The organism is Sporosarcina obsidiansis, from assembly GCF_009651005.1.
GTDB classification, from domain to species: domain Bacteria; phylum Bacillota; class Bacilli; order Bacillales_A; family Planococcaceae; genus Sporosarcina; species Sporosarcina obsidiansis.
The window spans coordinates 57,672-115,342 of sequence record NZ_WHVW01000006.1; the positions used below are offsets into that span (position 1 = coordinate 57,672).

Annotated in this window: 55 protein-coding genes and 1 pseudogene (2 of these 56 cut by a window edge); 37 read left to right on the forward strand and 19 right to left on the reverse strand. The window is 39.8% G+C overall.

Features of this window, described 5'->3' with window-relative positions; genetic code table 11:
* The 15 genes and pseudogenes from GD002_RS07020 to GD002_RS07090 form a co-directional block, all read left to right on the forward strand.
* On the forward strand, positions 1-652 hold the 3' portion of the coding sequence (locus tag GD002_RS07020) for a phosphoglycerate dehydrogenase (protein ID WP_153731638.1). 293 nt of this gene lie to the left of the window's left edge; 652 of the gene's 945 nt are visible here — the last part of the coding sequence; the start codon falls outside the window, past its left edge; the stop codon is at positions 650-652.
* Positions 653-654: 2 nt separating this feature from the next.
* Positions 655-1,623 (forward strand): phosphotriesterase family protein, encoded by a 969-nt coding sequence (locus GD002_RS07025; protein WP_153731639.1) that lies wholly within the window; start codon positions 655-657, stop codon positions 1,621-1,623.
* 18 nt (positions 1,624-1,641) lie between these two features.
* Positions 1,642-2,589: a shikimate dehydrogenase family protein gene (locus GD002_RS07030; protein WP_194841499.1), complete on the forward strand. Its 948-nt coding sequence runs from the start codon at positions 1,642-1,644 to the stop codon at positions 2,587-2,589.
* 31 nt (positions 2,590-2,620) lie between these two features.
* The gene (locus GD002_RS07035; protein WP_153731640.1) at positions 2,621-3,199 is read left to right on the forward strand and encodes a glucose-6-phosphate isomerase family protein; all 579 of its coding nucleotides are present in this window, start codon (positions 2,621-2,623) and stop codon (positions 3,197-3,199) included.
* Between the two features lie 13 nt (positions 3,200-3,212).
* Positions 3,213-3,857, forward strand: a complete 645-nt coding sequence (locus GD002_RS07040) for a bifunctional 2-keto-4-hydroxyglutarate aldolase/2-keto-3-deoxy-6-phosphogluconate aldolase (protein WP_153731641.1) — start codon at positions 3,213-3,215, stop codon at positions 3,855-3,857.
* Positions 3,858-3,936: 79 nt separating this feature from the next.
* The gene (locus GD002_RS07045) at positions 3,937-4,554 is read left to right on the forward strand and encodes an HAD family hydrolase (protein ID WP_153731642.1); all 618 of its coding nucleotides are present in this window, start codon (positions 3,937-3,939) and stop codon (positions 4,552-4,554) included.
* 1,382 nt (positions 4,555-5,936) lie between these two features.
* A pseudogene (gene ptsP / locus GD002_RS07050) lies at positions 5,937-7,299 on the forward strand (phosphoenolpyruvate--protein phosphotransferase); the annotation flags it as partial.
* 261 nt (positions 7,300-7,560) lie between these two features.
* Positions 7,561-8,517: a bile acid:sodium symporter family protein gene (locus tag GD002_RS07055; protein ID WP_153731643.1), complete on the forward strand. Its 957-nt coding sequence runs from the start codon at positions 7,561-7,563 to the stop codon at positions 8,515-8,517.
* Positions 8,518-8,953: 436 nt separating this feature from the next.
* Positions 8,954-9,310 carry a hypothetical protein gene (locus tag GD002_RS07060; protein ID WP_408020081.1) on the forward strand — a complete coding sequence of 119 codons (357 nt, stop codon included), beginning with the start codon at positions 8,954-8,956 and terminating at the stop codon, positions 9,308-9,310.
* Entirely contained in the window at positions 9,294-9,929 is a 636-nt protein-coding gene (locus tag GD002_RS07065; protein ID WP_153731644.1) for an O-methyltransferase, read from the forward strand. The genes GD002_RS07060 and GD002_RS07065 overlap by 17 nt, the downstream gene beginning before the upstream one ends.
* A gap of 76 nt (positions 9,930-10,005) precedes the next feature.
* Positions 10,006-10,239: a hypothetical protein gene (locus tag GD002_RS07070; RefSeq protein ID WP_153731645.1), complete on the forward strand. Its 234-nt coding sequence runs from the start codon at positions 10,006-10,008 to the stop codon at positions 10,237-10,239.
* A 249-nt stretch (positions 10,240-10,488) separates the two neighbouring features.
* Positions 10,489-11,700, forward strand: coding sequence for a DUF2399 domain-containing protein (locus GD002_RS07075; RefSeq protein WP_194841500.1), 1,212 nt, complete (start codon positions 10,489-10,491; stop codon positions 11,698-11,700).
* Positions 11,676-13,067: a hypothetical protein gene (locus tag GD002_RS07080; protein WP_153731647.1), complete on the forward strand. Its 1,392-nt coding sequence runs from the start codon at positions 11,676-11,678 to the stop codon at positions 13,065-13,067. The genes GD002_RS07075 and GD002_RS07080 overlap by 25 nt, the downstream gene beginning before the upstream one ends.
* Positions 13,030-13,719 (forward strand): hypothetical protein, encoded by a 690-nt coding sequence (locus GD002_RS07085; protein WP_153731648.1) that lies wholly within the window; start codon positions 13,030-13,032, stop codon positions 13,717-13,719. Before GD002_RS07080 ends, GD002_RS07085 begins: the two co-directional genes overlap by 38 nt.
* Complete coding sequence (locus tag GD002_RS07090) at positions 13,716-16,919, forward strand: coiled-coil domain-containing protein (RefSeq protein WP_153731649.1); 3,204 nt, start codon at positions 13,716-13,718, stop codon at positions 16,917-16,919. The genes GD002_RS07085 and GD002_RS07090 overlap by 4 nt, the downstream gene beginning before the upstream one ends.
* Positions 16,920-16,976: 57 nt before the next feature.
* Here the strand turns inward: GD002_RS07090 and GD002_RS07095 are convergent, their stop codons facing one another.
* A complete protein-coding gene (locus GD002_RS07095) occupies positions 16,977-17,192 on the reverse strand; it encodes a hypothetical protein (RefSeq protein ID WP_153731650.1) in 216 nt (71 codons plus the stop codon).
* A 112-nt stretch (positions 17,193-17,304) separates the two neighbouring features.
* On the opposite strand from GD002_RS07095, the gene GD002_RS07100 reads away from it, so the two are divergent.
* The 4 genes from GD002_RS07100 to GD002_RS07115 all read left to right on the forward strand — a co-directional run bounded on the left by GD002_RS07100 (position 17,305) and on the right by GD002_RS07115 (position 22,194).
* Complete coding sequence (locus tag GD002_RS07100; protein ID WP_153731651.1) at positions 17,305-17,937, forward strand: lipase family alpha/beta hydrolase; 633 nt, start codon at positions 17,305-17,307, stop codon at positions 17,935-17,937.
* A gap of 107 nt (positions 17,938-18,044) precedes the next feature.
* A complete protein-coding gene (locus GD002_RS07105; protein ID WP_228548325.1) occupies positions 18,045-19,547 on the forward strand; it encodes a Na+/H+ antiporter NhaC family protein in 1,503 nt (500 codons plus the stop codon).
* 144 nt (positions 19,548-19,691) lie between these two features.
* A complete protein-coding gene (locus GD002_RS07110; RefSeq protein WP_153731653.1) occupies positions 19,692-20,486 on the forward strand; it encodes a VLRF1 family aeRF1-type release factor in 795 nt (264 codons plus the stop codon).
* Positions 20,487-20,898: 412 nt separating this feature from the next.
* Positions 20,899-22,194, forward strand: a complete 1,296-nt coding sequence (locus GD002_RS07115; RefSeq protein ID WP_153731654.1) for a purine/pyrimidine permease — start codon at positions 20,899-20,901, stop codon at positions 22,192-22,194.
* A 188-nt stretch (positions 22,195-22,382) separates the two neighbouring features.
* Here the strand turns inward: GD002_RS07115 and GD002_RS17750 are convergent, their stop codons facing one another.
* Positions 22,383-22,538: a hypothetical protein gene (locus GD002_RS17750; protein ID WP_194841501.1), complete on the reverse strand. Its 156-nt coding sequence runs from the start codon at positions 22,536-22,538 to the stop codon at positions 22,383-22,385.
* Position 22,539: 1 nt separating this feature from the next.
* Positions 22,540-22,722, reverse strand: coding sequence for a hypothetical protein (locus tag GD002_RS07120; RefSeq protein WP_153731655.1), 183 nt, complete (start codon positions 22,720-22,722; stop codon positions 22,540-22,542).
* A 132-nt stretch (positions 22,723-22,854) separates the two neighbouring features.
* Here GD002_RS07120 and GD002_RS07125 point away from each other — a divergent pair, with 132 nt between their 5' ends.
* On the forward strand, positions 22,855-23,409 hold the full coding sequence (locus GD002_RS07125; protein ID WP_153731656.1) for a DJ-1/PfpI family protein: 555 nt from the start codon (positions 22,855-22,857) through the stop codon (positions 23,407-23,409).
* 723 nt (positions 23,410-24,132) lie between these two features.
* Here GD002_RS07125 and GD002_RS07130 read toward each other — a convergent pair.
* Entirely contained in the window at positions 24,133-24,756 is a 624-nt protein-coding gene (locus GD002_RS07130; RefSeq protein WP_194841502.1) for a Yip1 family protein, read from the reverse strand.
* 184 nt (positions 24,757-24,940) lie between these two features.
* Here GD002_RS07130 and GD002_RS07135 point away from each other — a divergent pair, with 184 nt between their 5' ends.
* Entirely contained in the window at positions 24,941-27,253 is a 2,313-nt protein-coding gene (locus tag GD002_RS07135; RefSeq protein ID WP_153731658.1) for a penicillin acylase family protein, read from the forward strand.
* A gap of 58 nt (positions 27,254-27,311) precedes the next feature.
* On the opposite strand, the gene GD002_RS07140 is transcribed toward GD002_RS07135, so the two are convergent.
* Complete coding sequence (locus tag GD002_RS07140) at positions 27,312-27,938, reverse strand: Yip1 family protein (protein ID WP_153731659.1); 627 nt, start codon at positions 27,936-27,938, stop codon at positions 27,312-27,314.
* Positions 27,939-28,117: 179 nt separating this feature from the next.
* Here GD002_RS07140 and namA point away from each other — a divergent pair, with 179 nt between their 5' ends.
* A complete protein-coding gene (namA, locus tag GD002_RS07145; RefSeq protein ID WP_153731660.1) occupies positions 28,118-29,140 on the forward strand; it encodes an NADPH dehydrogenase NamA in 1,023 nt (340 codons plus the stop codon).
* A 31-nt stretch (positions 29,141-29,171) separates the two neighbouring features.
* Here namA and GD002_RS07150 read toward each other — a convergent pair whose 3' ends face one another.
* A complete protein-coding gene (locus GD002_RS07150; RefSeq protein WP_153731661.1) occupies positions 29,172-29,657 on the reverse strand; it encodes a metallophosphoesterase family protein in 486 nt (161 codons plus the stop codon).
* 101 nt (positions 29,658-29,758) lie between these two features.
* Between GD002_RS07150 and GD002_RS07155 the strand changes: the two genes are divergently transcribed.
* The 5 genes from GD002_RS07155 to GD002_RS07175 all read left to right on the forward strand — a co-directional run bounded on the left by GD002_RS07155 (position 29,759) and on the right by GD002_RS07175 (position 33,451).
* A complete protein-coding gene (locus GD002_RS07155) occupies positions 29,759-30,127 on the forward strand; it encodes a carboxymuconolactone decarboxylase family protein (RefSeq protein ID WP_153731662.1) in 369 nt (122 codons plus the stop codon).
* Between the two features lie 113 nt (positions 30,128-30,240).
* The gene (locus GD002_RS07160; protein WP_153731663.1) at positions 30,241-30,564 is read left to right on the forward strand and encodes a PadR family transcriptional regulator; all 324 of its coding nucleotides are present in this window, start codon (positions 30,241-30,243) and stop codon (positions 30,562-30,564) included.
* A complete protein-coding gene (locus GD002_RS07165; protein WP_153731664.1) occupies positions 30,561-31,427 on the forward strand; it encodes a permease prefix domain 1-containing protein in 867 nt (288 codons plus the stop codon). The genes GD002_RS07160 and GD002_RS07165 overlap by 4 nt, the downstream gene beginning before the upstream one ends.
* A gap of 15 nt (positions 31,428-31,442) precedes the next feature.
* Complete coding sequence (locus GD002_RS07170) at positions 31,443-32,462, forward strand: TolB-like translocation protein (RefSeq protein WP_153731665.1); 1,020 nt, start codon at positions 31,443-31,445, stop codon at positions 32,460-32,462.
* A 257-nt stretch (positions 32,463-32,719) separates the two neighbouring features.
* Entirely contained in the window at positions 32,720-33,451 is a 732-nt protein-coding gene (locus tag GD002_RS07175) for a YqcI/YcgG family protein (RefSeq protein WP_153731666.1), read from the forward strand.
* 34 nt (positions 33,452-33,485) lie between these two features.
* Here the strand turns inward: GD002_RS07175 and GD002_RS07180 are convergent, their stop codons facing one another.
* The 3 genes from GD002_RS07180 to GD002_RS07190 form a co-directional block, all read right to left on the reverse strand.
* On the reverse strand, positions 33,486-34,304 hold the full coding sequence (locus GD002_RS07180; RefSeq protein ID WP_153731667.1) for an STAS domain-containing protein: 819 nt from the start codon (positions 34,302-34,304) through the stop codon (positions 33,486-33,488).
* Positions 34,305-34,386: 82 nt separating this feature from the next.
* A complete protein-coding gene (locus GD002_RS07185; protein ID WP_228548322.1) occupies positions 34,387-35,412 on the reverse strand; it encodes an NAD(P)H-dependent flavin oxidoreductase in 1,026 nt (341 codons plus the stop codon).
* A 196-nt stretch (positions 35,413-35,608) separates the two neighbouring features.
* Positions 35,609-36,292: a hypothetical protein gene (locus GD002_RS07190; RefSeq protein ID WP_153731668.1), complete on the reverse strand. Its 684-nt coding sequence runs from the start codon at positions 36,290-36,292 to the stop codon at positions 35,609-35,611.
* A 123-nt stretch (positions 36,293-36,415) separates the two neighbouring features.
* Between GD002_RS07190 and GD002_RS07195 the strand changes: the two genes are divergently transcribed.
* Entirely contained in the window at positions 36,416-38,623 is a 2,208-nt protein-coding gene (locus tag GD002_RS07195) for a YhgE/Pip domain-containing protein (protein WP_153731669.1), read from the forward strand.
* A gap of 293 nt (positions 38,624-38,916) precedes the next feature.
* Here the strand turns inward: GD002_RS07195 and GD002_RS07200 are convergent, their stop codons facing one another.
* Positions 38,917-40,326 (reverse strand): VWA domain-containing protein, encoded by a 1,410-nt coding sequence (locus GD002_RS07200; RefSeq protein WP_153731670.1) that lies wholly within the window; start codon positions 40,324-40,326, stop codon positions 38,917-38,919.
* A gap of 322 nt (positions 40,327-40,648) precedes the next feature.
* Positions 40,649-41,056: a YugN family protein gene (locus GD002_RS07205; protein ID WP_153731671.1), complete on the reverse strand. Its 408-nt coding sequence runs from the start codon at positions 41,054-41,056 to the stop codon at positions 40,649-40,651.
* 136 nt (positions 41,057-41,192) lie between these two features.
* Here GD002_RS07205 and GD002_RS07210 point away from each other — a divergent pair, with 136 nt between their 5' ends.
* From GD002_RS07210 to GD002_RS07230, 5 genes are all read left to right on the forward strand, one after another.
* Positions 41,193-42,200: a YsnF/AvaK domain-containing protein gene (locus GD002_RS07210; RefSeq protein ID WP_153731672.1), complete on the forward strand. Its 1,008-nt coding sequence runs from the start codon at positions 41,193-41,195 to the stop codon at positions 42,198-42,200.
* Between the two features lie 86 nt (positions 42,201-42,286).
* Complete coding sequence (locus tag GD002_RS07215; RefSeq protein WP_153731673.1) at positions 42,287-42,514, forward strand: hypothetical protein; 228 nt, start codon at positions 42,287-42,289, stop codon at positions 42,512-42,514.
* Positions 42,515-42,661: 147 nt separating this feature from the next.
* Positions 42,662-43,615 (forward strand): agmatinase family protein, encoded by a 954-nt coding sequence (locus tag GD002_RS07220; protein ID WP_153731674.1) that lies wholly within the window; start codon positions 42,662-42,664, stop codon positions 43,613-43,615.
* Between the two features lie 119 nt (positions 43,616-43,734).
* Complete coding sequence (locus GD002_RS07225) at positions 43,735-44,370, forward strand: helix-turn-helix transcriptional regulator (protein WP_153731675.1); 636 nt, start codon at positions 43,735-43,737, stop codon at positions 44,368-44,370.
* 53 nt (positions 44,371-44,423) lie between these two features.
* Positions 44,424-45,674, forward strand: a complete 1,251-nt coding sequence (locus tag GD002_RS07230) for an Nramp family divalent metal transporter (RefSeq protein WP_153731676.1) — start codon at positions 44,424-44,426, stop codon at positions 45,672-45,674.
* Positions 45,675-45,701: 27 nt separating this feature from the next.
* Here the strand turns inward: GD002_RS07230 and GD002_RS07235 are convergent, their stop codons facing one another.
* The 4 genes from GD002_RS07235 to GD002_RS07250 all read right to left on the reverse strand — a co-directional run bounded on the left by GD002_RS07235 (position 45,702) and on the right by GD002_RS07250 (position 50,037).
* Positions 45,702-46,199: a TspO/MBR family protein gene (locus GD002_RS07235; protein WP_153731677.1), complete on the reverse strand. Its 498-nt coding sequence runs from the start codon at positions 46,197-46,199 to the stop codon at positions 45,702-45,704.
* 53 nt (positions 46,200-46,252) lie between these two features.
* A complete protein-coding gene (locus GD002_RS07240) occupies positions 46,253-47,833 on the reverse strand; it encodes an amidohydrolase (RefSeq protein ID WP_153731678.1) in 1,581 nt (526 codons plus the stop codon).
* Positions 47,834-48,164: 331 nt separating this feature from the next.
* Positions 48,165-49,499, reverse strand: coding sequence for a type I glutamate--ammonia ligase (glnA, locus tag GD002_RS07245; RefSeq protein WP_153731679.1), 1,335 nt, complete (start codon positions 49,497-49,499; stop codon positions 48,165-48,167).
* A gap of 184 nt (positions 49,500-49,683) precedes the next feature.
* Complete coding sequence (locus tag GD002_RS07250; protein WP_153731680.1) at positions 49,684-50,037, reverse strand: DUF3307 domain-containing protein; 354 nt, start codon at positions 50,035-50,037, stop codon at positions 49,684-49,686.
* 120 nt (positions 50,038-50,157) lie between these two features.
* Between GD002_RS07250 and GD002_RS07255 the strand changes: the two genes are divergently transcribed.
* The 3 genes from GD002_RS07255 (at position 50,158) to GD002_RS07265 (ending at position 53,483) form a co-directional block, all read left to right on the forward strand.
* The gene (locus tag GD002_RS07255) at positions 50,158-51,288 is read left to right on the forward strand and encodes an HD domain-containing phosphohydrolase (protein ID WP_153731681.1); all 1,131 of its coding nucleotides are present in this window, start codon (positions 50,158-50,160) and stop codon (positions 51,286-51,288) included.
* Between the two features lies 1 nt (position 51,289).
* A complete protein-coding gene (locus tag GD002_RS07260) occupies positions 51,290-53,104 on the forward strand; it encodes an adenylate/guanylate cyclase domain-containing protein (protein ID WP_194841503.1) in 1,815 nt (604 codons plus the stop codon).
* Between the two features lie 76 nt (positions 53,105-53,180).
* A complete protein-coding gene (locus tag GD002_RS07265) occupies positions 53,181-53,483 on the forward strand; it encodes a YunC family protein (protein WP_153731755.1) in 303 nt (100 codons plus the stop codon).
* A gap of 36 nt (positions 53,484-53,519) precedes the next feature.
* Here the strand turns inward: GD002_RS07265 and GD002_RS07270 are convergent, their stop codons facing one another.
* From GD002_RS07270 to GD002_RS07285, 4 genes are all read right to left on the reverse strand, one after another.
* Complete coding sequence (locus GD002_RS07270; RefSeq protein ID WP_153731683.1) at positions 53,520-54,767, reverse strand: peptidase U32 family protein; 1,248 nt, start codon at positions 54,765-54,767, stop codon at positions 53,520-53,522.
* A 12-nt stretch (positions 54,768-54,779) separates the two neighbouring features.
* Entirely contained in the window at positions 54,780-55,694 is a 915-nt protein-coding gene (locus tag GD002_RS07275) for a peptidase U32 family protein (RefSeq protein WP_330583379.1), read from the reverse strand.
* Positions 55,695-56,159: 465 nt separating this feature from the next.
* The gene (locus tag GD002_RS07280) at positions 56,160-56,396 is read right to left on the reverse strand and encodes a hypothetical protein (protein ID WP_153731685.1); all 237 of its coding nucleotides are present in this window, start codon (positions 56,394-56,396) and stop codon (positions 56,160-56,162) included.
* Positions 56,397-56,434: 38 nt separating this feature from the next.
* Complete coding sequence (locus GD002_RS07285; protein ID WP_153731686.1) at positions 56,435-56,626, reverse strand: hypothetical protein; 192 nt, start codon at positions 56,624-56,626, stop codon at positions 56,435-56,437.
* Between the two features lie 727 nt (positions 56,627-57,353).
* On the opposite strand from GD002_RS07285, the gene GD002_RS07290 reads away from it, so the two are divergent.
* Positions 57,354-57,671, forward strand: the 5' portion of a protein-coding gene (locus GD002_RS07290; protein ID WP_194841504.1) for an AAA domain-containing protein. 3,519 nt of this gene lie beyond the right edge of the window; 318 of the gene's 3,837 nt are visible here — the first part of the coding sequence; its start codon is at positions 57,354-57,356; its stop codon lies beyond the right edge, outside the window.

Consider the following 57,671-nt stretch of genomic DNA (forward strand, 5'->3'; position numbering starts at 1 on the left):
TAAAGCGATGGGTACGAATAATATATCGGTTGCGGAACTAGCGGTAGGTCTAATGTTTGAAAGCGCCAGAAAGTTATCTCAATCCGTACAGGCCGTTAAAAATTTTGGATGGGGTCGAACGATTGGCTCAGAATTGACCGGCAAAAAAGTTGCACTCATTGGAGGCGGTCAAATAGGGAAAGAAGTAGCTAAAAGATGTCGCGGCCTTCAGATGGAAGTATCTATATACGATCCTTATTTTAATGACGACTCATTTTTAATTGAGTTTGGTGTTAGCCGTTCTGAAAGTTTAGATGACTTGTTAGCCGACGCAGACTTTGTGTCTCTACACTTACCTGTAACAGATGATACTAAACACATCATGAATGCAAAGACACTTAGCCAAATGAAAGAAACTGCTATTTTGATTAATACAGCCAGGGGAGAATTGGTAGACGAAAAAGCCCTCCTTTCTGCTCTTCAAAATGGGGAAATTGCCGTAGCAGCACAAGATGTTTATTCTCAGGAACCACCTGAACAAGGAGATTCTTTGGTTTCATTGCCTAACTTCATACTTACTCCCCATATTGGTGCCTTTACTAATGAAGCGGTTGAAAGAATGGCTATCGTATCGACAGAAAATCTTATTACGATGCTACAAGGTAATGAATAAATATGAGTAAATCTACTGATGTTAAGCGACTCGTCACTGTGAATGGTGAGATTCTTTTATCAGATATGGGGATTTGCCACAGTCATGAACATTTATTTATAAAAAAAGGTCAACCTGAAAAACTTGACCCTGCTTTACTTTTAGATGATTTTGATAAAACAAAGGAAGAAGTATTGCGTTTTAAAGAGCTTGGCGGCAATACCATTGTGGATGCACAGCCAGTCGGCAGTGGAAGAAATGCCGACTGGCTTCAGAAGCTATCTGAAGAAACGGGTATCAACATACTAGCTTCTACAGGTTTCCATAAACATGGCTTTTACAAAGAAGGTCATTGGATTAGAGAAAGTACTGAAACGGAGTTAGCTAAGCTATTCATTGATGAATTGGAAAATGGAATGTACTGCGATGGAGAAGAAAATTGGCCACGTCAGCAACTAAATGCCAAAGCTGGACTTATTAAAACAGCAGCAGGACTTGAAGGGACTGCTGGTTCATATTTTCCTCTATTCAAAGCAGCGGCTAGGGCGGCTTATGAAACCAATACGTCTATAATGACTCATACTGAATTAGGTTACAATGCGTTGGAACAAATTAAATTGTACACAGATCTTGGTATAAAAGAAGAGAAATTAATCGTATGTCATTTGGATCGTAAAATGGACAATGCAGATTACCTTCTCTATGTAGCTAGTACAGGAGTGTATCTAGAACTCGATACGATCGGAAGATTTAAGTACCATTCCGATGAAGAGGAAGTCTCGTTGATATCTAAACTCATCAATAATGGTTATGAGGATCAACTGTTGTTAGGTCTTGATACTACACGAAAAAGAATGAAGAGCTATGGAGGATCGATCGGTTTAGAACATTTGCAAGGAAAGTTCTTGCCTATTCTAGAGAAGGCAGGCATCACTAAGGTGCAAATCCACAAGATGATGCATACTAATCCGGCAAAAGCCTTTAGTAAATAATTAAGAGGAAGTGTTGACATGGATATAAGATCACTTGAAAAAGCAACTGTACCAACGATGTACTTTATTGGTGTGACTACTACAAAATCTTCTATTATGAAACTTTTTCCTGAGTGGGCCAAGGAGTTAGGTTTAGAGAATGCAGTACTAAAAGGGATTGATATGGAAATCCATGCAGATCCTGAAGATTATCGAACGGTAGTAAATTTCATAAAAAACGATCCGCTTTCAATGGGGGCACTTGTAACAACGCATAAAATTGATTTATATGATGCTGCTAAAGACTTGTTTGATTATCTTGATCCATTCGCTAAGATGTTCGGTGAATTATCTTCTATTTCGAAGAAAGACGGACAGTTGCATGGCCATGCGAAAGATCCAATATCTAGCGGTTTGGCGATGGAAAGTTTTTTGCCAGCTGCCTATTGGAATAAACATCAAGGGGAAGTATTTATCATCGGTGCAGGAGGCAGTGCTATAGCTATTTCAGCTTATTTATTGGATTTAAAGAACGGTGAAAACATTCCATCTAGAATTATAGTGGCAAACCGAAGTGAAAAAAGATTATTAGAAATTGAACGTATTATTAATGAAGTCAATCCAGATGCACAAGTTGAATATCATTTAACTCCTGAAACAGAACAGAATGATGCATTGCTGGAAAGCCTACAACCATATTCGCTAGTCATCAATGCTACAGGACTTGGAAAAGATCGTCCTGGTTCGCCATTGACTAATGATGCGAAATTTCCTAAAGATAGCTTAGTATGGGAATTAAATTATCGTGGAGAACTAGACTTTATGCATCAAGCATTAGCACAAAAAGACCATAAAAACTTACATGTAGAAGATGGCTGGATTTATTTCATCCATGGTTGGACACAAGTAGTTGCAGAAGTATTTGACGTAGAGATTACCGGAAGTACGTTTGATGCAATTGAGAACTTATCTAATCAAATGAGATAAGTAAAATAATAAAGAGAAGGATGATGATAACATGGCCCTAACAGCAAAATCATTTACAATTAATTTTGATCAGATGACTGGACTTTCAAACGAAAAGGAATCTGTCAAACGTAATTTATCAGATATGAAGAACATGTTTTATGATGTAGAGGCACTTGAAGAAGACATTAAGAATGAAAATGATCCCCAAGTCTATGAATATTATGATCTTGATATTCCCAAAACAGATGGAGATATTCAATTTGGTTCCAGTATTGTGAGCCCCGGAAAAGTTGGAAATGAGTATTACATGACAAAAGGACATTTTCATACAGTACTTGAAACGGGAGAAGTCTATTACTGTATCTCAGGAGAGGGCTATATGTTGATGGAAAATCCTGAAGGAGATTGGCAAATTGAAAAGTTTATACCCGGACAAGCTGTCTATGTTCCTCCCCGTTATGCCCATAGAAGTATTAACACCGGTGATCAACCACTGATCACATTTTTTGCGTTTCGAGCTGATGCAGGACATGATTATGGCACCATCGAAACGAAAGGTTACCGGAAGTTAGTCGTCGAAATAGATAATGAACCGCAAGTAATCGACAATCCTAAATGGAAACAATAAAAGGGGCGGTAGTATGAAACTAAAAAGAAATGTACTGTCAAAAATTCACGAGAGTGGATTAGTTGCAGTTGTCAGAGCAGAAAATGCAGAAAAGGCAAAAAGAATAACAGAAGCCTCGCTTAAAGGTGGTGTGGCTGCTATTGAGATTACCTATACGGTTCCTGGAGCAACAGACGTGATCAAAGAATTAGCAGAAGAATTTAAACAAGATATTATTATAGGGGCCGGTACTGTATTGGATCCTGAAACTGCTAGAATTGCTATTTTGGCAGGAGCTGAGTATATTGTTAGCCCCTATTTAGATGAAGAAACTGCTAAACTTTGTAATCGATATCAAATACCTTATATGCCAGGAGTTATGACGGTTAAAGATGTGGTGAGAGGTCTAGAAGCTGGTTCTGAACTACTGAAGGTTTTCCCAGGAGAACTTCTGGGTCCTAAAGTAATTTCAGCTATCAAAGGACCTGTCCCGCAGGCGAACCTCATGCCAACAGGCGGAGTAAATGTAGAAAATGTGAGAGAATGGATTCAAGCCGGTGCTGTAGCAGTTGGAGCAGGTGGAAGTCTTATTGGAAAACCAGATGAACAAGGCTATGAACAAATTACAGAAACTGCGAAGAAATTTATTGAGCAAATTAATTTGGCACGCACTAACTGAACCTATTAAGAAAACCCGAGTCGATTCTATCTTTATATGACTCGGGTTATTATTGTATATAAACGAGGAGGACGTATACGTGGATAGTATTATTTTTGACTTAGATGGTACATTGTGGGATTCTCGAAGGACGGTTTCTAAAGCTTGGTCAGAAGTTGTTAAAAGAACACCTTATGCCGAAGGAGAAGTTACTGAGGAAGATCTGAAAGGAACAATGGGTTTACAAATCCGAGAAATTTCAAAGAAGTTGTTTCCATATCTAGATGAAGAGCATCAACTTGAGCTAATAAAAGAATGTTGTAAGAACGAACAAATTTATTTGACCAAAGAGGGAGGGCAACTCTTTGAGGGGATAGAAAATGTTCTGGAAAAACTCTCACAAAAGTACAAGCTGTTTATAGTAAGTAATTGTGAGGAAGGGTACATCGAATCTTTTTACTCGTATCATAAATTGGAGAAATATTTCTTGGATTTTGAAAATCCAGGGAGAACAAAATTGTCAAAAGGTGAAAATATTCAATTAATCATCGATAGAAATCACTTGAATTCTCCTGTTTATGTTGGTGATACACAAGGGGATCGGGATGCTGCTGCTTATGCAGGTATTCGATTTGTATATGCGGAATATGGATTTGGAGATGTAGATAGTTATGACTATAAAATTGAGGACATGTCAGACTTGCTGAAGCTGTTTTAAAATGTATTTATCACGTGTTCTGAATAACCAAAATTAATCTGCTATTGCGTAATAAATTCGTTCATGACACTCATAAATAACCTTTATTCTAAGATGTCATTCGATAGAAAGGTTAGTCCAAAAGAAGCAGTTGTTGAAAGTTCGCATAAGTGTTGGCAGTGAGTTCACTTGCCTCCTTTTAGTGTGTATGAACTACAGAAGAACGTATGCGGCGAATTGAAGTGGAATTTGGTATTTTCATTGTTTTAAACTAAACAGTAACATTCAAGTTTTGTTTCACCCAGTGGCAAAGGATTCAATCGCCCAGCAGAATTTGTATTTTTCAACCATTTCCTCAATGGTGACATTCCAAAGGCTTGTAATGACTAGCATATACTTTCCGTCATAGCCTGTGAATGGCACAACGTGATGTCGACTCATTGTCTTATGGTGTTCCCATTATACAGGGCAAGTCAGCCATACATCCGAGTCTTCTGAGCGGCTGCCATTGAGGGATTTCTTGCGTTCAGCTGGATGCTATTTTTCAGACGTAACACGAAGTCTTGGACGCTCATTAGGTATTCACCTATTTTATCCAAGGAGAAATAAGCCATACTTTCAACTAGGATGAAACTCTTGTCTTCAAGCTCTTTTCACACAGGACCGTCATGTTTCAAACCGGTCGTTTCGACAGAGGCATTTCGGTTTCGTTCTTACGACCAACATGCAGTTTAATCCCTACCGTGTTAGACAGTCCAACGCAAGCGGGTCTTTCCATCCGTGATAAGAAAATATTTTTGTACGTGTAGACGCCAGCGTTCTGCACTATTTAACTTCTCGATATGACTTTCAATACGCGCTTCCTGAAGGTTATAGACAAACGTTTTCATTTGTTTGAAGAGAGATGAGTGATCGACGATAGAAAAAAATCTGCACTTCTGAAGACATGCTGCGTCCTACAGTAGAAGGGTGTATTTTCGTCAAGCACTAGGTAAATGTAATTGTCGATTGAATATAGTGTTTTAGCAATCTGGCTTCAAACGCTATCGTATATCGTTTTTTAGGACCAACGAAAGCGTACTTCTAAAGAAGAAAACGCACATTCTTTATAAAAAGAACAAATTGTAGGCAACTTCAAGTAAACCTGGCAGCCCAACGCGTCTAAATGACGGATATGCCAGTACTCCGTCGGTCCGTATAGCTACCAAACGCAGATGGAACAAAGCTATATATAGTCAATAGGCATCGCTTCAATGTAATGCGCAGTTTCACATTTTTGGTCGTAACGATTTTCACGTGAGGTTAAACCCGCAAATCCGTGATAGAATGAGAGCCTGTCTACCTTGTTGTGTTGTTTGTTAGTATTCTCAACTCTAGTGGCTGGTTTTTTGTACATTTTAATCAATGAATATATGAAGGAACGAGCTTCAGATATTCGCGATGTGACAAAACGCATTTTATCCCATCTTCTACATGTAAAAATCGTTAATTTGAGTATGATTGACGAAGAAGTCATTATCATTTCTAAAGATTTGACACCTTCCGATACAGCTCAATTAAACAAAGAGTTTGTAAAAGCTTTTATCACAACTATAGGGGGAAGAACTTCTCACTCGGCAATCATGGCTCGCTCCATGGAAATTCCAGCTGTTGTAGGAGTGGATGGAGCAACAGACCGAATTGAAGATGGTGATTTAGTCATTGTGGATGGTTTGATTGGTGAGGTACATATTAATCCTTCTGATGACGTCATAGTATCTTATAAACAAGAACAAAAAAGATAGATAAAGAGAAAAAATTGGAAAAACTTGTTGATCAAGTGACTGTTACTGCTGATGGAAAGCAAATTGAGTTAGCGGCAAACATAGGTACGCCCTCTGACTTAGAAGGTGTCATTGCAAATGGGGCTGAAGGGATCGGCCTTTATAGAACGGAATTCTTGTATATGGACAGAGATCAGTTGCCTACAGAAGAAGAACAGTTTACTGCTTATAAAAAAGTGCTTCAGGCAATGAAAGATAGACCAGTAGTAGTACGGACCCTTGACGTAGGCGGTGATAAAGAACTCCATATTTACATCTTCCAATTGAAACAAATCCTTTTTTAGGATTCCGGGCCATTCGTTTATGCATACAAGAGCAAAAAATGTTTAGAACACAGTTGAGAGCATTGTTAAAGGCTAGTCTTTTCGGATCCTTAAAAATAATGTTTCCGATGATTGCTACAATTGATGAGTTTCGAAATGCAAAAGCTATTTTGGAAGAAGAGAAGCAGTCTCTACTAGCTAATCATATAAAAGTTGCGGATGATATAGAAATTAGTATTATGGTTGAAATTCCATCAACTGCAGTACAAGCGGATATATTTGCTAAAGAGGTTGATTTCTTTAGTATCGGTACCAATGATTTAATTCAATATACAATGGCTGCCGACCGGATGAATGAAACAGTTTCTTATCTATACCAACCTTGTAACCCTGCCGTTTTAAGGCTTATTAAGATGGTCATTGAGGCTGCACATAGTGAAGGGAAGAGTGTTGGGATGTGCGGTGAGATGGCAGGAGATGAAGTAGCTATCCCAATATTGCTTGGCTTGGGGCTTGATGAGTTTTCTATGAGTGCATCGTCCATCTTAAAGAGCCGTAAACAAATTAGTTTATTGAATACCAGTGAGATGGCAACTCTTGCAGAAGAAGCTATTAAAATGGATACCGCTGAAAAGGTAGTTCAAGCTGTTATGGAACGTGTCCTATCCTCTACACAATGAATGAAACCATGTGTATAGAATTAAAGTCTCTATTTTGTATAAGATAAGCAACGTCTTAGAATATTCCATCATATTCTAAGACGTTGCTATTTTTATTGGGGGCGCAACTGATTAGTATGAGTAGTCAGCGTTTTTCGGAAAGAACCTCTATCATGATAGGTTACACTTGTTTTCTGAAATATGCAGATGTAATGTATGATTTAACTACTAGTCGCAGTCTGTATACGATTTGACTGCACAACATAAAGAAGGTCATGTCTTATGCTTATTAAATTAAATACATTCCTGCAAAGAAGAATCGCCATTTTGACGCCGCTTAGTTTACTGATGGGTGTTCTCTTTCATCAAGTAGGAGAGCAACTACTGTTTCTTGTATCTGGTCTGTTTGCGTTTATGACGTTTGTGGGCAGTTTGGGCATGAATGTGAAGGAAGCACGAATGATTGTGAAACATCCAGGGGTTGTCTTGGTGAGCATCGCTTTTTTGCATATTCTAATGCCTGCCTGGGCGTATTTCCTGTCCACTTTGTTTTTTTATGATCACTTGCTGACGATTGGTTTTATACTCGCTGTGGCGGTGCCAACGGGTGTGACAAGCGTAATTTGGGTTTCCATTTCGAAAGGTAATCTACCATTATGTCTGTCTATTATTTTGGTCGATACGCTACTCGCTCCAGTCGTCATGCCTGCCATTCTTCATGTAGTAGCTGGCGAAGAAATTGCAGTCGATACTACTTCGCTCATCTTAAATTTAGTTTGGATGATCGTGTTGCCGACACTACTCGGTATTTTGCTGAATGAATGGACAAAAGGGGAGATCCAGTCAACATGGAGCCCGAAATTGGCCCCGTTTTCGAAGCTGAGTTTATTCGCGATTGTTGCCATTAACGGAAGTGCAGTGGCTCCTTACGTAAAAGTTATTTCGTGGGAACTGGTCAGCATTATTTTACTTGTATTGTTTATTGCGGCATCTGGATATGCAGCTGCTCTTACAATTGGTTATGTTCTATGGAAAGATCCGGTCATTGCTTCGACGTTTATGTATATGGGGGGGATGCGCAATATCGCAACCGGCGTCGTAGTTGCGACTACTTATTTTCCGGCAAAAGTGGCCATGCCGGTTGTGTTCGGCATGCTCTTTCAGCAAGTGCTGGCATCGCTGTTTAGTAAGGTAGCTGAATTTTATAGCAATCGTCATATATTGAAAAGCTCTACATAATAGAGCTTTAAGATCGTAGATAAAAGAAAGGAAGTGGGAAGGTTACCGTTGATCTACGTTCCAGACTGACACTTTCCTGGGGGCGTGGCTTGAGCCTCCTCGTCCGCTTCGCTACTGCGGGGTCTCAAGACGCACGCTGATCCCCAAGGAGTCGCCGCCTTCCACTACGATCAACTAGCGTATTTCATTGATTTTTTAGTTGTTATTGCCTCTTCATCTGAATGATTGAAAGCGATGGTTAAGTTCATATTATAGAATAAACAGTAAGTGCTAAGAAAATTGTAAAATGAAAGGTTGTGAGCATACTTTTTAGTTTTGGGAGTTTGTCTACAAGTTGAAAGCTCTAAATAATAGAGCTTTTTATTTTTGACTTATAATATACATATGTATACAATTAGGCGTGTATACAAATGTATACTAATGGAGGTGTGATGAAGTGAAAGAAGAATCTAATGAAATTCAAAGATTGGATACACCTTACCATAAAGGAGCTCATAGAGGGAAGGAACGCTCCCATCGTCATGGTGCAAAAACCTTTAGAAGAGGAAGAGCGATTGCTTTTCTCGACATGATGAATCTAAAGCGTGCCACCATTAAACAACAGCTGAACGAACCAGAATTTACATCGATTCATTCTGTTTTGGTTGGAGAGTTAAAAGCAATTGATATGATTATTAACGAATTCATTAATCTATTCGAGATTCAGGAAAGTGAAATCACAGTAAATGAGACAGTAGAAGTTTCAGAGGAACCTGTAAAGAAAGGGGTAGAAAATGATGAAAGAAATGAATAACTATGTGGATGCGGTATTCTGTCCACAGGATGGATTATTGGAAGAAGTGATTTCTTCAATAAATGAAAATGGAATGCCTGCAATATCGGTATCGCCCAGTTCGGGTAAGTTGTTAACTATGCTGGTGTCTATATCAGGTGCAGAAAATATTTTAGAGATAGGGGCGCTCGGAGGGTATAGCGGAATTTGTCTTGCTAGAGGGTTTACTGGCAAAGGAAACTTAACATCCCTAGAGCTGGAAGAACAGTATGCAAAGCTTGCTCATCAAAATCTATCCAAGGCAGGTTTTGGCGATCAAGTCACGTATATGACAGGAGAGGCGTTAGGGAATCTAGAAAGTCTGGTCACGAATAAAAAACAGTTTGATTTTTTCTTTATTGATGCGGATAAAGGGAATTATGAAAATTACTTAAACTACTGTATTCAACTTGCCGTACCCGGAGCGCTAATCGTTGCAGATAACGTGCTCGCTCGTGGTAGTGTAGTAGGTCAGTCTGAACCGAAGCGCTATACTGAAACGATGAAGAAATTCAATTTCGTCGTAGCAAACCACTTCCAATTAGAGTCCTTGCTTATCCCAACGGGTGATGGATTGACTGTGTCGATAGTTAGAAAATGACAGAAGAATGGATAGTATATGGTTAAATAAAATAGACTATACTATTTACTAAACATTTAGAATAGGGGTTATTAACATGAATCCAACACAACAAAAGTTTCAAGAATTTATTTTAGAGCGTGTGCAAGAAAGTAAATCAGAGGAAGCAAGAGACTTACTATATGAGAGTTTTCAAAAGCAGAAAGAACATAGCTTTGATCGAGCCTATTTACTTAGTTTCATCCCCAGAATGAAGGCATTATTGAAACCAGAGCATATCGATGAAGTAGAAACGATTATGAACCAATTCGGTAGTAAGTTTACGCGATAATTAATTAAACTCTAAAGAAGTGAGTAATCTAAGTCTGTACCCGCTGTCTTTTTAACCACAAAACGTCATAAAGCTCTATACATACACCATAAAATAGATAAAACTTAAAATGGATTATGCATATATTTGACTTTCTAGGAAAGCCATCATTCGAAACTGAATGATGGCTTATCTGTTTTGTACTATTTTTCGTTAGGCTTTGTAAAATATGTTATCCTGTACCTATATAAAGGAATGGAGACAACGACTATGAGAACGGTGAAAGAGTTTCTAGAAACCTATATTTGTAAAGCAGGTGAAACGATTCAACAAGTGAGCGAGAATGAATGGGAGATTCAGAAGTGGACCGCTCGTACATTTAAGACAATGGGAAATGTTCTGGCAACTCAAGAATATGATACCCGTCCACCTGAAGAAATCATGAAACTAAATCTGAAGCCAAATTCTCGTAGAATGTCTTTGTCTATTTCGAATGAATTACTACAAGAAGCCCTTCAAAACGGGTGGTTAATTCAAGAAATACGCTTTAAATCAGACGGCAGAACACCTAGCAGTTCCATTTATCGTATGGGGCCTGGAGTAGCAGAATATGAACGACTGAGAGACTTAGAAACAGAGGAAACAGATGAATTAATGCGTCAATCAGTACTTCAGGAACTTGATAGGTCTACAGCTCATCTACCTTCTGAGTTCATCCAACAGGTTAGGAAATTCTTGAGAGATGTGAAAGATGAGGAATCTTGGGGGAAAGAAAGAATTCGCAAGTTCACGCATTTCTTAATAGCCTTCCTTCAGTTGAAACACCATCAATCACAAATTGAATTTAAAGAAATTGGCGCCACCTATTATAAAAAAATTGGGGGTTCCAAAGCATTTGATTCGTATCGAGATGAGTTTATTCGACGGTTAGAAAAATGGATAGACGCGCCTATCAGTGAAATAGGGATTGTTAGTACAGGTACTATTGTTCCGATCTATTTCACAGGGAATATAACTGGTCAATTCGCTGACTACTCATCTGGAACAGTTCATGCAACTACCGAAATTGCTGTGATGGATGAGAAATTTCATACGACTGCAGAAGTATTATGGCTAGTGGAAAATCGCGCAGTGTTAACGAGAATGGCAAAAGAAGTTGATTTTATAAAGGACACGTCTTCCCTGATCATCTGTGTAGATGGGCAGGTACGTGGAGCGCATCGGAAATTTATTCAGCAACTTTGCGGGAATTCATTTATTCGGAAAGTAGTGATATGGGTCGATTATGATTTGGCTGGTAAGATCATTGCTAGAGATTTGGTTAGCCTAGTGGGTGAGATGATAATACGTTTCGTAGGTAATGAAGGCACTGTCTTTACGTCCTATGAAGAGTATGTAAAATGGTCTGAAACAATTTGTGAGGCAGAACAAGAAATGTCGTTAGGGGGGCCAATTGAATGGAGGAAGTGGATAAGCAGTTAATTTCGATATTCAATATGGATGCCCAGCAGCCTGAGATGACAAGGGCCATGCGGGATATCATTTCATTAGCCGGTGTAATGAAAGATTTATCTTCAGAAGCTGTCTTTCACTCGCCTTTGGAGATGTTGCGATTTTTACGAATTATCGAGTTAATACATGAGGAGGCATATGGATTGACGGACCCGATTGATAGTGCCGAAACCTTGTACTATCGATATCAGGCTCGTTTTCGTGATGACGATCCGCCTTCTAAATCGCGTGTAAATCAAATTGTCACAATTCTTTCAAGCAATAACTGGATTAGTAAACAAACGCATCAAATTAAAATGATGAGTGTTGGAAAGCGAATGATGCACTCTTTAACGCGGCTCGCCAATGATTCACTCGCTTATTATTTGGAAGATGATATTGGGCGTTCCTTGTTTCAGGCTAGAAGGGATGCGGAGATCAGTGAAGCGTATGATGATAAAGGCATATCAGGTGGAAACATCATCGCCAGCATGATTCGTAATGTGAAAGATGCGAATGACACACTAAAAGAGAGAGAGTTGGAGCTACTTGCCGATCGAAATGCGTTGCCACAATTGCAAGTAATTCATACGTTAATGGAGGATTTGGCTCTTAAACTAGATGCGAGAATTAATGAGTTCCAGACGATTGAGGACAGTCTTGCACTTAGTCATTTGATGCAGAGTGGAACGGGTGTCTTAAATGAAGGGACAAGCCTTTCACTTGGAATGATCAATAAGTATCTTCAGTTTATGAATGTTCAGCAAACGCCGCTCAAAACTGCAATTTCTCCTGAAAAGGTTCGAACGTTCATTGTCAAAATGTTTCATCCCCCACTGGAATCTGAAATTCCGAATGCGCATCAGCTTTTTAGCTTTATGGATCAAGGGCAATCCGAAGGGGAAGAACTGGATGGGATATGGATTCCAGTGAAATACGCAAGTCCTTTAACCCCAATGGATATCGAGAGTGGAATAGAGTTTTTGGACAACTACGAGCCTGTTGTGACAGATATGGAAGAAGAGCATGTCATAGTATTCAGGCAAGAAACGTTGGATGTACAATCGATTGACGACTTAGTAGATGAAGCGAGCTGGTTGTTAACAAAAGCGAGTATTGACACGGAGAAGATTGAACAGTACTTGGAACAGAAAAAAGAAGCAGGAATAGAAGAAACGATGATAGAAACGAGTTCGGCAGTCTGGGGAGATGCGATTCGCCAGCTTCTGGGGATTGCGGGGCTGGAAGCAAATAAAAAAGTACAGATTGGTCCAAAACTGCACGTGAAAGAATTTGATAAAGAATGGGAGTGGATACGAGATGACGACCGAAGATTCAACATTCGAAAAAGAGAGTAATGAAGATTATTCATTAAACAGTTTACAATCGTTGCGAAGTATTTTAACCAATCGAGAAGAGCAAACATTTATGTCCATTCTTTTTTCTTCTAGTGCCACCATCCGTGCGAATAATTTTGGTCTCTCTCGGAAAGAGGTAGAAAAGTTATTGGGCGTTTCTAAAGAAGACTCCTATTTTCATTCTTTTCTATCTCGTGTGAACCAAGCAGTCGGTAGATATTATCGGTTGATTTATGATGAAGAACGTGATCAAGTGGTCGTCATGCTACGAGTCCCTGCACGTTCTGCACGTCACACCTTGTCAGAGGAAGCGCTTGCGGTGTTATTGTTCATGTTTTATCAACAGGAAGTATTGAAGCATGAATATACTCTCCTATCTCAATTGTTGGAAGCGTTCGGGCATGAGATAAAAAAAGGAAGCAGACGGATTCAGCTGGCGATTGATACACTGCGAAAAATAGGAGCACTTGAAATTCATCTTGGCTCAGATAAAGAGGATGCCTATCGCTTAACCGCAATCGGAGTACACATGTTTTCGGATTCGTTTTTACATCGAATGGTCGAATTCAGCCACTCGAATCAGTTGTCAAAAGAAGATGTTATGAAATTTTTCAATCGTTACAATCTGTATGAGAAGGAGGGGTTTCTGTGATTCCTTGGCGTTTGCGGTTTTCGGGTATTCGTGATTACGATGCAGAAGAAATGATCTTGGAAAATGCAGATGAACATATTCTCATTACAGGACCCAATGGCGCAGGAAAGTCGACCATTTCATTTTGCATGGGAGCCGTTTTGCGTTCAAGTAAAGTAGAAATTGAAGGATTAAAATCTCAAAACTTACCGGAAGAGGAAACGTGGAGAGCTGCGATTCATTTTTTATTCAAAAATGAAGGAGTGTCCCGCATCGATGGTCCTCTTTTTATTGAGTTCCGTTTGATTTGCGAACAGCCCCCGAAGCAACCGATCAAACTACGTTATGAAATTCATGATGGGGATGAAATAGAAGAGTTAGAACTACGGCAAATGTATCGTTCTGGCGATGTGAATAAAAATAATTTCACTGCGTACAGAAGAGAACTTCAATTTAAGTATAAAATTCATCCCGATCTGTATTATTTAATCTGGTATCAGCAGGAGGTCAACCAATTTTCCGTTATGGCGCCTGAAGAGCGATTTCGTATTTTTAGTGAAATGCATGGAATTGACCGAATTCAAAAAGATTGGGAAACTAGTTTGGAAATTGTGAAAGAGGCACGAGAAGCATATGTTGTAGCGACAAGTCAGCAAAAACAGCATGAACTTCATTTATCTATTGCGAGAAACCAAAGGGATCGCTTTCTAGATAACCAAAAGCGTCTGGTGGATAACGGGATCTTATATGCGTTGACCACGTATGAGCTTCAGCTGGGTGCTGAGAAAGAACGAAAGGAAATTGAGCAGTACATTGAAGAACGTGAATTTGAGTTAGAAGATGTTGCGGAGAAAGAGCGTCAATTCTCTTTAGCACTTGAACAAAAGAATGAACAAATCCAGCAGGTGAAAAAGCAGCAGAAGGAAAAAGAAAAACTACTCGAACAGTCTACTGCTGAAGTGGGTGTAATAGAAGAAAGTTTCACAGAAGTGGAAAGGGAAGTTGATACACTTCAAAATGAATTAAGTGAATTACAGGACGCCTATTCGAAATTACCGTATTCAGAAATTGAAACACAGAACAGACTTATCGTAGCCAAAGACCAAGTGGAGAACTTGGAGAAACAAGAAATTGAGTTAAAGAATCAGGCCACCAATGCAGGGAATTTAATTGAGAAGAACCAGCAAAAACAATCCACATTGGTAGCGGCGATTGAACAATGGAAAGAAAACAGTAAGAATCATCAAGATATGATAACTCGTTATTTATCTAGCCATCAACTGGAACAGGATCTTGCAGTTTTAGAAGAGTCATTGCAGGAAAGAAAACAACTGCTTGATAAGAATACTTCTGAACTCTGTTTATTAAAAGACGAGCTATCTATGTTACAGCGGAATCAAATTGAATCGGTTAGACAACGAGAAGCCATTCGCCATTTAAAAGAACAAACGATTCGCGCCTATCCTTTACGTCATTTCGTGAAATTGATGGATCAGATCCCAATAGAGAAAGAACGTTTTTTCGATGCGATTAAATATACTATCTTTTATGAGGCATCAAACTGTCAGCCAGTTAACGATTTATATCATGTTTCACTGAAAAAGCTCATTCCTGACCGAGCCATCATGGAGCTACCACGCCTAGGGTTGAAAATGCAAGAAGGACTCTCGCACCAAGAACAAAATCACGCGACACGAGTGCTTTGGTGGATTGAACAATTTTTCATCACGGAACAGCCAGCCATACAAAAAGGCTGGCTGGTGGACAGACAAGGAATAAGAGGTCCACAAGAGAAACACACGTATATTTTAAGTAAGCAAGCTTTGAAAGAACGAAGGGATTTTCTTGTTCAGCAAATTGAAACACTTCAAAAAGATATGGATACGCTCGCTCAACAATTAGCAGATGACAATGAAATTTACCGTGTATGGAACGCGGATGTTCAGAAAGTGAGAGAAGCGGAAGCCTTCCTCTCATCAAAAGCAGATCAGCAATATCGAATGGATCAGCTTGTTCAATTGCAGACGGAGCAACTTCAACTAAAAGGGCAGAAAAAAGAGTATGAACAGGAAGCGGAAGAGATATGGAAAAAGAAATATATAGAAAAGGAAACTAGTAGCGTACTCTTAGAATACTTAGCAGTCTATAAACAGTTCGGACAGCAAACTAAAAAAATCGAGCGGTTACAACATCAGCAACAGCAGATGAAGATTTTGAAACAGGAGCTAACTGCGTTACGTCGGATAATTAGCAAGCATCAAGATGAATTAGATGACCTACAGAACACGCTGAGAGATCTACAAAGAAAGAGTAGTGAATTAGAACATCAAATAGAAACCAGTCGATCGACGAAAATGCAAATTGCTAAACAACACTCCGAAAAGGAAGAGGAACATATTACCTTATCAAATTATGCTGCCCAACAAAAACAGGAGTTGGACGAGTTAAAACAAATCGTTCCTGAATTAGTCGAAAAAGCGATGGCACAAGAGCGGGAGCAGGATTCTCAAATCGATCTCCGATATAGACAAAATCAAGCAAAGGTAGAATTTCAGAATGCGCGAAATGAAAAAGATATCGACCCCAACGCAGTAGAGAACTTCCGAACGTTGGAGGAGGAATTCCAACGGAAACAAGAGGAACTTCATTCGGCAAAGAATCTTCTCGAAGAAAATGAAGAGCGGGCCATCCAAAATGAGCATCGATTGGAAACTGCAATTGAAATGCAAGTGCAAAAGATTAACTTGCTTTTCCAGCAATACATGGGTGAATTCCAATTTGAAGGACAGATCAAATTTGAAAAACTCATGGATAAAAAAGGACGTCCCATCTTCAAACTATTTATTTATGTGCGAAAAGAAGGTCATCGAGGGAAATTTGAAGACGTGAGTTTGAAGGCGAGAGGCGGTAGGGTAGGGAAAGGTGTCTCTGGAGGAGAAGAATCACTGAGTTCATTACTCTTTGCGCTTTCACTTCTTCAAAACCTGGAGAACCAGGCTGGTTTCATTGTATTAGATGAATTTGATAGTGCACTAGACGAGACACGAAAAGCATCCGTATTTGAACTTTATGCAAACAAGCTACAAAGAAAACTCATTATCCTTTCTCCAAAAGCACATGATAATGAGTACTATAATCAATTTTCTAAAGCTTTTATTATTTCACATGACCCTAAAGAAATGAAAAGTAAAGTGAGAGGTGTTCAAATCGGGCAAAGTTAATGATTTCATATTCAAACAAATTGCCGCTTTCTGAAATTCAGAAGAGCGGCAGTTTGTTCAATTTCTTTTGTTGGAAGATTGATTTTTGTCGTGATTAGTTTTGTTATTTTTGTTTTTAGCTTTCGCATCAAATTCTGCAGAAAATTCTTCGTGTAAGTTATCGTTTGGATTATTATTGTTGCTGTTGCTGACGTCCTTGCTTTTGTTATGATACGTATCGAACGGATTATGAGTACGTTCATTCATAGTTTTTTTGTTGTTTTTATTCCCCATAGTGAAACACCTCCTAGATCGTACTATGGGCAGAATCGGAAGTTTTATTCTATGGTGTGTGTTCTTTAAGTTAACTAAATAATGCTACACTAGGAAAAAGAAGAGGTGTTATATGGCGGATCATGTTCTTTTGCTTCATGGTTTCAATAAAAGTGCTCGTGATATGAATACGCTATCTATTTATTTAGAAGATCATGGATTTCATTGTCGGTCCCTCAATTTGTCTTTAAGACGCCATGAATTCGATCAATCCACCAAGATTGTAGAACAAGTGCTACTCGATTTGGTGAATAATGGGAACCGAAGAATACATTTGGTCGGACATAGTACAGGTGGGTTGCTCATACGAAAAGTGCTGCAAGAAACGAAAGCTACAGATTTCATCGGTCGTTGCGTTCAAATTGCAACGCCGAACCGTGGCAGCCAACTTGCATATGTAGCGAGTAAAGTAAAAGGGTATACAAACTATTACAAGACATTACGTTCACTGCAAGCTACTTATATAAGAATGTTGAACTTACCGGAAACTTCCCCATTTTCTATAGGAGCAATAGCAGGAACACGCAATCATTTATGGCTGGGTAAGTTGATTACGGGCGTTAATGATGGACGAATCGAATTGGAGTCTGTTCATTATCCAGGGTTATCCGATTTTATTGCGGTGCCTTACGGACATAAAGAAATTCACCACCAACAAGAGGTTGCGGATTTAACTGCTCGTTTCTTATACACAGGTCGATTCTAAATTAGCATTGCTATCTCTCGAATAACTCTTTATAATAAAAAAGTCTGTAAATTGCATGAATATACGGGCGATTACATATATAAAGGAGAGAAACGTCTTTGGAACATATGGGAATACTCTCGCTATTGCCGCCATTAGTTGCGGTTATTCTAGCGATCATCTCGAAGAACGTCATCATTGCATTATTCTCTGGGGTCTTTATTGGCGTACTTCTCTTAGTTGGTGGGAATCCGTTAACGGCTACTACAACAGCAATTGGAGACTATTTGTTTCCACAGTTAACAGATAGCTATAATGCTGCGGTATTAGTCTTACTATTTTTTATCGGTGGTTTTGTCGCCTTAATGGAGAAGTCAGGTGGTGGCGCCGCGCTTGCTGTGTCCTCAGCTAAATTCTTTACTACACGGGCAAGAGCACAATTGGGAGCTTGGTTTGGAGGAATTATCATTTTTTTCTCGGATTTAGGTACTCCATTAATTGTCGGTCCTGTCTTTGAAAAGATTTTCGATAAGGCGAAAATTTCACGCGAAAAGTTAGCGTGGATCATTGACTCGACGTCCTCACCAGTGGCTGTGTTGATTCCATTCATTGGCTGGGGCGTATATATTATGGGGTTGATCAAAGCAGAGTTTGATAAGTTGAATATTACAGACTCTGAATTCAGTACCTTAATCCAAGTCATACCATTTCAATTCTATGCAATATTAGCTGTGTTGCTAGTACCTATCATTGCGCTAACGAAAATGGATTTTGGACCAATGGGAAAAGCAGAACGACGCGTTCGTGAAACAGGCCAGTTGTATTGGGCTGAATCTAAGCCTTTACGAAAAGCAGAACTGACGGATGAGTATACGACAGGAAGCCGTGCAATTTTAGTATGGTTACCTTTGCTCGTTTTATTTGTTACGTTATTTGGATTACTTATCTCATTTGGCTTTCCATTCGAACCTGTGCCGGGCGGAGATTTTCGTATTTCATTGAGTACGGCCTACTTGTTTGCAGCAATTACCATCATTTTATTGATGCTGATTTTTAAAATTAAGAAATTTAGCGAGACGATTGATATTTATACGATGGGTATGCAAAAAATGGTCTATGTTGCAACTACACTTGTTCTAGCATGGGCGCTGGGTCAGGTTATCGGTGAAATGGGTACAGCCAACTTCATTGTAGAAGCAATGAAAGGAAATGTTCCGGCTTTCATTATTCCCGCTATCTTGTTTGTTGTTGGTTCTGTTATGGCAGTTGCCTCGGGTACGTCTTGGGGAACTTTTGCTATTATGTTACCGATAGCTATCCCTATGGCGGTAGCACTTGATGCACATTTGCTTGTTTGTATTGGAGCAGTTTTGTCAGGCGGAATTTTCGGTGATCATTGTTCGCCAATATCCGATACGACCATCCTATCATCGACAGGTGCTGGAGCGGATCATATTGATCACGTAAAAACACAATTACCCTATGCTTTATTAAATGCCACGGCAGCCTTCATAGGATTTATCGTAGCGGGGATAACTGGAAGCGTGTATACCATATTTTTATCCCTCACAATTATCATTCTGATTGCTCTCGTTTTATCAAAGAGGCAAAATAAAAGTATAGTCAATTAAATAATGTCCCAGTGAAAAACAGTGCTCCTCTAGAAATGAGGGTGCTGTTTTTTCACTTTGAAAAAATTCTCATCGCTGTCTTCTTGTAAATCGCTGCGCAGTGGGTATGCTACGAGCGAGGGAATCGATGAGGAGGATGATTGGATGAGTATTAGCGAAGAATTAAAAAAATTGAAGGCATTTCGCTGTGATGATCGTTGTGTATTGTCGGTGTATTTAAACACCAATCCTGCAGATCCTGATCAACAGCAAGCTGCTTGGCGAATTCATCTGAAGTCTGGTTTGAAGCGAATGGATGAATACCTTGTCGCTTCTGGAAATGAAAAGGAACTGACAGCGTACCGTCTGGTGAAAGACAAAGTGATGAAAGAAATTGAGCAGAATCAAAATGAATTGGCTAAAGGAGCCATCATATTTGCTGCAGCTGAACCCGAAATTTGGTCTGTTCATTATGTCCAGGTAGCTGTTAAAACTAGTTTTCATTGGGAAAATCATGCGATGACTGAGGAATTGGAGTATATGTTAAAAGCATACCCAGAAGCAGGAATTGTACTCCCGAGTTACGACCAGGTGCGAATTTTGGATACGGCAATGGGGAGGATTCACGACGAGACGGTTTATGAATTTGACTCTGGTCTGGCTGTCTGGAAAGAGCAAAAAGGGGCGATCTCTTCTATTCAAAGAGGAGTCGGTGGACATACAGATGGTTTCGATTTACGTTTAAAAGAGAATCTGGACCGTTTCTATAAAGAAATGGGCTCTGTCGTTGGGAAAATGAAAAGCAAACGAGGATGGAAAGAAGTCCATGTTGCTGGTGAGGCAGAGCTGGCCAATAGCTTTGCATCCATCTTGCGTGAAAAACCAGAAAGCTGCATACACAAAAACTTTGGTAAGACGAAAAACGATCAAATCATCCAAAAAATCTTTGAATCCCGCTAATGAATCTCGGACGGGCCTGTCCGAAAAGTCGTTTTCACCTGACTTTTCGGGCGGCTCTTATTTTGTATGGATAGGAAAATTTCTGTTCAACTTAGGCTTTTTTTAGAAGGTGAACTATGCGGTGAACGACTCGTTTGGCTGGTTGTGTGGTAAGGTCGGAAATCTCACCCAACCGCTCATAGAAACCGATCGGTGCGATGCAACTTTGGCACGTTGCCTAACTTTTTTACGTAAATAAAATAACTGCCACTGAAAGATATTTCACTTTCAGGACAGCTCCATATTTATTCAGATGTAAATTCCAGGGATTTATTAGAACTTGGATCATAAATCGTCCTTAAACTATAAAGCTCTAATGCATGGTATACTGAAATACAATTAAATTGCACAGTGATATCGGAGGAATTACCCTATGAAACATCTAGCTGGCGGCGTCCAATGGGCTGTCTTTCTTATCGCTTCATCTATTGCCGCACCCATTGCAATTGCGCATGTGTTTGGAATGGATCCGGTAGCAACTTCATTATTTATGCAGCGGACGATTTTTGTTCTCGGTATCGCTTGTCTCATTCAGGCATTCTTTGGTCATCGAATGCCAATCAACGAAGGACCTGCTGGATTGTGGTGGGGCATTTATGTGGTCTATGCTGGAATGGTCGGCATCTTTTACACAACGTCAACAGACGCGTTGCAAGCATTGCAAAGCGGCATGCTATACAGCGGTATTCTTTTCATTATTTTAGCGGCTACTGGAATTATTACGAAAATGAAAGCTCTTTTTACGCCAGCCATTACGTTTACATATTTACTACTACTCATTCTGCAATTAAGCGGAACATTTATTAAAGGAATGATGGGTGTGGAGGAAGCAGGGGATTATTTAGACCCTGTCATTTTAGGTGGAAGTTTCGTTGTATTGCTGATTACGTTTGTCGCGATGGGGAATAAACGTCCGACGATCTCAAGGTATGCAGTGTTGATCTCCATTGCTCTTGGCTGGGGATTATTTTTGTTACTTGGAAAAACACCTGCTGTTGCGAAAGTGTCGGATCAACTCATCCAATTGCCAAAAATGTTCGTCTATGGAAAGCCTGTCTGGGACGGAGGCGTGCTGGTGACAGCGATATTTATTACATTATTGCTCGTGGCGAACATGCTGGCATCGATTCGTGTGATGGAACATTTATTAACTCATTCCTTTCACATTACGCCTCCCGATCGGCTACGGCAAGGGGCTTTTGCATCGGGTTTGATTCATCTCATTGCGGGTTTGTTTTCTGCCATTGGTTCTGTGCCAATCTCAGGATCAGCAGGATTTGTCGGCACTACACGTATGCCTTCCATTAAGCCGTTTATTGTAGGAAGTGCACTCTTAGTACTCATTACGCTTTTCCCAAGTGTAATGGCAATATTTGCGGCATTGCCTGCACCCGTTGCGTATGCGGTGACGTTTGCCATCTTTACGAAAATGGTGTCGATGGCGTTTAATGAACTCGATGCAGATCCAGAAAAAGAACGTGCACGTCAAGCCGTTGCGTTTGGTCTGATGGTGGGAGTTGGAACGATGTTTGTGCCAGCGGAAAGTTTATCCGAACTTCCTGCCATCGTCGCTTCCACACTGTCAAACGGATTAATTACGGGTACCATCTTAGCTATCATAATTGAGCAATTTATGATTCGTAGAAGTAGAAAAAATGTGAGTCGTTAGGTTAAAACACAATGGAATTAGACAAGCAGGATCGGTTAGTTTTCCATCCTCGTTGGAATTGTAATATTATTATGATGGGTGAGAAGCATATTGGATTGACGTTGATTCATAATGAATAAAAAATAGAAAGCCTGACAGAACGATGTTTTCGTTTGTCAGGCTTTCTTGAATCATCAAGGGAAAAAACTCTACTTTGTCTGATCAGTAGTACTGTTATTCTTTCTTTTTTCAATTTCTTTTGTGAGTATTTCATTGATTTCATTATATGAAAGACCTGATTCTGCATTGAGTTTTTTTACCTCGTCAATATTTGTGCCTACCACCGTGTAGTTATTTTTCTTCAAGTCATCCTCTCCTTTTATCTTCTGTTTTGCGATAAACGTCTTTTAACGCTTCTCGATATTCTTTTCCACTGGCATACTCACGAACACGTGCAGATTCCTCGGCGCCCACTTCGAATTCCAGTCCTATCTCTTCATTGATATTGTTTTTGTTGAATAGATGTCGGACATTACCATTTTTAGTCATTATATATCCCTCCTAGTCATAATATGGCTTGATATTTCGTAAAAGATGTATGAGTTAGAAAAGGATTTTTTGTTGGCATGTCGAATGTAGTGAAGTAGAAACATAATTCAGAATTGAGAGAGAGGGAAAGTGATGAGCAAAAAAGTATTGATTCTTGCGGGAGACGCTGTAGAAGCTCTGGAGATTTATTATCCATATTATCGTTGTCTGGAGGAAGGATTAGAGACAACGATTGCCTCACCATCCGTGAAAAAACTGCAAACTGTTTGTCATGACTTTATTGATGGAATGGAGACCTATGTTGAAAAGCCTGCATATGGTTTAGATTCAAATGTTGCATTTGCAGATGTAAATCCTGCTGATTATGATGGGTTGATCATTCCCGGTGGACGCGCACCAGAGTATATTCGTTTGGATGAATCACTTCCAGGTATTGTTCGCCATTTCTTCGAAGAAAATAAACCAGTTGCAGCAGTTTGTCATGCTGCACAGGTGTTATCAGTCATTCCTGATCTCATGAAAGGAAGAGAGTATACGGCATATATTGCTTGTAAACCAGACGTCACTGCAACAGGAGCCACTTACATGGAGAAAGATCTCCATACAGAAGGGAACCTCGTTTCCGGACATGCATGGCCTGATCTTCCAGGCTTAATGAGAGAGTTTATGAAAATGCTAAATAAGTAATATAAAAAGACGTAAAGCCCACTAAGTAGGGCTTTACTTCTCAGACTGTAGACAAAAGATATATAAAGTGGTCATGCTACCGTTGATCTGCGTTCGATGCGCATGCTTTCCTGGGGGCTGGCCTGGGCCAATCGAACAGCAAAGGATTCAATTTGTATAATTTCTGGGTCTTTGTGTAGGGATTATACATCTAGTGTATACAAGGTGCTTGCTCCTAACGCTTCTCTTTTACTCGCAAAAGTCGTTCTGCGTGACGGCTTTACTGCGGGGTCTCAAGACGCACGGTGATCCCCAAAGAGTTAATTTTACCGTTGGCTCACATAAAGAGAGTCATGCAACCGTTATTGCAGGACGCAGCGAACTTAGGTTGCCTTCTACTCCGATCAACTAGCGTATTTTGTTGGCTCAAGTGAATTGCTTTCCATATCCAGAGACTTATGACTACAATAAGTAATTTTTTCTAAGCTTACTGTATAGGGATTGGAGCGGAAGACGGGCGACTCCTGTGGGATTAGCGTGACAGGTGAGACCCTGGACTGAGCGAAGCGAGGGAAGCGGCTCACCGCACGCCCCACGGAAAGCGTCCCGTCTGGAGCGCAAATCCCCGGACTGCAAGCCAATATTTTTATCCTTGTTCTCTACAAACGTTAGTTCAAACTTATCGTTTTTATTGTTTGTCTACAAGCAGAGACGTAAAGCCCACTAAGTAGGGCTTTACGTCTTTTATATGGCGATAAGAAAAAAAGAAAAGAATATAATGATCATAATTGGAATCAATATGATTAATAAAATCCCTACTATAATCATAATGGTTCCAAAACCTCGCCAGGTTGAGAAATGATGAACCACACCAATCGCTTTTGACAAAATGACTGTGCTGAACACACCTAGACCTAACAAGAGTAAATTAGATAATATGAATAGAATGATAGGAATATTGGTTAGGGATCCCATTTCATATGGATCTTGAAACAATGTCTTCCCGTATATGGCAACTAATAATAAATTATAAGGAAGCATCCAAATAATCGGCAATGAACTAAGCGGTACGACTGTTGCCATTTCTTTGAATTTTCCAGTTCCGCCAAGCCACTTTCCTACCCACGTATAAAGGCCTGCATTGATAAACCATCCAATGATTCCTCCAACAAATGAAGAAATGATTCCAAGTAGAATGATGAGCACTAAAGGTAGATTTGTTAGAAAACCTGTATCAGCAAAAGAAGTCAAACCTATGCTTATGGAAGCAACTAAAATAATGAAAAAACCATAATTCCATGTTTTTGTCTCCAATACGTATTGAATCGTTTGTTTCGGTTTTGTCCAAATCGATAATATAGGATTCATATGAAAACGAACTCCTTTCCTGTTAACTATACATCTTATACGTAACGATACTTGTAATTGTTTCATTTATTTATAAAATGCTTGTCTTAGCCGTTCCCAAATTGTTAGGCGTGCATAAGGTAAGTAGACAATTGCAACATACTTTCATAGTAGCTGACGGTTATCAATTAGAGGAGGGCGTGAATTGTATAGATGGAAGAAGTTTCGTGAATGGCAGACAGCTTACTCTATGATACGTGCTCTTCCGATGACGAAGGGAACCCAAAAAGTTATTGGCTTGCTGGACGCAGTCTTAGTCGTACGTGATGAGCAAGGCGTCCCACATATTGAAGCGAAGAATGAACATGATTTATATTTCGCGCAAGGATATGTGCAAGCGCAAGATCGATTATTTCAAATGGACATATCAAGAAGGCAAGCTTCGGGAAGATTAAGTGAGGTATTTGGGAAATCTTCTCTTCATACCGATCAATATTTTCGAACAATAGGATTACATCGAGCAGCTGAAAAATCACTTTCACACTATTCTGCTAGGACCAAAAAAATCTTAGACTCTTTTTCACAAGGAGTGAATGCATACATCAAAGAGGCGGTTCGAAAACGCAAATTACCTATTGAATTTATATTGCGTTCTTATCAACCGGATGAATGGACACCCACTGATTGTATCATCATGGTAAAACTGATGGCGTTTAATATGGGTGGAAATTGGCAAATGCAAGCTTTTCGATTGTGGGCAATGCATAATTTATCCGAAGAAAAATGGAGAGATTTGTTTCCAGAAGCAGCTGGTGATGATGAAGAAATAGCGCAATATTGTTTAGCGCATCCTCTAAATGTGGCCTCAATATTTAAACATGCACCGTTGATAAATAATTGTGGAGGTAGTAATAGTTGGGTGGTGAGTGGAAAGAAGAGTAAGAATGGAAAGCCTTTGTTGGCTGCTGCCCCCCAAATGTCACTTGGAAATCCCGCTGCTTGGTATCAAATGCATTTGCAATCAACTGAGATGAATGTGAGTGGTGTAATTTTGCCAGGTATGCCCGGTGTCCTTTTAGGTCATAACGAGCATATTGCATGGGGCATGACGAATACAAGACCAGATACCCAAGACTTATATATTGAAAAAAGACACCCAGAAAAACCTTTTACCTATTTATATAATGAAGAATGGGTTGAAGCACGTATTTCTAGTGAAGTAATTCAGATAAAAGGAAGCCCACCTGTGCTGTTTCAAATTCAAGAAACTAGACACGGACCTGTTTTTTCGGAGTACTTACAAGTGCCGGAACAAACGGTTTTCTCTTTACGTTGGACAGCACTGGAACCAACGAAAGAAATTGAAGCAGTGATTGCTATAAATACAGCGTCAAATTGGAATGAATTTGAAAAAGCATTAGAAGATTTTCATTCACCTACTCAGAACTTTATATTTGCCTCGATGGATGGAACAATTGCTTGCAAAACGACTGGTCGAATACCCATTCGGAAAGGGAAAGGATTACTCCCGGTGCCAGGTTGGAATGATGAATTTGAATGGCAAGATTTTCTACCTTTCGACGAACTTCCATGTTCAGTGAATCCGAAAGAAGAATTTATCGCAACAGTAAACGTGAAAGAAGAAACAGCAGATTACCCAAATCATATGAGCCATGTGTGGGCTCGGCCTTATCAGCAGATACGTATACAAGAGGTTTTGCAAACGGGAAATAACTTCACGGTACAAGATATGAAACGGCTTCAAATGGACAAAGTAAATTTGTATGCCGCTGAGTTTGTTCCCCTTTTTTTGAGGTGCTTACAGTCTGTAAAAAAGACAATGCAACTTCGACGGGCATTAGGGATTTTAGAAAAGTGGAAATTTGAAGACCGCGTTAACGAACCGGCTCCACTGTTGTTTCATTTGTGGTTGAACGAGATTCAGAAGAGTTTATTTGAAAATGAGATTCCTCATGATGTATTACGGCTATTTGATGGTAAGGCGTTAGTCGTTGATCGCATCTTACGTCAAGCACTACAAACAAAGTCAGAATCAGTTTGGGTTAAGCAATTAGGAGGAATTTCTGAGGTATTGTATCAGTCGCTCAACAAATGTTTGAAGTATGCAGAAACTCAATATGGAAAAAATATGAAAGAATGGAAGTGGGGACATTTTCATCGTTTGTACTTTGAACATCCACTCAGCAACGCAAATGACTTTGCCAACGAGCTGTTTAATATAACGAAACCGTTGTCTGTTGGGGGGAGTGAAATGACGGTTCAAACAACTAGATGTAACGAATTAGGAATTGTTAACCACGGAGCATCGTGGCGCTTCGTCAAGGATTGGTCTAGCCGATTAAATAGTCATCATATTATTGGTCCAGGACAATGTGGGCACGTAAAAAGCCTATGGTATGATAATCAATTGTCCAATTGGTTGTATGGAAATTATCATGTAACAGAATTAAAGATGATCGAGTCAACGTATTATTTACGTTTAGTGCCGAAAACATAAACTTGTGGGGAGGAGGATTCTATCACGAAAAATAGAATCCTCCCTTTCACTTATTGAATTAATATGAAAGTATCGCATAAAATAAGGCCGAGAAAACAAAGATCACCACAAAACCTATCACGCAAAAAATACCGAAAATAATTGCAAGTGTGCCGAATCCCCTCCAAGAAGAAAATTGATGAACAATACCAATTGCCTTTGATAAAATGACTGTACTATAAATGGAGAGACCAAAGAAAATAAGATTAATGAGAGGTCCAGCAAATACGAGCAGCACAAATGCGGTAGCCATCGGGGTCCCTTCATTCATCATCGTGAAAATCATTGAAATCATAAATAGAAATGTGAGTGGAAACATCCAAATAGTAGGAATGATACTAAGTGGGATTACGGACATCATCTCTTTAAATGATCCTTTTCCACCAAGCCACTTGCCGATCCAGGTAGATAAAACGGATTGAAGCAACCAAGCGAGAAGAGAACCAAAAAACATCAATACAAGTGAGCTACCTAATACAACCGGAATAGAAAATTCATCAATGAAATAAAACGAAGTCCCCGTCATCGGTGCTACGGTGAGTGTCGCAAGTGCGATGATAACGACACCGTAAGAAATGTTTTTATGCTCCATGACATATCGAATCGTATTGGAGGGCTGGCTCCAAATAGTTAAAAAAGGTTTCAAATAATTCCTCCCTTACGTAATATTTTGGATACCATCCAATAATTCACTATACTATTTAGAAAGGCAGCATAGGAGAGGCTAAGGAAATAGGCGCTTCTGTCTAATCCTAGAACCTTTAAAATCTTTCAAGTTTTGCTATACTCTTTTTAACTAGTTACTAAATTAAGGGGGACAACATCATGGCAACTTTATTTACACCCTATACAATTCGTGGAGTGGAGTTCAAGAATCGGATCGCGATGGCACCTATGTGTATGTACTCTTCTCACGATCAGGATGGAAAAGTGACGGATTGGCATAAAGTTCATTATCCAGTCCGCGCAGTAGGTCAAGTGGGACTCATTATACTAGAGGCGACGGCTGTTCAACCAGAGGGTAGAATATCACATGAAGACTTAGGAATTTGGTCAGACGATCATATCGAAGGTTTAGCTGAAGTCGTTCGATTAATGAAACAACATGGAGCGCGTACAGGGATCCAATTAGCTCACGCAGGTAGGAAAGCGACAGTTGATGGAGTGATCCATGCGCCAAGTTCGATACCGTTCAGTGAGCAATATAAAACTCCTACTGAAATGACAGTAGAGGATATTGAAGCAACCATTCAGGCCTTTACATCAGCTGCTGTTCGGGCCAAACAAGCAGGATTTGACGTAATTGAAATTCATGGTGCTCATGGTTATTTGATCAATGAATTTCTAACACCATTATGTAATCATCGCCAAGACGAGTATGGCGGACCGGCAGAAAATCGGTATCGATTATTACGACAAGTTATTGATGCAGTCCGTTCTGTATGGGAAGGTCCCTTATTTGTACGAATTTCTGCTGAAGATTATACAAAAGGTGGCATGGACGTATCGCAGTATGTGGAAATGGCGCGCTGGATGAAAGCACAAGGAGTGGATTTGATTGATGTTAGTTCAGGTGGTGTAGTTCCTGCTACCATCAACACATTTCCTGGCTATCAAGTATCGTATGCAGATGAAATTCGTAAGGAAGCTAGAATAGCTACAGGTGCAGTCGGCTTGATCACGTCTGCTCTTCAAGCAGAAGAAATCTTACAAAATGGACGAGCAGATCTTGTACTACTTGGACGTGAATTATTACGCGATCCTTATTGGCCGTACACTGCTGCAAATGAGTTAGGGATCGAAATAGATGCCCCTGTTCCCTATAAACGAGGTTGGACATTTTCTTAAATAAAATCAAGTAGGGGGTTTCGTTTTGACCTCACTGTTTATTAGCGAAAAACACCAACTCTGCCCGAATCTCTTCATCAATATGTAGAAAACAGAAAGAATAACGAGAAAGTTTGCGTTTATCGGTAGGAGAGCCAGGGTTGATTACTAGCGTTTGATTTATATAACGAAGCATCGGAATATGGGAGTGTCCGAAAACCAACACGTCAAGCGGCACTCCTTCAAATGCTTCAAGTGCACGTTTTTCTGTTGTTTTTTTATCGCCATGACCATGCACTAGACCAATTTGAACGTCTCCTACTTGAATCACTTGTTGCAAGGGAAATTTTCCTTTCATCACTTCGTCATCCACATTGCCTGACACACCTATCACTTCCGCAAATTGAGAAAGTATATGAAATGCTTCTAAAGACTTCCAATCACCTGTATGTAAGATCAAATCTGCTGTTCTGCATTCATCTAGCAGTCGCCTGGGTAGCGTCTTTCCGTGTGTATCGCCTGTAATAACAATTTTCATTGGTAACCACCTCAAGATCTTTATTTAACTATATCATTTCCGATTTCAATGAATAGCAAACCAACTGGCGGATATACTACGTCTGAATTGGAGGGATATTCATGGAGGAATTTACATTTACAGATGCAGTTTTACAGGATTATAAGACAGGTATGGGTGCAGCAATGGAGAAGATCCCGAACTTAGTCAAATCATTCAATGCGTTTTCTGAGGTATGTTTTGAAGAAGGCGAGATTAGTCAAAAGCACAAGCATTTAATGGCGCTTGCTATTAGCGTCTATGCACACAGCGAGTACTGTATCATTTACCACACGAAGGGTTGTGTGGATGGCGGTTGTTCTGAAGTAGAAATTTTGGAAGCAGTCGGTGTTGCTGCTGCTTTAGGTGGAGGAACTGCAATGAGTCAGGCAGTTACTTTGGTGTTGCAGACAATAGATGAACTACAGGATGACCCAAAACCACTTCAATAATATATTCAGTACCTTACCAGAATCGATAAGATGGTGGTAAGGTGTTTTTTTATATCATACCTTGTAGTGCGATGTACATCGTGTTAGTATGTAGTTATAAGAGGTGAAGACAGATGGATCAAGAAATGATGAAGGGCAGTATCGATTTAATTTTATTGTCGTTGATTGCTCAGCGAGATTTGTATGGCTATGAAATCGTAAAAGTTTTGAAAACGATAAGCGATAATACGTATGAAATGAGTGAAGGAACTTTATATGCAGCGTTAAAACGTCTAGAAAAAAAGAAGTGGGTAGAATCGTATTGGCAAGAAACAGAAGGTGGTAGACGAAAGTATTATCGTTTAACCGATGAAGGCGGAGCTGCATTAGAGAGTAAGCAGGAAAATTGGGAGTGGATGAATGCACTCATTCGTAAAAGTTCGGAAGGTTTGATATGAACCAGGTATTCAATCGATTTGTGAATGGAGTTATCGGGCAAACGGATAGTAATGAAGAGGAACGGAAAGATTTGAGCGAGGAACTGCTTAGTCATTTGCAATGTTCTTATGAAGACTTGCAATTGGAAGGATACTCGAAAGAGGAGGCGATGAAGATGTCAATGGAAAATTTCGGTGATGAAAAGGAAATCGGTAGGCAACTGCAGCAGGCGATGTATCCGTATCGTAGAGAAATGATGCTAATTCTAGCAAGCGCTTCATTACTATTTGCCTACAGTGTCTATTTGCTTCAATTATTCACAAGGGGAGATGCCCATATTATCTGGCTTGTGTTAGCCGTGTTGGTCGGAGCGTCTCTCTTGATTGTTACATTGCATCCAATCCAATCATTACATCGACGCCTCTGGATGAATGGTCTACTTATAAGTCATATATTTGTTTTTATATTTGGTACATTATTGGCAACAGATTTGGATAGACCTTATTCGTCTGGTATGACGTTCTTTTCTCTTTTTGTAGTCCTGTTAGCTGTCATTCTAGTCTATCGTACAACGATCTATGATTTTCCTTCTGCAAGACAATCACTGAGGAAAGATGCTAAATGGATTCATTTCATTAATATTACCACGGGTATCATCCTGATCCTGATCACCTTGTTTTTCTTATGGGCACTTTTAATATTTGCTGAAGAACTCCCGGCCACTGTGCTGCTACTTGGCGTGCCAATTGTACTATGGATGGTTTCTTATGCTGTGCAATTACGTTTATTAGCTGGCCAACGTAAAGTGTTGACGTATAGTATTGCGTACTTGCAGCTATTTTTGATTTTGGTCACTATAGCAATCTGGGCGTTTTGGGTGTAAAAGGAGGAATATCAAATGAAAAAATCACTAGTTTTCATAATAGGTTTCCTTGTGTTCCTAACAGCTGTATTCATCGTACTCGGATTGCTGTTCGACAAAGAGGAAAATGAAAAACAAGCAGGCCTGACAGATATTTATGATGTGTCTTCAGAAGGTAGCATCGCGTATGTCGTATATGAAAAAGGTCAAGCGAATTTATATTTGGACGGCCAAAAACAATCGATTGTTCAATTGTCGGTAGAAAAATCAATTGTGGATGTGGAATTTTCAAAAGATGACAAGTATCTAGCTTTTGCAGTTTCGGATAAAGATCTTGAAAAAAATAATAATACGGACATTCACATAATTCAGTTAGACTCATTGGAAGATCAGCTTGTATATTCAATAGACGCATTAATTACAGAACTAGCATTTGATCCGAAAGATTCAGAGAGACTATTTTATTTACAGGCTGGAACGTTTACGAATTATTCACCGATTGCTGCAAAATATCCTCATGGCTTTGACGTGTATAGTTATCATTTGGGCGAACAGACACATACCCAACATACCGATTTGAAAAAATATAGTATGGCATCATTGCAAGTATCGTCTGACGATGAGCTAGTATATGTGCAAATGGATGATGATGAAGGTACACAATCGGCAGAGGAAGCCTTTTCAACAAACCAGCGTATATTTGAGATCCCGCTAGACGATCCCAATGAAAAATCGGTAGTCAGCAGTTCAGAAAAAGCAGAGGATATATTTGACTTCATTGTATTGCCTGAACGCCAAGAATTTATCTATCAGGCTGTGGCTGGAACAGGAGAAAATGGTATTTACGAATATGAACTATTTACGTTTAATTGGAAAACAAATAAAACGGAGCAGCTAACTACGCTGAAAGAATCTGTATCTAAACCAGTGCGTGGTTCAGACGATAAAATCTATTTCATGGTGGACCGTGAGTTTGGTTCGCGCACTCCTGATTATCATTTATTTAGAATAGATGTAGCCGGAAAAAAATTAGAAGAAATCCCGTTAGACTATTAATGTGCATAAATTTCATAAACAATCCACACTCCTCATAAACTGTACAGACTATTTATGGGGATGTTTTGTTGTCTAGAAATTTTCAAGAAGAGTTGCGCTTTGAAATGCATATTTAGTTGCGGATATTAGGGGATCATGCATGTTTCATTTGATTGAGAACAGAGCAGGACAGATTATGAGATATAGATAATATGTTTCTTCTGCAGGAAGTTAGGGTAATTGATATACAAGATAGTTAGTTAAAGGGGGATTATTCTTTGATTCAGACATCTGACGTTTTATTAACGAAAGAAGACTTCGTAGAACGAAAAAACTTGCCAGAGTGGTTAGTAAATGAGTATCAAACATTCCATCAAATCGTGACGGATCGGACGTTTCCTTGTTATTTTGGGATGGCTGGTGAGAAAAAAGGAGAGCTACGTTACGGCTATATTACACAAGATGACTGGTCGAATTTACCGAAAACATTAGAAGCATTTCTAGCGCTGTTCGAGAATCCGAAGCATAAGCGACACGGGCTTTTTGTTTTTGTAGAGCCATTCGAAACAGAAGGAACACTCGATGAATATCGTAATCAGTTTTGGGACATTCTGCAATATTTACATACAGCTGATCAAAAAGAATGGCCAACTAATGCACCACGTGATCCAGAACATCATCTTTGGGATTTTCATTTTCATGGTGAACCTATTTTTGCATTTGGTAATGCCCCAGCGTACAAGCAAAGAAAAACGCGTGCTCTAGGCAACTCGATGGTGATCGGATTCCAGCCACGTAAGATTTTCAAAGGGCTTGAGGGAACAGAAAAAGGTGGTATCAATTCACGGGAAAAAGTACGGGAACGGGTGGAAGTATGGGATGACCTACCGAAGCATCCCGACATTAGCCATTTTGGTGATCCTACACATAATGAGTGGAAACAGTTTTTCATCGGTGATGATTGTGAACCGATAACGGGGAAATGTCCTTTTAACCACAAAGAAATGTAAGCAAAAGCGATACCTCGGAAGGTATCGCTTCGATTTATTTAAAATATAGGTCTAGTGCTTGTTGAAGTGTTCCCCACGTTTTGGTTTGCGAATCAAAAACTACTCCTAATGCAATCATATTCCGTACTACATCGGGTTTGAGCCCGGTGATTACAGCATGACACCCCATCAATTTGGCTCCTTCGATCATTTTTAAAAATTCGTCCACTACTACTGTATCCATTTCTCCAATTCCTGATAAATCAATAATTAATGTTTGGATATGCTGTTTTGATATCTCCATCAATACTCGTTCTTCCATTACTTTTGAACGGAAATAATCAATAGTACCGATTAGCGGCAAGATACTGACGGTTGATGTAATGGGAATAATGGGAACAGATAAATTTTCTACTAGCTTTCGCTGTTCATGCAAAAGGGTATCCTTATAAGTAGAGTAATTAATAAAAAATACGTTCAAAAATTGGTCAATTTGATTATTTACTTGCTTTTCTATTTCGAAAAAGTCATAATTCTCTATGGTCTTTTGCTCAATCATAAATTCGATATTAATCCATAATGTCCGCCGAATAGCTTGTACCCATTCTAGTTTTAAATCAAGTGTCAACGAGTGAGTAGCCCATGCAATTCCTTCCTTTTTTGCAAACAACCGCAAATTCTCTTCTTCTTTCCAAATGACAAAATGGACGAGTTTATGGGCATTGTTTATGAGATCAATGTTTCCGATCTGCAAAATCTCTTTCACTTTATCTTTTACATTGACAGCCTGCTTTAATAATTCTTGTTCAAATGCATGTTTATGTTCTAGTAAAAATTGTTCTGCTAATTTCTGATTAAATGGGCTGTTTGTCATAAGGTTCACCTCAAAAGATTCTATAATACACGTGAAGTTGTTTACCCTAATATTGAAATAGGTAAACATGTATAACGAAAAATTAATTAAGAGAAGCGGATAAATATAATGTTTTGATTACCTCTTTGACATTCCCACCCCTACAATGATGAACATTTTCTCCAGCCCAAAGAGACATATACGCTGGTTTGCCTTCCTTTAACGCGGCACTTCTAATCGGTTTTGTTAAATCGTTTTGATAGGGATAAGGTGCAATGGGGGCTTCTTCCATTTGATTTATGAATGAATTACGTATCCCACGCGCCATTTTTCCAGAGAATGCAGTGGTAAGAACTGTACTATTTTCTCTGGCTTGTAGCACGGCTTCTTTGTGAAATGAGTTCGCTCCGCTTTCATTCGTTGCCAATAAGGCGGTACCGACTTGTACAGCAGCCGCTCCATTCGAAAGCAAGTTGTGAACTTGGCTTTGTAATGCAATACCTCCAGCCGCAATGATGGGGATTTGGAGGAGATCCACCGTTTCTTCAAGCAGTTTATCTAGCGGAATCATGCTCAATTCCTCACTAAATGACCCCCTGTGACCTCCTGCTTCACTACCTTGAAGTACCACTGCGTCCATACCGGCTTGTTCAGCTAACAAAGCTTCTTCTACAGTTGTTGCCGTTCCAATTAAAAAAATTTCATGTTGTTTCAATTTTTGAATGATTGCTCTTTCTGGTAAGCCGAAAGTAAATGAGCAGATCGGAACTCTTTCTTCAATCAATACTTGTACCTGCTCATCGAATTCACTGGATGAAAGTGTTGTATCCCATTCGGGCAGACCTAGTTGTTTGCCAATAGGTTGCAAAGCTTGATAGGCTTTTTCAATCTGCTTCTCATCGACTGCTGTTTTTTCAGGAACAAATAAATTCACTTGAAAGGGTTGATCTGTCAACTGCTTGGTCTGTTGGATAATATCCCTTGTAGCATCAGCAGAAAGATAGCCGGCACCTATAGAGCCTAACGCACCCGCTTCAGAACAAGCTGCTACAAATTCTGGTGTTGTCACTCCAGCCATAGGCGCCTGAACAATCGGGTATTTCAAAAAATGTGAGAATGTTCGTTGCAAGAGAGCTCCTCCTCGAATATTCGTAATCTTCGTATTATTATTATTAAGTCTATCAAATATGGAGAGAAGAAGCTATATGGGGGCAACACGATATTGAAGTTCATTGCTTACTGGTGAGTGATGAAACACGTTACGTTCACTCATTATATAGAGGGGCCTATATTTTGAATGAGTGAAGAAAGGAACATTCTATTTTTTAGTAGTGGGAGATGTTCATTTCTGCTTCGAAAATTTCTTTCATTCGCTCAGAAGCTATTCCACCGTAATTTATATATCCTGTATCAGGCCAATAGAGTGAGCGTGTCATGGAGCCATCTTCTAATTCAATACCGAAGAAGACACGTTTTCCTTCCGCTAAATCATGGTCATCTTGGTAAGGAAGGACAAGCAATTCATTTATAAATTCTTTCGCATGCTCCTCTGAAAACTCTCCAACAAACGATAAATCTTCTTCACTCTGCAAAATAACTCGTTTCACTTTCCTGCGAATGTCTAAAAAGTCTCCAAATGTTTCAGCGCTACCTGCGTCGGATACCTCAAATACTCGACCATCCGCTAGAATCCTAAATGCAGGATCATATCCCTTGATTTCATATAGCTTTGTTCCTTTAGGTAAATAGGCGGCATCTCCATTTTTAGACTTATGATTCGTTCCAGCATGACCGTCCAGCATGTATTTAACTTCACCAAGCACTTCTCCTGTTTCCCAATCTTTGTTCAGCTCATTGGTTTCATAATTAGCCGTATAGGTCGTATCATTCCATTTTACAAATTCCACCCAATCAATAATTGTTTGTTGAGAAGAAGGCAATAGACGAGAAGGATCAGCAGAACAACCTGCCAATAGCAAAACCCCTGCTATAAATATCCAATTTTTCATGTAGCAACTCTCCTTTTTAACGTAGACGTAAGATTTCAGGTAAAGTTACATGGAATTTCCATTTGAAAGTAGTCGTTTTGGGTATAGTAGCTAGTAAAAGGTATTTCGTGAAAGAGGGATGTTATGAAAATAAGTTGGAATATTTTTAGGACGGATGTAAAAAATATTCGTAAAAACTGGGTAGCGGCCATCCTGATAGGCGGTCTGACCTTTTTGCCATCATTGTATGCCTGGCTGAATATTTATGCGGCATGGGATCCATATGCGCGTACTGATCAATTGCCGGTAGCTGTCGTGAATGAAGATGAAGGAGCGTTCGTACGTGAACAGCAGATTGATGTGGGGAAAGAATTAATAGGTACTTTAAAAGAAAATAAGGATATGGATTGGAAATTCACCACTTATGAAAAAGCGATGGATGGAGTAGAGTATGGTGACTATTTTGCCGCGATTTTTATTCCAAAAGACTTTTCAAGCAAACTAGGGACTGTCATTACAGGAGAGCCTGAAAAAGCGGAAATTGAGTATTATGTCAATGAAAAGTTAAATTCTATTGCACCTAAAATCACGGAAAAAGGAGCATCTGTCATTGTCGATAAAGTGAGCAGTCGCTTTATTTCTACTGTGAATGGCGTAGTGCTTGATTTGTTTAATGAGTTGGGGATTGAAATTGAAAAAGATTTACCTGATATTAGGAAGTTTGAGGAGTATGTATTTGATATACAGAAACAATTACCGAGTATTCATCAGACATTGGAAGGAATCGTGGCAGATGCAAATTCTGCACAGAAACTCATCAATAAAGCACAAAAGCTGATGCCAGAAGTGCAGCAAACAACCTCGGAAGGCTTGCAGACCGTTAATGATACCATAAGCCAATTGACGGCTGCTCAACAAGGGTTGGTAGCGGCCTCCCCAAGAATCAAAGCAGATCTTGAAAAAATAACAGACATAACAAAAGAGACAAATGCATTTCTTAAAAAGATACAGCAGACAGAACTCGATTTTACAGAGTGGAATCGGGCTAAAAAAGGAATGGATGAACGTGTCACAAGTAGTATAGAAAAACTGGAGGACCTGAAGCAAGACCTCAATCATGTGAAATCTGTTGTAGAGGGAGTAAAACAAGCAAACGATCAACAGACCGAGGGCATGGAACCATACTCGTCCTCTTCTTCGATACCAATTGATGCAGCATTGGAGGAAGTCGAAAATCTTAAAAATCAAATACAGGAAATACAGAATAATGCACGAACACTTGATTCGCTAGTGGGAGACGAAGAGGAACGGTTAAAGAATGGGGTGAATGATTTACAACAAATTGCTGAAAATACATCTGTTCAAGCAGACTCTTTTTTAAAAGAGTACTCGAATACCATTGAACCGTTTATTCGTAAAGAAATTGCCCAAGCCTTGAATACATTAGAAAAAGCGAAGAATTTACTGATGGAAGTACAAAAAACGATTCCGCAAGTTGAAAAGGTGCTAGTAAGTACTGATGGACATGTAACTGATGGAAAGAAGCAAATCGAGCAAGCGCTAAATCAATATCCGTATGTATCCGACAAAGTGGATCAACTTGCTGATCGTATCAAAAAGATTCAGGGTGAAACGGATATTAATGAAATCATCGAGTTGTTGCGCAATGATCCACAGGCAGAAAGAAGCTTTTTCGAAGAACCTATACTTTTGAATGAAAATAAGTTATTTCCCATCAAGAACTATGGAACGGGAATGACACCATTCTATACAGTGCTCTCAATTTGGGTCGGTTGTCTGTTGCTCATTTCCTTATTATCAACGGATATTCATCGGGAAGGACAATTTACAACAAGGCAAATTTATGTAGGCCGTTTATTTACATTTGGCTTGATTGGCCTTTTGCAAACTCTTATTGTAACAGCTGGCGATATTCTACTGCTTGGTGTGACGGTCAAGGAGCCATTGCTGTTCATCTTATTTGGTATGTTGATAAGCATAGTTTTCATGTCGATCGTGTATACGTTTGTTTCTGTGTTCGGTGATGTAGGTAAAGCACTGGCGATCGTGATGTTGGTTCTCCAAATTGCGGGATCTGGCGGTACGTATCCTGTTATGCTACTACCCGAATTTTTCCAATGGATCAACCCAATATTGCCATTTACGTATGCGATTGATTTGATGAGAGAAGCGGTAGGGGGAATTGTCTGGGCACGTGCGTCAAAAGATATTATCTTCCTACTGATTGTAGGAATCGTGATGATAACATTTGGTACTTCATTGAAGAAGAAAGTGAATAAGGCGACAAATCAACTTCTAGCAAAATCTAGAGAGACAGATTTGTTTCATTGAGTATGTTGCTTAACTGAATTGAAGAGCATTTCGCCAGTATAAAACCCCTGAACAAGCTACTCTTTTTTCGGAGTAACTTGTTCAGGGGTATTTTAACTGAAATCAGCAGAAAATTCCTACCTCTATAAGTGGAGAATGAACGGGAGTAATTTTCTGTTCAATAAACACCGAAGTGAACCGAGAGACTGTTGCTTAAAATTGGATGTGAAGAAATTTGAATAGAGGCTTGCATGATCTGTATCGTGCAAGCCTCCATTCAAAATCCGGGCGCAATTATGCCTGAATGTAATTGATCAACGTTGTTCTTCTTTCAATTTCCGCATCCGTTCTTGATAGTCTTCGATCATTGTAGAAATTCTCTCTACTTCGGAATCGATCATTGCCTTTTTTTCTTCCTCTTTTTGTTCAATCAGTTCATCATAATGGGCTTTTTGCTGATCGATTAGCTTCTGGACTTGTACTGCATCCGCTTCGTCTAGCAATTCTTCCTCTTTTAATAAGTTAACTGCTCCAGTCAAGCGCAAATCTTCCACTTGAATTGCATTTTTAACTTTTTGTGCATAGTCACTAACAGTTGTTATAGCCATTGTAACGGGCCAGCCGACTGGTTTTGCATAAATTAAACCAACCAAATCTAAATCGGAAGGAAGCCACAGCTTGGTCATCTGTTGGGTCATTTCATCTAGTGTATCAGCCCCTAAATAACTGCCGTTTCCTGCCTTTGCCACTGCTTGTAGCTGAGACTCTGCTTTTCTATCCACTTGGAATCCAATGACGTTGACGTGTCGATCTGGACTACATTCAGCAAACAGTTGTGCTTCTTTTACAGGATCTCCACCGCAAGTTTCTTCCCCGTCACTGATGATATAAAGTGTGATATCTTCTGTGGTGTCTGCATGATCTATGGCTGCTTGTGCAATCGCTCCGGCAAGTGGTGTCCAACCCCTCGCTTCTACCTTTTTTACAGAGTCATTAAATGAATCTTGTTTGTACTCGCCAAGCGCATACACTTCATCGATCGTTGTACACGATAATTCTTTATCATTTTGGCTTTGTGACCCCATATGGCCGTATGCGTAGAGCGACACCTTACTGTTTTGCCCCATTGCTTTAGCAAAGCTCCTGGCTGCACTTTTTGCGGTATCCATTTTCAAATGGCCATCGGCTTGAAGTAGCATGCTGGAGCTAGCATCTAGTAAGATCAATGCGTTAGTTGGTGCTTTTTCTTGTTCCCCATCCCCATTCATTTCATAGGGCTCCGGTAGTAGCGGTTCATCAAATTGTGGAGTGTAGGTGATTAACGGACCGACTAATGCTTCGTATTGAGCACTCCCTAAATAATAGTTGAGCGCCTGATGTATTTGCTCAGGTTCTTGTAGTGAACTTAAAAACTCCTTCATCTTTTCTAGAAATTCTGGCCGTATTTCTTTAGGTACTTCAGCTGTAGCCCACATGGATGTTTCCTTATCAACTGAGAAATCTTTTGTCAATTCGCCTGGGGTAACCGCTACCAGCTCATCAGCAGTTTTTGCCAAGACGAATGAAATGTCCTCATTGACTTGAGTTTCTTTTTTGGGTTCGCTTTTCTGAGGTACTTCAGTTGCTGTTTCCTTGGTCGTTTGTGCACCAGGATCGGACTCTTCTGTTGATGAACAACCGGCTATAAAAATAGCAAGTATGCACATAGATAGGCATTTTTTCAATTCTATAAGCCTCCTGTTTATAGAGTAGTTATTCAAAAGAATAACATAACTAACTAGTCAGTTTTATAAAGTTCCAAATAAATACATCTAATATCCTGCTGTAGCCTAGAAATAATTAGGTTGAAAGGCTAACAAAGTTACGAAGAAAAGGACTTGCGCTGTGCTTAATTATTTTACGTTGTTTCAAAAGGAATTAAAGTGGTGGATATGTAGAAAGATAAAGGTTGAGATTTGTATGAAGCAGACAGGAAATGTAGAAGAGTTACTTTCATTAGAACGCAACAAAACCCCCACTTTTCAGGCAACTGAAAGTGGGGGGTACTCATTCTAAATACTGTAAAATTTCTTCAATTGCTAATTCACCGGCTGTCTCCCACCGGCTTTTATCACGTATTTGGGCATCACGATCAATGGGCTCCTGAAATTGATTGAATGATCCACTTAATAATGAGCTGCTATCCCGATCAAGCCCCGTATTTACTACGTGTTTGATGACATATGGTGTGGTAAACCGAATGGAAGTTTGATAATCGTCCAATTCCCCATTGTGCGCTACAAATGGAAGGCGCAAGTAAATTGTTTCTCCACCCTCACGATGCAAAATGGAATCGAAGCAGCCCTTATGATAATCCCAACCACCACCAAAATGATAGCCGTGCTTTCCCACTTGCTCGCGTAGAGGTCCAAAGCTAGCGAGCTTTCCGTCAATTGCTGTCTCTAATTTAAGCATCTAATCACTCCTTTTTATTAGAATTCCTATTTATTGCGATTTTATTCATTTGAAAATATAAATCAGAGGTTTCTTAATTTGTCAAGTGGGTAAACCAAGAAAACGAAGACGAATTATAAATTAGGAGGAGATTAATATGAATAGCAAACGATATATGGGAATGTACTATGATGAAACAGAATTAATGAACCGAGTTCAGGAGCTGAAAAATGAAGGATGGCCTGAAGAAAATATTTATGTAGTTGTGAAAAATGATGAGCATCTGACCATGATGAGAAGCCGAACAGATGCCGAGATCAAATCAGCGAACGATTCATGGTGGGATCGTTTTATGGGCTTCATCTCAGGAGAAGATCACGTACACCGGATGGTCGATAATTTAGATTTTGGACCAGAAGAAACGGAACGATATTACCGTGAAATCGATGAAGGTGGCATGTTGCTTTATGTCGATCAAGGTGAAGTAAACCGTCATTATATGGATAACACTGATTTCTACGGCTTGAATCAAATGAGTACGGATGTTAACTTGGGAGCTAATGGATTAAGCGTAACAGACCAGGAATTCCATACTGCAGATCCTTATCGTAAGAATCATCCATTGGCAGATCAACATGACAATGAACTAGGACGCGTTGGTGCAGAAGCCGTAATGGACCGACCTACAGATCAAACTGTCTATCATGATGAATTGGATGCATTGCCTGATACCGTTTCGGAAGAAGAGCGTATGCGTTTGCACGAAGAACGTTTACAAGTGGACAAGTACCAGACCGAGCGTGGAGAAGTTCGCCTTCAAAAAGATGTAGTTGAAGAACCGAGATCAATAGATGTCAATGTAGTACATGATGAAATTACGATTGAGCGCCGACCTGTAGCAGACAATGATTTAACTGTTGCTGATCGATTTAGCAATGATTCTACTGTATTGCAAGAAGATAATGAGACGATTCGCATCCCTATTACTGAAGAGCATGTGGAAGTCACTAAGAAACCAATTGTTACTGAGGAAATTGTTTTGAAAAAACATCAAGTCGAAGAGCAGAAAACAATCCATGAATCTGTGAAACGGGAAGAAGTACATCTCGATAAAGAAGGGGATGTTAATATCCACGGAGATCGTTTAAATAAAGATCGTTTCTAATAAGTTAGGACTAGATTGGCAAACATCTTGTCATCCTCTCTCCATATACGGTAAAATGATGAAAATGGCCGGGAAGGGGAGAGTGTATGCTAAAGCATCCAGGTATTGCCGCTGTGCTAAGTTTTTTCTGGACTGGCGTTGGACAAATTTATAATGGACAAATTTTAAAAGGTATTCTGCTCATTATTTTGCAAGCCATCAATGGATTATTGATGTTTGTACTAATTGGATTTGTGACGTATCCAATTGTTTGGATCTGGGGAATGTACGATGCGTATAAGACAGCCGAACGTATGAATAAGGAGTTTATTTAACAAAAAAATAGTTGAATAGTAACCGAAAAGAACACTCTAGACGTTAGAGTGTTCTTTTTTAATTTTTTTAAAATCTATTTGACAATTTATAAAATTAGATTTAAGATAATTAAAAGTTCTTTAAAAAAAGTAAAGGTGGTAATAATTATGACTGATATGATTTACGGAAATACGCCTTGCATGTTGGGTGCTAAAAATATTTCTGCTACAAAAGACTTTTCTGATGTAGACGTTTTAGTATATGGAATACCTTGGGAAGGTGCAGTAACATGGGGAGATTATACCGGATGTGAGCTAGGGCCTAAAGTTATGCGTTTATCTTCTGCAAGATACTCTGGTTACTTACCAGAAATGGATGATATGGATGTTTTTGAACACGTAAAGTTAGGTGACCTTGGAGATATCGATGTTGTTCCTGCAGATGTTGATGAAACAATGAACCGCATCACATCATTTACTTCTGAATTATGGAAGTCTGGTAAATTTGTAGTAGGTCTAGGTGGAGATCATGGTGTTACATTTCCAATTGTTCGCTCAATAACAGAGCAAGGGAAGAAAGTCGGGATTATTCATTTAGATGCTCATTATGACAATTTGCCTTCACATAACGGAGATCAATTTGCTAGATGTAGTCCATTTGCACGTCTTTACGAACAAGAAGGTGTACGAAACGAAAGTATTATCCATACAGGTATTCACGGACCGCGTAATAAACCTGAAGCTGGACGTAACGCAAAAGCTGCAGGTGCTGTAACCGTTTCAGTCAATGAAATTCGTGGTCACAAAGATTTGAAAGCGTTAGCAAAAGAAATTCACGCAATGGCTTCAAAAGATGTTGACTGTGTATACTTGACCATTTGCAGTGATGTATTAGATTTTGCCTTCAATCCTGGAGGTCCTGTAGATGGTAATGGCTTAACATCATACGAATTACTTACATTAGTGCATGAGTTTTGTAAATTAGGTGTAGTGGGTATGGACTTCGTGGAGATTTATCCACAACAAGATCCTAACCAGTTCTCAGCTCACTTTGCTTCCACACTCATTTTATATGCACTAGCAGGAAATATTCTTCATAATCAACAAAACGAAAAGAACTAAACAAGCTGTTTTTGTACCTCCTCAGATAGATTTCTTGGTATTTTACGATAATGCTCGATTTTTTACTGAGATTGTAGGAAACTTATAGAAGAAATTTATACTGAGGGGTGCTACTTACTATGGAACAAAATCACTGTATTTTCGATGCTTATATACGAATGGCTGATGCAATCTATGCAGTTTTTAATGTAAACTGTGAGATTGTTATACACGATATAACGAAAGTAGAGACATCTTTAATTTATTTAAAAGGCGATGTGACCGGGAGGACAGTAGGTGCTCCGACTACGGAAGTTATTTTGAGAGAATTGAAAAAAAAGCCGGAAGATATAAAAGACTTGAATGGAATTATAACGAATACAGCTAGAGGCAAGGTCATCAAGACATCCATTGTGTTTATTCGAAATGATAAAGGCGAAGTCCTAGGTTTCTTAGGCATTAACTTAGATATAACAGATATGAATCGTTTACATCAGATGTTAGAAGAGATGATTCACCCTGAATCAAGTTTAAACGACCAACAACATGATGAATCGTATGCGACACATATTGATGAAGTATTTGATCAAATTACAAAAAGTACGATTGTTGAATTAGGAATTGATATCGAAAATTTGAAGCGTGAAGATCGTCTGAAATTTGTTAGGAAATTAGATGAGAAAGGCATGTTTCTCATACAAGGATCAATTGATCGGATCGCAGAGTTAATAGGTGTATCTAAACAAACGATATATAATTCTCTCGAGGAAAAATGACATTTTTTCCTCACCCTTATGTATTAGTGAAAAGAAAAAAGAGGTGAAGGAAGATGACGGCTAACATGACAACTCCTGAAGTGGTTAAGAAGAAAGGTTTCATGGCAAAAGTGAAATCAATGGGGCCAGGTGCAATTATTACGGCTTCATTCATCGGACCTGGAACAGTAACGACAGCAACTAGGGCTGGGGCATCATTTGGTTTTGCTATTTTATGGGCAGTAGTATTTTCGATTATTGCGACGATTGTTTTACAAGAAATGTCCGCTCGTCTCGGAATTGTTTCAAAAAAAGGATTGGGAGAAGCAATACACGATCAGTTTCAACAACCACTCCTGAAGTTCGCATCCATTTGGCTTGTTATTATCTCGATAGGTGTTGGATGTGCTGCTTATATCTCAGGGGATTTGATGGGTACTTCTTTAGGAATCTCAACTTTGACGTCAATTCCTGCTAACGTTGTAAGCCCTTTCATAGGGGTTGCGATTTTGTTTTTAGGGCTATCTGGTAGCTATAAATTGATTGAGAAAGTTATGATTACACTAGTAGTGATAATGAGTATTACTTTTATCACAACGATGATCGTAGTCAAGCCAGATATTGGTGCTGTCTTCGCAGGAGCATTCGTACCAAGTATTCCAACGGGTTCCATGATTTTGATTATTGCATTAATCGGTACAACGGTCGTTCCATATAACTTCTTTATTCATTCGTCTATGGTGCAAGAACGCTGGACTCAAGTGAGTGATTTGAAAGAAGCGAGATGGGATACAATTATCTCGATCAGTGTAGGTGGATTAATCACAGCTGCTGTATTAATCACAGCAGGTTCTACAATGTATGGTATGGAAGTAAATAGTGTAGCTGATCTATCTATACAATTGGAACCGTTATTCGGATCATGGGCAAAACTGTTTATATGTATTGGTATTTTTGCTGCAGGTTTTTCATCTGCTATTGCAAGTCCTCTCGGTGCAGCAGTTGCGATTGGCAGCGTGCTGAAGTGGGAAGGTGGAATGAAGAATAAAAAGTTTAAAATTGTTTTTGCTTCAGTTATAGTTATTGGGATTATTACTTCAGCAATCGGTTTTAGCCCAATGGATGTTTTACTAATGGCACAAGCATTAAATGGAATATTACTTCCAGTCGTTGCGATTTACTTATTTATCGTAATGAACAATAAAAAATTATTAGGAAATAACCGCAATTCAATGTTAATGAATATCATTGGTGCAATCGTTATATTAGTAGCTGTATTCCTAGGTGGCTACAGTTTACTAGATGCCATTCAAACTTATTTATAAAAAAGCGACCAGACTTCTGGCGCTTTTTTATTTGTTCAATTTCCAAGTAGAGTAGTTTAATGTAAGTGCGAACAATACCCATCCAATGTAGGGGACCATTAATGCACCCGCAGTCCGATCGGTTTTATTGAATTCATAAGCAGTCATAGCGATTGCACCTAATAAAATGGTCATTTCGACCAATGCCGTGCCTCGTAAATTCCACTTAAAATATAAAAAAGACCAAAGGAAATTGAGTCCTAATTGGACATCATACAGTTGAGCGGCAGAATCTTTTCGTTTCAATTGCTCTTGTTTTTGCTCTACACGGTAATTCGCTATGCCCATCATCGTGTAGAGTGCGGTCCATGCGACAGGGAAGACAGCGCCTGGAGGAGAAAAAGATGGCTTCTCCAACTGTGCGTATTGTTCTTGAGTATTACGATTAGCCAACCACCCAACGATTGAACCTCCGACTACAGGAATCAGCACACTACGAGTTAAATTTTTCCAATTGACTGTTTTATTTACATGCAGCAATTCCAAGTAATGACCTCCTTTTATGGAGTTTTCCCTCTACACCACACGATAAACACTAATCAGTCATTCTTTTTTCGTTTATACATAACTTCACCTGCAACGACGGTCTTATCTACAGTGATTTCTGGTATATGATCGGTGTCTACTGAAAATATATCTTCTGAGAGTATCGTAAAATCTGCATCAAAACCAACTGCAAGACGACCGCGGAAGTTAGCTTTTCCAATGGTAGTGGCGGCTCCAGAGGTGTAAAGTTGAACTGCTTCAAAACGGCTTAACTTTTCATTCGGCAAATAGCCTTCATGTTGTTCGAATGGTTGACGTCTGGCAATTGCAGCGTGGATTCCAAGTAATGGATTGGGATCTTCAATCGGTGCATCGGAACCACCTCCACAAATGAAACCTTTATCGAGAAGTCGTTTCCAGGCATATGCCCAATGTAGTCTGTCCATGCCAAGACGCTCTTGGACCCAAGGGAAATCAGACGGAACAAAAGTGGGTTGGATATCTAAAACAATTGGAAGTTTTTCCATACGCTCCACCAAATCATCTCGCAACAAGATCACATGTATAAAACGATCCCGTTTCCCTTCAGAAACGGGATACTTTTCCAGGATATCTAGTGCTTTTTCAACTGCTAGATCACCAATCACATGGATAGCGACGGCTTCTCCGTAGCTACGAGCCAGTTTAATATAGTCCTCAAGTTCCGCATCAGTCAACATAGCAGTACCTATATTACTCAGTTCATCTGCATAGGGCCTACTTAATAACGCGGTTCTACCACCCAAAGCTCCATCAATAAAGAATTTCATTTCACCCGGTTCGACCCAAGGTTTATTATATGTAGCTTGCTCTTCCATTAGTTGTGGAAATACACTGAAATGGCGTAATAGATGCGCACGGAATTTTCTTTCGCTTCCTAGTACCTTGTTAAATGCTTGTAAGGGTGTATGGTAGTTGCCGTAATAGCCTAAGTCATCTGTCACAACGCCTGTTAAACCTACGGAAAGTAGGTGATCTACTGAAGTTTGTAATGCTTTGGTAACGTATGCTTCGGATGGTTCTGGCAATAGTCGTAACACTCTTTGCATAGCGCCTTCCTTTAATAATCCAGTAGGTTCTCCATTAGCATCACGCTCAATGACACCATCCACGGGGTCAGGTGTATCTTTTGTAATGCCTGCCATTTCTAATGCTTTCGAATTAACAATGGCAGCATGCCAACAGGTACGTTTGAGTAGCATAGGAGAGGTTGTCACATGATCAAGTTCATATCGCGTGAAGATTTTTTTATCAGGAAAATTATTTTCATCCCAGCCTTCTCCAATGAACCATTCATCCTCCGGAAGATCGGAGTATGCTTGCAGCAACATATCCATCATGTCATTGGAAGATGTAGCATGTGAAAGATCCAACCTGAGCAACTTTTCACCTTGACCGATGATGTGCATATGGTTGTCGATAAAGCCGGGATAGACAATAGCTCCTTGCAAGTCGATGGCTTGTTCTGCTTGTTCCTTCAACTCAACATAGGAACCGACTGCTGTTATTTTTCCATCTTCTGTTAGTAGTGCATCTATTGTGTGTCCTTCACTTTGCATCGTATAAAAAAGCCCATTATGCCAAATCGTCTTCATACCCATTCCTCCCTGCTCTCTATAGTAAACCGCAGAAAGCGAATGAACAATAAAAAGAGCCTGTCCGAAAAGTCGTTTTTCACCTGACTTTTCGGACAGCTCTTATTTTTGTATGGATAGGAAAATTTCTGATTATCCTAGTGTTTGTAAGAAGGTGAAATATGCGGTAAACGACTCGTTTGGCTGGTTGTGTGGTACGTAATGCTCGATCGGAAATCTCACCCAACCGCTCATAGAAACCACATATGTGATCATAAACCTCAGCCGACCGCTCATAGCTGCAAAAAAACTGCCACTGAAAGATATTTCACTTTCAGGACAGCTCCTTCTCTTAATACATTTTCATATAACGCTCAAGTTCCCATGGGTGAACCGTGATTCGGTAGCTCTCCCATTCCCGATGCTTCGCCTCACTGAAGTTCGCGTAGATGTGTTTACCAAGGGCCTCTTGGATCACCGTATCTTCCGATAAAGCGATCAGTGCATGATCTAGGTCTGTCGGTAATGTCTCTATCCCGTTTTCTTCTAGTTCTGTCGACTTCATTTCATAAATGTTGCGGTCAACAGGTTTTGGCGGTTCAAGTTCTCGTTTAATGCCGTCCAGTCCTGCTTTCAGAATAGTAGCTAATGCTAAATATGGATTGGCAGAAGAGTCGACGGAACGCACTTCCACTCTCGTGCTCATGCCACGAGAAGCTGGAATCCGGATTAGTGGGCTACGGTTTTGTGCAGACCAAGCTACATAACAAGGAGCTTCATAGCCTGGTACCAATCGTTTATACGAGTTGACAGTCGGATTTGTGATGGCAGTAAAGCCTCGAACATGATCCAGTACACCTGCCATAAATTGATATGCTGTTTTGCTTAGTTTACGATCATCGAGTTCATCAAAAAATACATTTTCTCCATCTTTAAATAAAGAAACATTACAGTGCATGCCTGATCCGCTAACTCCATATAAAGGTTTTGGCATAAAGGTGGCATGAAGTCCGTGTTTTCGTGCCATTGTTTTCACGACTAGTTTAAATGTTTGGATATTATCACAAGCAGTCAGAACATCTGCATATTTAAAATCTATTTCATGTTGGCCAGGGGCTGCTTCATGGTGAGATGCTTCCACTTCGAAGCCAAGTTCTTCTAGCTCTAACACAATATCTCGACGACAGTTTTCACCTAAATCCATCGGTGCCAAATCAAAATAGTCACCATGGTCATTTAATTCCATTGTCGGCTGTTTCTGATCATCTAGTTTAAAAAGAAAGAATTCTGGTTCTGGTCCTAAGTTGAAATCTGTAAAGCCCATCTCTTTCATTTCTTGAATGACTCGTTTCAAGTTTCCACGAGGATCACCTGAAAACGGTTCCCCATTTGCTGTGTAGACATCACAAATGAGACGAGCTACTTTTCCTTTTCCAGAAGGCCAAGGGAACACCATCCACGTATCCAAATCAGGTACTAAATACATATCGGATTCCTCAATCCGTACAAAACCTTCTATAGAAGACCCGTCAAACATCATCTTATTATCTAGTGCTTTATCGAGCTGGCTGACTGGGATCTCTACGTTCTTAATCATGCCAAAAATGTCAGTGAACTGAAGACGAATAAAATTCACGTTCTTTTCTTCTACAAACTTATAAATGTCTTCTCTTGTAATGCTCCCCATCATGCCACACTCCTTTTGATTGTTTGAAACGAATGGTCTTCGTAACATTTTTATATAATAATTCAAACCACTATACAAATTCAAGCATTTATTTCTATTTTTTTAAAGAAATCTAAGACTTAAGTTCTTGTTTTAGACAAAAATAAAAAGTTCTCACAAGGAGAACTTGAAAAATGGTCCTATTTTACCGATAGAAGAAGTGCGCGACAAAACCTAAAACGAGTAAATGAAATGTTTGGTCTGTCATGATGAGTAACCAATTACCTTCTGGCTGTTTGACACCCATTATTTTTTTGGTCCACCAGACGACAAAAATACGTTTGTCTAACCAGACATGACTAATAAAAATGATCACTACAGCGATAATAGGTAAAGGAAATCCTCCGATTATTACAGCTGTACTTACAGAGAATGTATAGATAGAACAATGAGTTAGCAAAGGAAACAATTTATCAGCTTTATTCATCGCCATCCATGAGGATTGTAATAAATAATCTCCAACTAAATGGCCGAGAAGTAAATAAGTGAATAGATTCATTGGACGGTCCTCCATAATGAAAAGTGAAACCTAGTAACTATATTTCGAATAACTATCATGATAATATTAACATAAATATGAAAAATACAGAAAATTTTTTCTGGGAAGGGGGTGGCGAAGATGCCAACTAGCAAGATAGCGAGACTTGAATCGGATCGTTTGCTAGCTGTTATTTTTGAATACATGACAAAGATAACAGTTGAAACAGATATTGAAAAGATGGTCATGAACTTAGCCGATCTGGGCAAGGAGTTAGTGTCTGCTGACCGCTGTACTGTTTGGCTGCATGAGCAGAGTGAGAAACTTCTCTGGACGGTAGGTGGGCATGGCGTGCAGAAGATCACGATACCTGATGATAGCGGTTTAGTTGGTTACACTGTGAGGACGGGTAAAGAGCTGAATATTGAGGATGCGTATTGTGACAGCCGCTTTAACCGAACTATAGATGAAGAAACCGGTTATCGAACTGACTCTGTACTGTGTATACCATTTCACAATGCAGAAGGTTCCATTATTGGTGCGTTCCAGGCTATCAATAAATTGACAGAAACCAAGATATTTACAGATCATGACCTGGAGCTACTAAAAATCGCCTCCAACTTTGCCGGTAAATCATTGGAAGCGTTCATTTTACGCAATGAATTAGTAGAAACACAGAAAGAAATTATTACTACAATGGGTGAAATCGGAGAAAGTCGATCGCAAGAAACAGGCTTTCATGTGAAACGCGTAGCGAAGTATTCCTATTTGCTAGCTTGTTTATCCGGTATTCCCGAAAGTGAAGCGCTGAAATTCAAATATGCTTCTCCCATGCATGATATTGGGAAGGTGGCAATTCCAGATAGTATTTTATTGAAACCAGGTAAACTAACCGAGGATGAGTTTGTGCTAATGAAGCAACATACGACAATCGGTCATAATGTTTTTAAAAAATCGAAACGTGAATTGTTGCAAATTGCCTCCATTATTGCCAATGAACATCATGAGAGATGGGATGGCAATGGCTATCCTAAAGGTAAGAAGGGTGAGGACATCCACATTTATGGCCGCATCACTGCAGTTGCAGATGTTTTTGACGCGCTGGGTAGCGATCGCGTGTATAAAAAGGCTTGGCCGCTAGAGAAGATTACTACGTATATGGCAGAAGAACGTGGCAAACAATTTGATCCTAGATTAGTAGATTTATTTTTAGATAACTTAGACCAGTTTATTGCGATCCGTGATGAATTCATAGATGGAAGTGATGTGTGAAATGAAAAACGTTCTTCATTTTCGAGATGAACGTGTATTGAATTTGAAGCCTTCGATCGTTTGGGATTTGCTTGCCAATACGAATGAGTTGAACAAGTATGTGGGAATGTTTCCAGTGAACTTTAAACAATTTACAGTGGAAGATGATCAACTCATCCGTTGGGCGGAAACAGTAGTTTTTGGGTTGATCAAAATGAAGTGGAAAGAGCATGTATTTGAATGGGTGCGCCATTCCTATTATTCAGTAGAACGGGAATATATTGAAGGGCCATATACTTCCGTGTTTTGGTCGATTCGTCTAGAACCGCTTCCTGAAGGGAAAACCAGAATGCATCTTCACGGAGACTTTACCTGCCGCTATGCACTTGGGAAAGTGGCTTTACAGACAATTGTCTATCCGCAGTTGCGTAATATGATTACATACGCTTTGGAATTCGAAAAAAGTGATGGCAAGAAAGTACCTCTTGGCAAAATGAAGATTGAGTTGGAGACTGCTCGTTTAGAAAAAGCGATCTCTTTGTTAAGGGACACATTCCTGAATGAAGAGATGATCCAAGCATTAGAGGACACCATTCGTTTTGGTGCGGACGAAGAAGTAACCGATATGCAGCCCTATTGGTGGGCAGCTAGCCATCAGTTTGATCGATATGCAACTGTGGAACTGTTTCTATTTGCGAATGCTGCAGGATTGCTCGACTACGATTGGAATCTGATGTGTCCGAACTGTCGTGTGCCAAAAGGAAAAGCATCCGTGCTGAAGCAGATGACCAATTCTGTACACTGTGAATTATGCGGTGTAGATTATGAATTGGATTTTGACCGCTATGTTGAAATGAAGTTTCATGTCAATGCGGCAATCCGTCAAACCAATCAGACGACTTTCTGTATTAATGGACCTGTCCAGTCACCTCATGTCCTAGGACAATTTAGGATTGCTCCCCGCAGTAAAAAAACTGTTAAGTGGCCTCTTGTTAATGAGCCTATTAGGTGCAGAGTTCTAAAGCAGAATGATACCGCAGAAATTTCAGGTTCAATTTGTGAGTCAGCCGCCATCACGTATACGACGAATGGTTTTACTCAATTAACGTTTCCGCAAGCTAGCCTATATGAAATCTCCAATGAAACCGATCAAGAAATTGTTTTGGTCATAGAAAAACAAGATTGGGATTCGTACGCTTTGACAGCGAGAGAAGTTACATCGCTGCAATTATTCCGCGATTTGCTGGGATCGGAAGTCCTTGCGCCTGGCCTTCAGATTGGTGTTGGACATATGGCTATTCTGTTTACTGATTTAAAGGATTCAACACAATTATATGAGCAAATAGGAGATGCACGGGCTTACTCCGATGTACAAAAGCACTTTAATTACTTGATGAAACATATTAAAGAACATAAGGGAACGGTCGTCAAAACGATAGGTGACTCCATAATGGGCGCCTTTACTAGTAATTTGGACGCGTTTGAAGCAGCGGTCGCAATTCAGCGCAGTCTGCCCCACTTAAATGAAGAATTGTCTCAGCCAGTCCAAGTGAAAGTAGGCTTTCATGCGGGTTCAGTGATTGCAGTAAATGCGAATGACGTACTCGATTACTTCGGTGGAACCGTTAACAAAGCTGCACGTATTCAGCAGCAAAGCAAGGGCGGTGACGTGGTAATCCATCGTGATTTGTATAAACAGTTAGCTGAAGAACAACCAGAAAAAATTCGTGAAATGCCGATTGAATCCTTTGCCGCCCGCTTGCATGGGTTTGAAGAACAAACGGAACTAGTTCGATTTTCGTTTACTAGAGTAACATCTCCTGCAGATAGCGCATGAGATGTTTTTGTCTTTCACTGAAGAAGCAACTTTTCCACCTGCCTTTCATATATTGGAATGGAAAGGGGCGAATGAATTGATTGAAAATAAATCGATCCTAATTGACGGGAAGTCATTTCAAGCGGTAACGGTCAGATTGCCAAAGACGACGTTACTGACAGTTTCGAATGACAAAGGGTATATTATGTGCGGTGCGTTGGACGTCAGCTTACTCAACAGCGTGTTGGCTGATCGGAAGATTATTGCAGGACGTGCGGTTGGAGTGAAAACAATTGAACAGCTTTTGGCAGCACCGTTGGAGTCGGTGACGCTAGAAGCGGAACAGCTCGGTATAACAGCAGGAATGAAAGGGACGGACGCTTTATTGAAAATGACATAAGAACAGGCGCCTCACATGAAGTGAAGCGCCTGTTTGTTATCGTTGTTTTCTCATCATGTCAAAAGGTTGTACAGGTTGATCGACACGCATTTTGACTGTCATCATGGCGTTTGGAGCACGGTTGATCGGTTGGTCGTACTCATCCCACAGTTCGCTGATTGTCTGCTCGAAATGGACAAAATTCGGACCGTAAAATTCGATCTGATCACCAACTCCGAAGTTGTTACGTTGTTGAATCACTGCGACGTTCGTCTCTTCGTCATAGTCGAGCACTTGGCCAATAAAACTATAGGCGGGGATTTTACGAGGTTTCCCAAAGAGTTGTTCGTGTTCGCTTGGGACTCCATAATAAAAGCCGCTGGATAATTCACGCTGTGCTACTTTCCACAGTTCATCTTCCCATTCTTGATTGAAGACGTAGTTGTCGGGATCTGCGCAATACTTATCGATTGCCCTACGATATACATTGGCTACAGTTGAAACATAGTGAATCGATTTCATACGGCCCTCGATTTTTAAACTGTCGACTCCGTTTTCCACTAAATCGGGAATGGAGCGAATCATCGCCATATCCACAGCGCTCATAGAAAATGCTTCTTCTTCCTCGCCACCTAACATGGAAGAACGTTCAGCAGCCTCATCTACTTCAAATAAGCCATACTTCCAGCGGCAAGATTGTGTACAGCCACCGCGGTTGGCATCGCGATCCGCCATATGATTCGATAGCGTACAGCGTCCTGAATAGGAAATACACATCGCGCCATGAATAAATGCTTCAATTTCGACATCCGTCTTTTGACGAATTTCCTTAATTTCTTCCATGCTGACTTCCCGTGCCAAGACCACACGTTCCAGCCCTTCTGATTTCCAAAAATTCAACGTTTCATAGTTTGTGGCGGAAGCTTGTGTAGAGAGATGAATAGGCAGCCCTTCTGCTTCCATCGCGCAAATTTCAATCAGTGCAGGGTCTGATACAATCACAGCATCGATTCCAATATCTCGCAATGTCCGGAAGAAGTCTCCGGCACCTTCCACGTCGCCTTCATGCGCCACCATATTGGCAGCGACATATACTTTTGCGCCATAGCGTTTCGCAAACTCAACTCCTTCTTGCATTTGTTCATACGTAAAGTTTCCCGCACGACTTCGCAATCCATATGCGTTACCGCCAATGAACACAGCATCTGCTCCGTAGCGAATAGCAGTTTTTAGTTTTTCTAACGTTCCGGCAGGAGCAAGTACTTCAGGTTTTTTTGTAATTACACGTTTTACAGTTGTTGTCATCACGGATTCTCCTTATTGAATGTCCTCTGGATTTTTCACAAAAAAGCCTTCATCCAAAGATCGTTCAGCCGGATGAAGTAGCTGTACTCGTTTCGTAATATCACTCGCATATTCGCTTGACCAATTGTCAGTGTTGAGTGTGTTTCGTGCTTCAGAGAAGAGTTTTACCAACTCAACAAAACGATCCCCTTTTGTAAAAAGACCATCTAATTTCCATTGCGTAATCCCAGCACGGGCAAGTATGTCCAGTTGTTCACTCAAATTTACATCATTCGTAGCAAAAATATGCGTACCGTTCCGGTCTTCATAAATGGAATAATGTGTTTCTTCTTTTTTCGGTTCTGCTAAAAAAAGTGAGCGTTCATTTGTGGTATTTGATTCTCCCACATAATTAAAATAGTTTTGGACTAGTGGACGTTTTGATTGGTGGATACACGTCGCTCCATAAACAAGTACTTCTACAGGGACGATCGCCTGTTTGCTGATCAATAGCAATTCCTCTTTGGTCAGTTCTCTCGCAAGTACGGCTCCGATTGCTCCTCGTTTCGCCCAAAAGTTCACTTGATTTGCACTTGTGACCATTGTTTGCGCATCGTAAATAAAAGGGATGTCGATTTGGTGCTTCTTCAGCAGATGAATGACGCCTGGGTCGCCGACTGTGATTGTGTCGACTTGGATATCATGTAAGAATTGTAAATAGGGCACAACCGTTTTGATTCGATCATTATGCATAAGCGCATTTACAGCAACGATTACTTTACAACCTGTATGGTGTGCCAGGTGAACCAATTCTTTTTGTTCCTCTCGTGAGAAAGAAGTCGGCAATCGAAGTCCGAATTCATCTTCTCCTATGTAAAGCGTGTTCACGCCAGCTTCTAGCAACTTCTGTGCCTGTCCCATGGATTCAGCTGTTGCAATCAGTTCAATCATCGGTTCGCTTCCTTTCAATTACTCACTAGATGAGTACATAATGACTTAATTATAGAGAGAAAGTAGGTCGTAAGTCGTGTCGATCTGGTGAACTTTTTGAATTATTGTGGAAGGAAAGAGGGGGTATTGTACTATACAAAATGAATAGCATGAAAAAACACGAGGAATAGCTCCTCGTGCCAGCTTGTAGACAAACTAATCTTATTCAAAAAATGTAGGCTTTCTGTTTTTTTTAAGATAGATAAGCTACTTACTAAAATCAATGAAATACGCTAGTTGATCGTAGTGGAAGGCGGCGACTCCTGCGGGAATAGCATGAGCTGAAGACCCCGCAGGAGCGTAGCGACGAGGAGGCTGAAGCCATGCCCGCGGAACGCGTCCGCCTGGAATGTAGATCAACGGTATTCTTCCCACTTACTTTGCTTTTGTCTACAGTCTGACACGAGGAATAGCTCCTCATGCTTACTCTTTATTATATTTTTCTTCGCTTGAAGAACGGTTTTTTGTTTCACGGTGGTGTCGCTCCTCTTCAGCTTCCATTCGTACATCTTCTAGGGGGATGGGATCTACTGTTTGCATATCTTCATGCATATCGTAAATGCTTTCTTTATCGGTTCGTAAATTTTCTGGATTGTCCATATAGGGGCCTTTTGCATTTGGACGATCTTTTTCTGTAAACACTTTTTTCTTTTCGTTCATTGACATCGACTCCTTTACTTTCAGAATGTAATAAGGGTTCAGTTAAATAAAGTTCCTAAGAGCCCTTTTTTCGATTCATGCTGCTGGTGGTTTGTGCGTGAACGTTCCCCACGCATTGGAGTATTGGAAAAATCATCAAATTGCTTAGAAAGTTTCTCACGTGAATCCTTATTTCTCATTAAATAAGCTGCGCCTAATCCAAGAGCTGTTAACGCCATTCTTTTTTTCATCAAGAATTCCTCCTCATAGTAGTTGCTTACTCTTTGTTTTCCCTGATTTTCTCAGAATAAACACTACAGCTTGATGACAAAAAAAGTAGAGGACCGTCGTTCATCGGAAGATACCGACTTCTGACAATCCCCTACCTCTTAAAAATGCGGAAAATTTTATTGTTGCGACTTCCATACTGACGAAAAAATGTACTCTCGCCGTATTCGACTACACTGCTCAACTTCATAACAGGAGCAGTTCATTCAATTGCACTTGCACAAAAAACTTACTTTTACTACTTGTACTACTGTGGAATCCATAAAAAAGATTCTTACAACAATCGAGTGTACCAGTTGCCAGTAAAGAAAATTTTCCGCCAAGGCTGTGCAGCTCTGCTGGAATATAGGACCCAAATTGTAATAGTCCGTTCATAATTCCATCAGTTTGCCTTGTTATGATTATGATACCCACTGATCATAATAGCTAAACATATTTAGTGAGAATTTTTTTATGCATCTGTACGTTCTTCACAGCAAGAAGCAGAAATTAAAGAGGTTATGTAAATAAATAGCTATAGACACTTTCCTAGTATTGTTCGGGAAGGTGTTTTTCTTTCTCGCGATAAGAGAAATTTTGATCTATAATAAAGCACTGAGGTGAAGGCTTTGAACAATGAACAGCTAGGGAGAAGCATGATCGTCAATCTTGCTAAGAAAACCCCTTATATTATAGAAAGATATGTACTACATGAGTCATGATGTAAAGATCGGAGTCGTCACTTGTAGTCTTGAAATTACAAAGAATGCTCGTAAAGGTTTAGAACAATGGTTTTTAAGTGAACAGGCATTTGTTTCGTCTGAGTCCACTTTTGATATATATATTGAGAAAAAACCTGCTAATCGTCAAGGAAACCAATCATACTCCTTATACTTTGATCCTCATACCAATAAAAAGTTTGCAAAAGAAGTTCAACAACGAGTGGCGGTCATGGAATGTGTTCTTAAACCAGATGGCTTCGTTGCTACAGGCTTTCATGTTAGGGGAGCAAAGGAACCTGTCCAGACG

Excerpts from the sequence above, each read along its gene's own strand:
- GD002_RS07240 (WP_153731678.1), bottom strand. The coding sequence starts at position 47,833 with ATGAAGACGATTTGGCATAATGGGCTTTTTTATACGATGCAAAGTGAA.
- GD002_RS07180 (WP_153731667.1), bottom strand. The coding sequence starts at position 34,304 with ATGACAAACAGCCCATTTAATCAGAAATTAGCAGAACAATTTTTACTA.
- GD002_RS07205 (WP_153731671.1), bottom strand. The coding sequence starts at position 41,056 with ATGCTTAAATTAGAGACAGCAATTGACGGAAAGCTCGCTAGCTTTGGA.
- GD002_RS07260 (WP_194841503.1), top strand. The coding sequence starts at position 51,290 with ATGAAAAACGTTCTTCATTTTCGAGATGAACGTGTATTGAATTTGAAG.
- GD002_RS07055 (WP_153731643.1), top strand. The coding sequence starts at position 7,561 with ATGCTTATTAAATTAAATACATTCCTGCAAAGAAGAATCGCCATTTTG.
- GD002_RS07195 (WP_153731669.1), top strand. The coding sequence starts at position 36,416 with ATGAAAATAAGTTGGAATATTTTTAGGACGGATGTAAAAAATATTCGT.
- GD002_RS07035 (WP_153731640.1), top strand. The coding sequence starts at position 2,621 with ATGGCCCTAACAGCAAAATCATTTACAATTAATTTTGATCAGATGACT.
- GD002_RS07085 (WP_153731648.1), top strand. The coding sequence starts at position 13,030 with ATGACGACCGAAGATTCAACATTCGAAAAAGAGAGTAATGAAGATTAT.
- GD002_RS07220 (WP_153731674.1), top strand. The coding sequence starts at position 42,662 with ATGACTGATATGATTTACGGAAATACGCCTTGCATGTTGGGTGCTAAA.
- GD002_RS07025 (WP_153731639.1), top strand. The coding sequence starts at position 655 with ATGAGTAAATCTACTGATGTTAAGCGACTCGTCACTGTGAATGGTGAG.
- GD002_RS07030 (WP_194841499.1), top strand. The coding sequence starts at position 1,642 with ATGGATATAAGATCACTTGAAAAAGCAACTGTACCAACGATGTACTTT.
- GD002_RS07120 (WP_153731655.1), bottom strand. The coding sequence starts at position 22,722 with ATGACTAAAAATGGTAATGTCCGACATCTATTCAACAAAAACAATATC.
- GD002_RS07115 (WP_153731654.1), top strand. The coding sequence starts at position 20,899 with ATGAAACATCTAGCTGGCGGCGTCCAATGGGCTGTCTTTCTTATCGCT.
- GD002_RS07065 (WP_153731644.1), top strand. The coding sequence starts at position 9,294 with ATGAAAGAAATGAATAACTATGTGGATGCGGTATTCTGTCCACAGGAT.
- GD002_RS07190 (WP_153731668.1), bottom strand. The coding sequence starts at position 36,292 with ATGAAAAATTGGATATTTATAGCAGGGGTTTTGCTATTGGCAGGTTGT.
- GD002_RS07125 (WP_153731656.1), top strand. The coding sequence starts at position 22,855 with ATGAGCAAAAAAGTATTGATTCTTGCGGGAGACGCTGTAGAAGCTCTG.
- GD002_RS07080 (WP_153731647.1), top strand. The coding sequence starts at position 11,676 with ATGGAGGAAGTGGATAAGCAGTTAATTTCGATATTCAATATGGATGCC.
- GD002_RS07040 (WP_153731641.1), top strand. The coding sequence starts at position 3,213 with ATGAAACTAAAAAGAAATGTACTGTCAAAAATTCACGAGAGTGGATTA.
- GD002_RS07105 (WP_228548325.1), top strand. The coding sequence starts at position 18,045 with ATGGGAATACTCTCGCTATTGCCGCCATTAGTTGCGGTTATTCTAGCG.
- namA (WP_153731660.1), top strand. The coding sequence starts at position 28,118 with ATGGCAACTTTATTTACACCCTATACAATTCGTGGAGTGGAGTTCAAG.
- glnA (WP_153731679.1), bottom strand. The coding sequence starts at position 49,499 with ATGGGGAGCATTACAAGAGAAGACATTTATAAGTTTGTAGAAGAAAAG.
- GD002_RS07095 (WP_153731650.1), bottom strand. The coding sequence starts at position 17,192 with ATGGGGAATAAAAACAACAAAAAAACTATGAATGAACGTACTCATAAT.
- GD002_RS07170 (WP_153731665.1), top strand. The coding sequence starts at position 31,443 with ATGAAAAAATCACTAGTTTTCATAATAGGTTTCCTTGTGTTCCTAACA.
- GD002_RS07215 (WP_153731673.1), top strand. The coding sequence starts at position 42,287 with ATGCTAAAGCATCCAGGTATTGCCGCTGTGCTAAGTTTTTTCTGGACT.
- GD002_RS07075 (WP_194841500.1), top strand. The coding sequence starts at position 10,489 with ATGAGAACGGTGAAAGAGTTTCTAGAAACCTATATTTGTAAAGCAGGT.
- GD002_RS07285 (WP_153731686.1), bottom strand. The coding sequence starts at position 56,626 with ATGAAAAAAAGAATGGCGTTAACAGCTCTTGGATTAGGCGCAGCTTAT.
- GD002_RS07130 (WP_194841502.1), bottom strand. The coding sequence starts at position 24,756 with ATGAATCCTATATTATCGATTTGGACAAAACCGAAACAAACGATTCAA.
- GD002_RS07100 (WP_153731651.1), top strand. The coding sequence starts at position 17,305 with ATGGCGGATCATGTTCTTTTGCTTCATGGTTTCAATAAAAGTGCTCGT.
- GD002_RS07160 (WP_153731663.1), top strand. The coding sequence starts at position 30,241 with ATGGATCAAGAAATGATGAAGGGCAGTATCGATTTAATTTTATTGTCG.
- GD002_RS07165 (WP_153731664.1), top strand. The coding sequence starts at position 30,561 with ATGAACCAGGTATTCAATCGATTTGTGAATGGAGTTATCGGGCAAACG.
- GD002_RS07070 (WP_153731645.1), top strand. The coding sequence starts at position 10,006 with ATGAATCCAACACAACAAAAGTTTCAAGAATTTATTTTAGAGCGTGTG.
- GD002_RS07230 (WP_153731676.1), top strand. The coding sequence starts at position 44,424 with ATGACGGCTAACATGACAACTCCTGAAGTGGTTAAGAAGAAAGGTTTC.
- GD002_RS07270 (WP_153731683.1), bottom strand. The coding sequence starts at position 54,767 with ATGACAACAACTGTAAAACGTGTAATTACAAAAAAACCTGAAGTACTT.
- GD002_RS07250 (WP_153731680.1), bottom strand. The coding sequence starts at position 50,037 with ATGAATCTATTCACTTATTTACTTCTCGGCCATTTAGTTGGAGATTAT.
- GD002_RS07225 (WP_153731675.1), top strand. The coding sequence starts at position 43,735 with ATGGAACAAAATCACTGTATTTTCGATGCTTATATACGAATGGCTGAT.
- GD002_RS07255 (WP_153731681.1), top strand. The coding sequence starts at position 50,158 with ATGCCAACTAGCAAGATAGCGAGACTTGAATCGGATCGTTTGCTAGCT.
- GD002_RS07210 (WP_153731672.1), top strand. The coding sequence starts at position 41,193 with ATGAATAGCAAACGATATATGGGAATGTACTATGATGAAACAGAATTA.
- GD002_RS07280 (WP_153731685.1), bottom strand. The coding sequence starts at position 56,396 with ATGAACGAAAAGAAAAAAGTGTTTACAGAAAAAGATCGTCCAAATGCA.
- GD002_RS07110 (WP_153731653.1), top strand. The coding sequence starts at position 19,692 with ATGAGTATTAGCGAAGAATTAAAAAAATTGAAGGCATTTCGCTGTGAT.
- GD002_RS07155 (WP_153731662.1), top strand. The coding sequence starts at position 29,759 with ATGGAGGAATTTACATTTACAGATGCAGTTTTACAGGATTATAAGACA.
- GD002_RS07150 (WP_153731661.1), bottom strand. The coding sequence starts at position 29,657 with ATGAAAATTGTTATTACAGGCGATACACACGGAAAGACGCTACCCAGG.